This is a genomic window from Chryseobacterium lineare, from assembly GCF_977014045.1.
Map to the genome: position 1 here is coordinate 4,000,618 of NZ_CDRNIQ010000001.1, position 57,671 is coordinate 4,058,288.

Consider the following 57,671-nt stretch of genomic DNA (forward strand, 5'->3'; position numbering starts at 1 on the left):
AAACAGGCTATTTTGCCCTAAAGGACTGTCAAATTCCCTGCTCAACACATAGGCTAATCTTCGTTCCATAAGTTGTGTTTTTAATGATTATTAATTGTTTAAATATTTCTAAAAGCAAAGCTAAATCTTGACTACACCAAAACTTGACGTGTTATTTTTATTTGAAGAATTAATCTTTATCCATAATGAAAGAAACAGTCTCTCGTTATTTGTTATAAAAAAAGTTAGAAAACTTTAGAATAGTTTAAAAGAATCAGACAGTCGCTAAAACTGTCTGATTTTGTTTTACGTAAATCTTTGAGGAGAATAGCAAAAATTTTAGCCAAATCACCTAAAACTTTAGCCGAAAGACCTAAAATTTTAACTCGGAGACCTAAAACCTTAATAAAACCTTAACCCAAAAACCTAAACGGAAGGCAAAAAGACTTAAACGGATCATCAAAGAACCTTATCATTTGATGTTTCGATAATTATAAATATTATTTGTTCTTGTCTTCGCCTTCAGAAGGAGTGCTTTTTACCGATCTGGGAAAAAACTGTTTCAACTCTGCTACTTTTTCTGCAAAACCAATAACCTCTCTTCCTTTTTTGTATTGTGAATAAGCATAATCGTCTAAGGCATCATTGTAATTGTCGTAATCATGTAAAATTTTGGTGCTTTCCATTTGATATACTAAGCTCGCTAACTTCTCTTTTCTCGTTTCTAAGAAAATCCTGGCCTGATAATCATTTTCAAACTCCTCCCAGTTCACATCATCAGCACTCAATTGAGGTTGGTTTGCCCTATAATCTCTCACTTTGTTTACAAAAAGTTTGTTTTGTTCGTTAATGAGTCCATAAAATTTTCGTTGATCTGCATTTAATGCTGCCAGTTTTCCCTGGAATAAGACTTCTAATTCTGCGATTTTAGTGTCGATTTGTGTTTTTAAATCGGGAGTAAGCTGTGTTTGAATAATGTTTTTCATAATTTGTAAATATTAAATCAAATTTAATAAAAATGCATTAATTCATAATAGTTTTATTTATTTATCAAAAATTAAGTATTTTAAGTATTGTTTCGTTGTTAAATATTTAATTTATAAATATTTTACACATAATGTCTGTATAAATAGAATATTATACTTATCTGTAATTAATTTGGAACGGATCGCATTTTTATATGATTAACAAAAATAAATTCTTCTCATAGCTTTTCCCTGAATTGATCGATAAGTCTTATCAATTACAAAAAGTAACTAATGCAAATAATATGTTTTAAATTTGTTTGGTTTTAAAAGACTATAAATTTAAAATTATGCAAAACTTTGAAATATCCGTGCTTGATCTTGCGCCCGTAAAACAGGAAAAGACCATTCACGATACCTTTCAGGACAGTTTGTCTTTGGCAAATCATACTGAAAATCTTGAATATAAAAGATTCTGGCTCGCCGAACATCACAATATGGAAAGCATCGCCAGTTCTGCAACTTCAGTTCTCATCGGCTTTATTGCCAACGGAACCAAAAAAATCAGAGTAGGATCGGGTGGAATTATGCTTCCGAATCACAGTTCTTTGGTCATTGCCGAACAATTCGGAACCCTGGAATCTCTTTTTCCGGGACGAATTGATCTCGGTCTGGGAAGAGCCCCCGGAACCGATGGTCTGACGGCACAGGCATTGGGAAGAAATCCTGCAATCATTAATGAACAGTTTCCAAGGCAGATTTTAGAATTACAAAAATATTTTTCTAAAGAAAACCGTGACGCTTTAGTTCGTGCTATTCCTGGTGAAGGGTTGGATATTCCTTTGTATATTCTGGGCTCAAGTACAGACAGCGCTTTTCTGGCTGCGGAACTCGGTCTTCCTTATGCATTTGCCGGACACTTTGCCCCTGAGCAGATGGAAATGGCTTTCAATATCTACAGACAGAATTTTGAACCTTCAAAATATTCCAACGAACCTTATATTATTGCGTGTGTCAATGGAGTTGCTGCAGAAACTTCCGAAGAAGCTCATAGAATTTCTACCACTTTATTCCAGGCATTTATCAATATTATCCGCAACGACAGAAAGCCTTTTGCACCGCCTGTTGATCATATGGATGACATTTGGTCACCAATAGAAAAATCGATGGTTTTACAAAAACTGCGTTACACACTCATCGGAGATCAGTCTGAAATTGAAAATCAGCTTCGAAGCTTTCAGGAAAAATTTAATGTGAATGAGCTGATGATTAATTCTCATATTTATGACCATCAGAAACGATTGGATTCCTATACTATTTTCAGAAAAGCAAAAGATGCTATATTCAAAATATAACAAACCCTTATCATAATTGGGAGATGCTTATTTTATGAGTATCTTTGCGAAAAATTTAAAGTAAAAATGTCTGATATTAAATTAAATACTATTCCGGAGGCTATTGAAGACCTTAAAAATGGTAAAATAATCATAGTAGTAGATGATGAAGACAGAGAGAACGAAGGTGATTTTCTTTGCGCCGCTGAACTGACGACCCCTGAAATCATCAACTTCATGGCCCTTCACGGCAGAGGACTGATCTGTATGCCACTTCCTGAAAAAAGATGTGACGAACTAGGACTGGAAGTAATGGTGAGCCGCAGCAGCGATCCTAAGGAAACAGCATTTACCGTATCGGTTGACCTTCTTGGAAATGGAACTTCTACAGGTATTTCTGCAGCAGACAGGGCAAAAACGATTTTAGCTTTAATGGACGAAAAATCGAAGCCAACTGACTTCATGAGACCGGGGCATATTTTCCCGCTTCGTGCAAAAAAAGGTGGTGTTCTGAAAAGAGCCGGCCACACAGAAGCTGCTATTGATCTCACGTGTCTTGCAGGTTTAAAAGAAGGTGGCGTGATCTGTGAAATTATGAATGAAGATGGTTCTATGTCGCGTTTGCCGGAACTTCATGCTTTTGCGCAGAAACACGATATGAAAATTGTCTCTATCGAAGACCTGATTCATTATCAGCTGAAAAAAGGAAATCTTATCGAAAGAATTGAGGAGAGAAAAGTAAAGACGGCTTATGGGGATTATGATTTCTTTGCTTTCAGGGAGACTTCAAATGATCAGATTCATTTTGCTTTAACGAAAGGTTCGTGGACGGTTGATGAGCCGGTTCTTGTTAGAGTACAGTCTTCAGACTCGTATTTTGATGTACTGACAAGATTAAATAACGGTGAAAAACCTTTATTGGAAAAAGTAACCAATATGGTGAATGAAGCAGGAAAAGGAGCTATTATTTTTATTAATAATGTTTCTAATTCTGAAAACACCTTAAGAAAGCTTCAGCAGTTCCTGAATTATCAGGATGGTCAGGTTCAGCATCCGACTTTAGCATATAACTATAGAGATTACGGTATCGGAACTCAGATTTTGAAGAATCTTGGAATTAATAAATTTAAAGTAATCACTCAGAATACTAATATTAAACCTCAGGTTGGCGGTTATGATGTTGAGGTGACGGAGATGGTACAGCTTTAATGTGAATGGTGAATGGTCAATGCGCTTTGCTTGTCAATTTTTCCATCAGCTTAAAATTGGTCGTTTGCCTTAAAAAAAATCAGTGAAGTAATCAATTATAGCTTGTTTTATAAAGGCTAATTTTAAAATTGACTATTCACTTGCGAAGTAAAATTCAGTATTGACAACATATAAAAATGGCTTGAGAAATTCTCAGGCCATTTTTATTTCGTCAAAACTTCTGAATCCGTTCAGAAAGTCTTTAATATTCATTCTTTTCTTTCCCTCAAGTTGTAATTCCAAAGGATAATATATGCCATCTTGGGTGTAGATTTTAAATTCATTTTTTGAAATATCTAAAGTTCCGGCGGGCTTATCATGATTTGAAACTTCAAACTTTCCACCAAAAATTTTCAATCCCTTTTCTTCTTCTCCAATTTTCAATGTTGTGAAAGCAGCCGGATAGGGAGACATTCCCAAAATAAACTGATGCACTTCTTTTGAGTTTCCTGCCCAGTCTATTTTTGTATTTTCTTTAAATATTTTGTACGCATTTTTAGGATGCTCAACTTGTGGCTGAGGTCTTTCCGTAATGGAATTTTCTGCCAGTCCGTCAAGTGTTTTTACGACGAGTTTTGCGCCCATTTCCATCAATCGATCGTGAAGGCTTCCCGCATTTTCATCAGGCAAAATAGCCAATTCTTCCTGAAGCAGAATATTTCCTTCATCAATTTTCTCATTAATGAAGAACGTTGTAGCGCCGGTCTTTTCTTCTCCGTTGATTACTGCATAATTAATAGGAGCAGCTCCTCGGTAATCCGGAAGCAGGGAAGCATGAAGATTGAATGTTCCCATTTTAGGCATTTCAAACAATACTTTTGGCATCATTCTGAAAGCGACTACGACAAAAACATCGGCATCCAGCTTTCTCAGTTCTTCAAGAAATTCGGGATTCCTTAATTTTTCAGGCTGAAAAACAGGGATGTTATTTTCTACAGCGAAAATTTTCACAGGAGACTGATTGATTTTCTGTCCGCGTCCGCTCGCCTTATCTGCAACGGTTACAACTCCAACCACTTCATGATGAGAATGATGAATGGCCTCCAAAGAAGTCTTTGCAAACTCCGGAGTGCCTAAAAAAACGACTTTCAATGATTTCATACTGCAAATATAAGGTCTTTATTAAAGGATTGAAAGGTTTAAAATTAAAGATTGAAGTAATTTTTTAAGATTATAAGTTTTTTTAAACTCTTTATTTAACCACAAAAGTTACAAAAGATTAGAAATTTCTATATTAAGCAATTTTAGAAAAAAAAGCTAACAAGAGTTTTTAAAAATCTTTGATTTTGTTCTTTTGAAAGCTTTGATTAGCTATTAAAACTTTTAAACTTGTCTTTTGCGACTTTTGTGGTTAAATTCAAATATTAATAAAAAACAGGTTTTATAAATATAGTCATTGCCAATTACTGATTACTTATTACTCATGTCAAGGCATACGTTCTAAAATTCAGCATTTTTACTTTCCCGGAATCCAACAGATAAATAAGATTTTCCAAAATATTTTCTTTAGATTGATAGTTCAGCTGAAGGGATAATTCTTCAATCGTAGAAGGTTTTTTAGCCAGTATATTCATGATTTCGCCCGAAATATTTTTTCCGAAAATAGATTGCTTGTTTTTTTCACAGACAGAACATTTTCCACAGTTTTTGGATTTTTTTTCACCGAAATACGTCAGGATCAGTTTCATTTTACAATGCCTGTCATCCTCAATGTAGAATTTCATTTCTTCCCATTTCTGAATTTTGTTTTTCTGAATATGTTCAAAAAGTTTCCAGTACTGAGAATTATTAAGTCTCTCATCACGAGGTTTTAAAAATTTAATACTGGACAAAGCGCCATCAACGTACTCAACATACCCTTTTTGCTGAAGCTCTTTTAATCTTTCTTTGATTAAATGGATGCTTACGCCGATCTTATTGCTTACCTGCTGTTCGCTGAACATCACTTTATGTGCCGTAATTCCAGAAATGGTACGAAGCATGAGTTCAATAAAGTACGAATCTTTATGAGGTATCTGATCTATCTCGTCAGGCTGCATTAAAAGCTGCAGAGAAGAAAGGCTTTTATGGTCGTTAAAATAAATAATTTCCTGATTATGAAGGAAGTTCAGAACATTCTTAATCTTCGCTGAAGATAATTTGGTAAAATTCTGAATTCCGCTAAGATTGAGCTGAAAAACTTTTTCAGGCATTTCAAATTCTGCCACCTGGAAAATAGAGTATAGGTAAGTAATGATTTTTAAAAATTCAACTTTATTTGGGATTTGATTCTTTAAAATGTCATCAAAATTTGACAGTTCCTGCTTGTCCCAAAGCAAAAAGGCAAAACTTTCCTGGCCATCTCTTCCCGATCTTCCGATTTCCTGATAATAGTTTTCGATAGACGGAGCCGGAGAATAATGAATGACAAACCGTACATTATCTTTGTCGATCCCCATTCCAAATGCATTAGTAGAAATTAAAATATGACTGTCACTGTTATTCCAGATCATTTGTTTGGCATTCTTTTCCTTTGCGGTAAGACCGGCATGGTAAAAATCGACATTTTTCAGCTGATTTTTATGAAGAAACTCACATAGCAGCTCAGTTTCCCTTCTGGTTCTTACATAAATAATTCCTGACTGCCTTGTAAACTTTAAGATATCGTAGATCTTCTGAAATTTATCCGAAACTTCTTCAGTGAAAATTCTGATATTATCACGTCTGAAGCTTTTCTGAAATACCTGTGGGGTTTTCAGCTCAAGCTTTGATTTGATCTCTTCCAGAACCTTCGGAGTAGCAGTTGCCGTTAATGCAAGACACGGAATCTTAGGATTATTTTTCCTGAATTCTTTTATATTCTGATAACTCGGCCTGAAATCCTGCCCCCATTCAGAAATACAGTGTGCCTCATCCACCGCAATGAATGACAGCTGAATTTCCTCGATATTCTGAAGGAACTGCTTATTAGTTAACCGTTCAGGAGAAATGTAGAGCATTTTTGTTAAGCCTTCCTTACAGCGGTCATAAATACCTTCTGCGTAGTATTCATCCAGTTCGGAAGATAAATATTCTGCTTCAATTCCTCTCAGTTTCAATTGACTCACCTGATCTTTCATCAGTGCTAAAAGAGGGGATATAATGAGACACGTTCCTTCTTTTAATAATGCCGGAAGCTGATAACATAGAGATTTTCCCGCCCCTGTAGGCAAAAGAACGAGCGTATCTTTTTCATTAATAACAGAATCAATAATAGCTTCCTGGGAATCACGGAAGTTATCATAACCCCAAAAATATTGTAAGGTTTTAAATTTTAATTCTTGAAAATCTTGTTGAGAAATCATAGGATAAAAATAATGAAACTAAACTGACAAAAAAAGCCACGCGATGCGTGACTTTATATATTAGGTGCTAAAATTACAATTATTTAGCTTCAAAATACACTCTTCTGTTTGCTCTGTTTTTCCATTCAGGGCATTTTGTAGCAGGGTTACATTCAGGGTATTTCAGGTCTTTTTCGCCTCTTCCCACTGCATTTAATTTATCAGATTGAACACCATTTTTAATCAAATAATCTTTGACATTATTTGCTCTTCTTTCGGATAATTTTTGATTGTATGCCTCGGAAGCTCTTGTATCGGTTGTTCCGATTACGGTGTAAGTTCCGCTGGAAGAGTTGATATAATCAACAGCATTATTCAGAATAGGAGTGTTTGAAGGTAAGATTCTGTCTGAATTCAGATCAAATTCAATCCCTTCCAGTTTTGTTTCCCTTTCATCTACCAGCCCACCTGTTACCGGTGTTGATGTAACTACCGGGCAACCATTGTTTTCAACCGGTCCCGGAACTGTTACACATTTATCATAAAGATCAATAACGCCATCCAGATCCGTATCGAGGGCAACTCCGGCGCCATCTACTCTTGCTCCGGCAGGCGTATCAAGCTGTCTGTCCCAATCATCACATACACCATCATTATCAAGATCCCCTTTTTTACAAACTTCAATATCCTGATTTTTATTAGCTAACACATCAAGCTTATAGTACATTTCCTGAAGAGGATCGTGCCACATTACATGAGATTCATGTTTTCCTAATTTTAAAGAAAGACCGATTGATGCGTTAAAGAAATTGTCGGAAACCTGTTCTTCACGTTGGTTGAGAACACTATATTTGTCGCCACCTCCATCAAATTCATCATCACCTGTGATAACGTACATTACTCTACCTTCAATATCAATTCTTTTATTGATTTTAAATTTAAGACCGGCACCAGCCTGTGCAAACATAGAACCTAGTTTGAACGGTTTAAGTTCAGTAACGAGTCTTTGTCCGTTCTCATCTTTCTGATAGGCACGATAGGCCAGAGTTCCAAGACCTGCATATCCGTGTAATGCCCATCTGTATGGAGAATGATTATCTACTCTTCTGAAAAGATTGGAAAAGTTAACATCTCCTAACAATGAAATCGCATCATATTGTGTTCTTGCTCCCACCTGTTGATTGGCAGATGCATTGGCAGGCGCAGCATCTTTTGTATTAAACCATCCTTGTCTTGTTTCTCCTCTGTCATACTGTAAATTGATACCAAAAGCATGGGTAATCGCTTTATCGATGCTGACGTAAGCAGAATATCCAAAAAGATTTTTACCGTTACCGTTTTTTATAGAAGTAAGGTCAGCAGACTGAACTAACGGTACACCGGCACCGAATGAAATTGCCCAATCATTGAATCTTTTTGATTTATTTGTAAAAGGAGAAATATTTGCAGAACCTGAAGAGAATGTATTTGGATATTCTCCGTTTGAAGTTACAGCAGTCGAGTCTTGTGCAAAGCCGGCTGTAGGAACAGCTAGTGCTAATGCGACAATTGCTAAACTTAATTTCATAGTGTATTTTTTATTTAGTTAATTAAATATTCATTATTTATTAGTAGGACATCCTTTATTTTCAACTGGTCCGGGAACCGTTACACACTTGTCATACAGGTCGATAACGCCGTCAAGGTCAATATCTAATGCTACACCGGCACCATCTACTCTTGCACCTGCAGGAGTATCAGGCTGTCTGTCCCAGTCGTCGCACACGCCATCATTATCTTTATCACCTTTTTCACAGACAAGCAATTCAGGGCTTCTGTTTTCCAAAATATGGGTTCTGTAATAGGCTTCCTGCAGGGGATCATGCCAAGCAAGATGCGACAGGTGTTTACCCAATTTGAAAGAAAGTCCCAGGTTAACCGTCCACATATTATCTGATCTTCTTTTATCGATCATATTATATTTAGGGATAGTTGAGTTCGGATCATAATCGCCGGAACCTGCGTATCCGCCGCCGTCAAACTCATCATCACCACTTATGATGTACATTGTTCTTGCTTCAATATCGATCAGTCTGGAAACCTTGTATTTCATACCTACTCCAAACTGAAAATAGGACGAGGTAATTCCCAATTTCTGATTCATAAACAGTGGAATTCTTCTGGGATTGCTGCTCCAACTGTAATCTTTATTGTCATGCAGAGAAGTATTAAAGTTCATAAATCCGATACCGGCATATCCGTGCATGGCCCATTTATAAGTCGAATGGTTGTCTACTCTTCTTAAAATATTTGAAAAATTCACATCGCCCATGAGAGCAATCTGATTATATTTCGTTTTTGCTTCTGCCGCTCCGGCAGCTATCCCTTCTGCTCCTTCCAGCTGTGCTTTTTGTGTTGTTTCACCTCGCTGATAGATCAGGCTGATGCCTACAACATGATTGATTTGCTTGTCTAAACTTACATAAGAATTGTATCCCCAATTGACCTTTTCGTCCGTGATTGACTTGAGGTCTGAATGTACCATAAATGCGGCACCACCTCCTACAGATACAGACCAGTCGTTGAATCTTCTGGTTGTGTTGTTGAAAGGCTGAACATTGGCAGAACCCGAAGAAAATGTATTGGGATACATATTATTTGAAGTGACAGCAATACTATCTTGTGCATAAGTTGCAATGGGCAAAATAGCCAATAATAATAAACCTAATTTCATACAGTATGTTTTATGTGTTTTTCAGATAAAATCTTTTAATAATATTCTGGAAAATTCTCTTTCAAAAAGATGTTTTTTGTGAGGGAGTTCTAATCTTTTTGAAATAAATTTCATTCCATTAAACTTTACGATATCAATATCAATAATTCTGTCGGTATAGCCTTCTGTTACTGCTGAATCGTTTATTCTTCCCATTTCCTTTTCAATGTCTTTTATGCGATCAAGAAGCTGAATCGGAGAGAAGTTCGTTAATATTATTGCTGCAATATTACAAAAAATATTGGAACTTTCAAATTCCACAGGATCAGATATTAAAAATTCACTTACGCTTATGATCTCATTTCCTGCATCTTTGATTTTCTCCAGGGCAGTCTCAAGGTTTTTTTTGGGGTCTCCGAGATTACTTCCCAGTAACAAAACGACTTTATGTTGCGACATATTGAAAAATGATTGATTTATGAAAAGCTTTTTTAAAAATGTACTGGCAAATATAGTGGCTATTGTCATATTATGTGTCGTGTTTTTCTTCTTTTTCATCATAATGCTGGTCTTCAGCGCTATGGGAAGCGAGAAGTCTGTAGTCGTAAAAAAGAATTCCGTTCTCACCATTAATTTAAAAACCAATATTATCGACAGTCCGACTGAGGAACAGAGAGGATTATTTGATATCAGCGATCAGAATAAAAGTGTCCTGATTTATGATGCTATCGAGGCAATTAATAAAGCCAAAACCGATGATAATATTAAAGGAATCAGTATTGAAGCCGATTATCTTAATGCCGGAATTACCCAGATCGATGACCTCAGAAATGCTATTACCGATTTTAAGAAAAGCGGAAAATTCGTTTATGCTTACGGAAACGCAGTTTCTCAGGGATCTTATTACTTAGGATCTGTTGCGGATCAGTATTATCTGAATCCTTCAGGAATGATCGAACTGAAAGGTCTGGCAACGGAAGTAACGTTCTTTAAAGATTTTGCCGATAAATATGGTATTGGTATTGAAGTGATCCGTCACGGAAAATTCAAATCTGCGGTCGAACCGTTTTTAAGAAATGATATTTCCCCGGAGAACAAAGAACAATTGAGTACGCTTCTGAATGATATCTGGAAGAACACTTCGTCGAAAATGGCATCTTCCCGGAAAATTGATACGGCCGCATTCAGAACTGTTGTAGACAGCCTCTACGGAATGATTCCTGAATTAAGTTTAAAATATAAACTGGCCGACAAACTGATCCAGAAAACAGAATATGATCAGTTGATTAAATCAAAATTAAATGTAAAGGAAGACGAAAAATTAAACAAAATTTCATTAGGAAAATATATTGCTTCCTATGCTGATGATGAGAAATCGGGAGATAAAGTTGCGGTTTTATATGCTTCCGGGTCCATCAACGGAGGGGACGAATATAATGATATTCACTCTGAAAAATATATTAAATACATTAAGGATCTTCAGGAAAATGATAAAGTAAAAGCTGTTGTATTCAGAATTAATTCTCCGGGAGGGAGTGCTAATGCTTCTGATGAAATCTTATTTGAACTTCAGCAGCTTAAAAAGAAAAAACCACTCATTGTTTCTTTTGGAGACTATGCAGCGTCCGGTGGATATTATATTGCCATGGCGGCTGATAAAATTTATTCTGAACCTAATACGCTGACGGGATCAATAGGGGTTTTTGGAGTAATTCCTTATTTCAGGGATCTTGCCAATAAAAATGGTGTGCGTTCGGATATTGTTTCTACGAATGCCAATTCTCAGTATTATTCTGCATTAAATGGCGTTACGCCTTATGGAGTAAGCATGATTACAAGAAGTGTGGAAGGAACTTATAAGAGATTCGTACATTTTGTGACCCAGAACAGAAAGCAGACTTTTGAGCAGATCGATAGTGTAGGAGGCGGAAGAGTATGGAGCGGAACCAGAGCCAAGCAGATTGGTCTTGTAGATGAACTGGGAACACTGAATGATGCCGTGAAATTTGCCGCACAGAAAGCCGGACTGAAATCGTACGCCGTATCTTCTTATCCGAAAAGCATGACGCCTTTTGAGCAGATATTTAAAGACCTGAATCAGGATGAAATTTCAGAAAGAGCAATTAAAAATAAGATTGGAAAATCAAATTATGAGATTATGCAGCAGATCGTAGAAAAGAGAAAACTACAATCTGAAGTGAAAATGGAAATGCCTTACCAGATTAAAATTAACTAAATTATATTGTACAAAGAAACGGCGGATTTGAATTTCAAATCCGCCGTTTTAATTTTTTATAGGCTTAAATTAACTCTTCCTTGTAAGCATTCCGTAGATCCAGAGAACAATTAAAGCTCCTCCAATAGCCAGGATCCAGCTTTTGAAATTCCAGAATGAATCTACATCTCCCCAGTGAAGAATATACACACCGATTGATCCTCCGATAAAAGCTCCAATAATCCCCAAAATCATAGTGATAAGTATTCCACCGCCTTGTTTTCCCGGCATGATTGCTTTAGCTAGTGCTCCAGCTAATAGCCCGAAAATAATCCATGTTAAAAATCCCATAGTTGCATTTTTTTAATGTTAATAATTTGATGATTGGTTCAAGAAGATTTATCTCTTCTTGAAAAATGAATCTACAAACTCTGTACCATTAAATAATTGCAAATCCTGCATCTTCTCTCCGACACCAATGTATTTTACGGGGATCTGAAACTGATCCGAAATGCCGATCACCACACCGCCTTTTGCCGTGCCGTCTAATTTAGTTACTGCCAGAGCATTTACCTCTGTTGCTGCTGTAAACTGTTTGGCCTGCTCGAATGCATTCTGGCCTGTAGAACCGTCAAGAACAAGTAAAATCTCATGAGGCGCATCAGGAATTACCTTTTGCATCACCCTTTTTATTTTTGAAAGCTCATTCATCAGATTGATCTTGTTGTGAAGTCTTCCTGCCGTATCAATGATTACAACATCCGCATTCTGGGCAACCGCACTCTGTACCGTATCAAAAGCTACGGAAGCCGGATCTGAACCCATTTCCTGTTTTACGATAGGAACCCCAACTCTTTCGCTCCAGATTACCAGCTGATCAACCGCTGCAGCTCTGAATGTATCTGCTGCACCCAATACTACCTTTTTGCCTTCAGATTTAAACTGATGAGCCAGTTTTCCGATCGTTGTTGTTTTTCCGACACCGTTTACACCCACTACCATAATCACGTAAGGCTTTTTGGAAGCATCTATGTTTCCTGTTCCGGCATGAGGGTTTTCTAGCAAAAGTCCAGAAATTTCGTCCCGAAGTATTTTATCTAATTCATTTACGCTTACATATTTATCTTTGGCAACACGCTCCTCAATTCTTTCTATGATCTTGATGGTTGTTGATGCGCCGACATCAGAAGCAATAAGTATTTCTTCAAGGTTATCCAGAACTTCATCATCTACCTTGCTCTTACCAACTACGGCTTTTGTCATTTTTTCGAAAAAACCCTGGCTGGATTTTTCTAATCCTTTATCTAAGGTTTCTTTTTCTTCTTTTTTAAAAATTTTTTTAAACCAACTCATCTTTATGAATTACGGAATTTTATTAATTAAAGATAGAAGCTGGAGGATGGAAGTCTGAAGTTCTACAATTTGTAATAACTTCCAGCCTCCAGCTTCTGACTTCCAGCTAGATTGAAAGCAAAGATAACAAAAAAACTACCCAAAAGATGAGTAGTTTTTTATATTGTAAATAAAGTGTAGATTATTTTTTCAAATAACCGTCTACTTCGTCTGCATTCATTACTTTTTCTTCGAAAACGTAAGCTCCTGATTTAGAAGACTTCACCATTTTCACCACTTTAGTCATCTTTTTAGACTGACCGCTTTGTAGGGTTGCTACTACTTTCTTTGCCATGGTAAATTATATTTTAATAATTACTTGATTTCTTTGTGAACAGTTACTTTCTTAAGAACAGGATTGTATTTTTTCAATTCCAATCTTTCAGTTGTGTTCTTTTTATTCTTTGTAGAAATGTATCTAGACATTCCTGGCATACCACTTTCTTTGTGCTCTGTACATTCAAGGATTACTTGAACTCTGTTTCCTTTTTTTGCCATGATTTAGTTCTTTTTAATCAATCCGTTTCTGGTTGCTCTTTCAATAGCTTCCTCGATTCCAATCTTGTTAATCACTCTCAATCCATGAGCTGATACTTTCAGTGTTACGTGCTTATCTTGCTCCGGAAGGTAAAATTTCTTCTCTAATAAGTTAATTTCAAAACGACGCTTCGTTTTGTTATTAGCGTGAGAAACGTTGTTACCAACCATTGCACGCTTTCCTGTTATTTGGCAAATTCTTGACATATCTCGATGTTCTTATTTGTACTATAATATTTGAGAGTGCAAAATAACGAAGAATTTTTCAGATAGACAAATCTTTTGGAAAATTATTTATAAATAACTTATTGATATTAACTTCAAATAACTTCAGTTTTTATCCTTCAACTTCCTGTCTCGCTAACTTTTCTTTGCTCTGTTCTGAAATCGTTTTATTAAAAAATAAAACAGTAAAAATCCTAAAGCAAAAATTGAAAATCTTGACAAGAGATCGCCCGTTCTTGTGTAAAATGTCATTTGGTCGTAAAGGTTCACTTTCGCAAATAAAGCTGTTTTATCACCATAAAAAGTATCTTCAATGATTTCTCCTTTTGCATCAATGTGCGCAGAAATTCCGCTGTTGGCCGCGCGTGCAATTTCTCTTCTGGTTTCTATTGCTCTGAGTCTTGCATAGGATAAAAGCTGCTTATGACCTTCTGAAACTCCCCACCAGGAATCATTAGTCATAATCCCTAAAAAGTTGGCTCCCTTTTTTACGTAATCACCTGTAAATTCACCGTAAATACTTTCATAGCAGATAATAGGAGCTATTTTTCCTTTATTGTAAGGATTTGAAAATGCCACTCTTTCTTTATCGGTTCCCAAAGAAGCTACCGTTCCGCCCAGATTAAGCATGGCATCACCTAGTAAAGGCTTTAAATAACTCATATAAGGAAATATTTCAACGCCCGGAACCAGCTTTCCTTTGTGATAAACCTCAACATTTCGGTTGGGGATAACCTGAACGGCAGAATTGAAACTTTCCACCCAAAGTCCGGGATTTAATTGATAAGCTTCTTTCGGGAGATTTTCTTCGGAAGTATAAAATTTATGCGAAGAAATTCCTGTTGCGAATACAGAACCGGGATGTTTTGTTAAAAATGTTTTAATGTTATTTAAAATCACGCTTTTTTCAAAAGATCTCTCGGAAATAGAACCTCTTCCGGGAAGAGCAGTTTCCGGAGCAATATAATAGTCTATTTTTCCTTTTGAGTTTTTTTCTGCCAGATCGAGAAGGTCATTTTCAATGGTCAGGCTGTCTTTGGAATATTTTTCGGCGTAAGGATCAAGGTCAGGCTGCAGCATCATAACATTTACACTTCCGATTGGTTTTTCATTAAAATTATTAAATTTAATAATGGAAATAATCATCGGAATAACAATCGAAGCGGCTACGATTGATGTGTTTTTGATCAGATCTTTTCTTTTTCTTCCGGCCTGCCAGATTCTTATGGTGTAAAAGATCAGAACATTAATTAAAAGTATCCAGAAGCTTCCGCCGGTAGCACCCAGCGTGTCGTACCATTGAATCAGTTTCGGATAATCTGAAAATGCGTTTCCCAGATTCAGCCAGGGCCAGGTAAATTCCCAATTCAGATGAAATTTTTCAAAACTCATCCAGAAGGCAATGAAAAATGCTAATCCCCAATATGTTCCCTGCGCGTTTTTGTACCAGTGATAACATTGAAATACCAGTGAATAAAGAAGTGAATTAACCAGTACAGGAAATACAACAGCTAGTAAGGAGTGGCTTCCATCAGGATTTTTAGCTCCATATAACCATCCGGTAGTTACAATATTCCAGATGACGAAACATATATAGGAAAGCCCGAAAACCACCCAGCTTTTTCTTTTGTAATCTGAAAATTTTGAAACGCCGTGTTCCATCATCAAAAGCGGAACAAGAGCAAAAAATATAAAAAACGGAACCCCATAGGTAGGCCACGATATCGACAGCAGCATTGCTGAAATGAGCGTAAGTAAAACGTATTTCATTCAATTGATTTAACACACAAATTTAAGGCTTTTGAAATGAAAAAAAATGCAATTGATGTTAAAGAAATCTTATAAAATTCTTGATTACGAATTAATACTGTGAATTATCCGTTCAGTTCTTTTGCGCGTTTTTCAGCATCCAGAATTCCGTTTGTCAGGATTTCCTTAAGGTTGTTTTCATTAAAAGTTTTCAGTGCTGCTTCCGTTGTGCCACCTTTTGATGCGACATCCTGAATCAATTCTTCTAACTTTTTATCAGAATTATTAATCAGATGATAGGCTCCCAACATGGTCTGTTGTACGAAAAGTTTAGATAAATTTTCATCAATTCCCATTTCAATGCCTGCTTTAATCATGGCATCAACAATATAATAAAAATAGGCTGGCCCACTTCCTGAAAGCGCTGTAACGCCGTCCAAAAGCTCTTCATTTTCAAGATAAACAGATCTTCCGGTTGAATTCAGTAGTCTTTCGATGTTAATAAGCTGGCTGAAAGAAATGCCTTGCGCAGAAGTGTATCCGGTAATTCCCATTCCAAGAAGAGTAGGAGAGTTGGGCATTGCTCTCACAACCAAAGGATGGTGTAATAGTTTTTGAATTTTTTCGATTTTAATTCCTGCCATGATCGATAAAACCATCTGGTTTTGGTTTAACTGAAATGGGAAGTTTTCAGAAAGATGTTGAAAATCCTGAGGTTTCACAGAAAGAATAATTAAATCCGAATCCAATTCTTTTACGTCATCAAAAGTTGAGATTTTTGACTTCGGAAATTCTTCGGATATTTTTGAAATTTTTGCTTCGTTTCTTGTGATAAGATGCAGGTTTTCAGGTTTTATCAGTTCGTACTTTAAGAACGATTTAGAAAAAGATAAGCCCATGTTTCCGGCTCCGAGGATAGCTATTTTCATATTGTGTGTTTGTTTTTATGAGGTATTTAACTTTGACAAAGTTTAATTTTTTAGATAATATTTACTTCTCTTTCCAACTCAATTCCGAATTTATCTTTCACAGAATCAATTATTTGTGTTGAAAAATCAAAAATTTCCTGTCCTGTAGCTTTTCCGGTTGCGTTTATAATCACTAAGGCCTGTAATGTATGAGAAGCTACATTTCCGATTTGCTTTCCTTTCCAGCCACATTGTTCAATCAGCCAGCCGGCCGGAACTTTTACAAAATCTCCATTCGCATATCCAGGAATATTTTCAAATTTTTGCTGCAGTTCTTCAAACTGAGTTAAAATGATGGTGGGATTTTTAAAAAAGCTCCCTGCGTTTCCGATTTCTTTCGGATCCGGTAATTTGCTTTTTCTGATGTTGATGACAGCTTTGGAAACATCCTGAATGGTTGGGTTTTCTATACCTAAATTTTCCAGTTCAGATTTAATGGCACCATATTCTGTTTTGATTTTGTGGTCTTTTCTTGTCAATTTAAAGGTAACCTCCAGAATTACATATTTCCCTTTTCCTTCCTGCTTAAAAACAGAATCCCTGTATCCGAATCTGCATTGTTCCAGATTGAAAGTTTCCAGCTGAAGGTTTTCCAGATTAAGAACAGTACAGCTTACAAAAGAATCTTTTATTTCCGTTCCGTAGGCTCCGATATTCTGCATGGGCGATGTTCCTACATTTCCGGGAATTAAAGAAAGATTTTCCAGTCCGCCATAATTTTTATTCAGGCAAAATATCACAAATTCGTGCCAGTTTTCCCCTGCCTTTGCGGTAACCAATACTTCATTGTCATTGATGAAATCTTCATGAATACCTTTGAGATTAAGCTGAATTGCCAGTCCGTCGAAATTTCTTGTCAGTAAAATATTGCTTCCTCCGCCCAGAAAAAGTAATGGTAAAGTGCCTGTCTTTGAATAGTTCAGTGCTTCGATTAATTCTTCTGCAGAATGGACATCTGTGAAGTATCTGGACTTTGCATCAACACCGAATGTGTTATATGGTTTTAATGAAAAATTTTCTTGCATTTGTATTGTTTAAACAAATTCTTACATCTAATTTAAAATAAAATATCAGCAATAAAAGTATGGAAGAAAAATTTCAATCCAAAAATTTATTGCTGACAGATTATCCTTTTTTCAGCTTAAAGACTGAATTCTATTTTGTATTGTTGAAGCGCATCCTTCAGTATTGCGGCACTTCTTTTCAGATCTTCTTCTTTCAAAACGTATGCGATTCTTACCTGCTTTTTGCCAAGTTCAGGGTCGCTGTAGAATCCTCCTGCAGGCGCTACCATAATTGTTTCATTCTGGTTTGAATATTTTTCAAGCAACCATTGTGCGAATTTCTCTGTATCATCTACAGGAAGCTCTGCAACACAGTAGAATGCGCCTTTCGGTTTCGGGCAGATTACTCCAGGGATAGCGTTTAAAGCATCAACCAATACATTTCTTCTGTGGGTATATTCTTCCCTTACGGCTCTGATGTACGCCTGATCGTCCTGATGAGCAGCAGTTGCCGCGATTTGTCCTAAAAGAACCGGGCTTAACCTTGCCTGTGCAAAAAGCATAGCCGCATCATGGATTTTTTTAGAACGGGTAATCATACATCCGATTCTTACACCACACATTGAGTAACGTTTTGATTCTGAGTCTATAATAATACAGTTTTCTGCAAGTTCAGGAAAAGCCAGCATGGAAATCTGCTGTTTTCCGTCGTACACATATTCTCTGTAAACCTCATCTGAAATAACGACAATGTCATATTTCAAAGCAATTTCTGCCAGTTTCTGAAGCTCTTCACGTGTATATAGGTATCCTGTTGGATTTCCGGGATTACAGATGACGATGGCTCTTGTTTTTTCGGTAATTTTTTTCTCAAATTCTTCAATCGGAGGAAGGGCAAAACCGGTATCTATCGTTGAAGGAACAGCAACAACATTTACATTAAAAGTGCTTGTGAAACCGTTATAATTAGCATAGTAAGGTTCAGGAATGATTACTTCATCACCGTCATCGCACAACGTGGAAATTGCAAAATTTAAAGCTTCTGAACCTCCATTGGTAACGATGAAATTATCTGTAGTAAGATCATTAAAGCCCAATGAATGGTAATAATCTGTTAGTGCTTTCCTGTAGTCTAAATTACCTTCAGAAAGGGCATATTCCAATACTTTCAGATCGATATTCTTTAAAGCATTAAGAGCCGTTTCCGGTGTTTCGATATCGGGCTGCCCGATGTTCAGGTGATATACTTTTATTCCTTTCTGTTTAGCTTTAAGGGCAAAAGGAACCAGTTTTCTTACCGGCGAAGGCGGCATGCGTAGCGCTCTGTTTGAAATATTCGGCATTGTTCAAAAAATTTGTATGGCAAAAATAAGATTTAATTTCCAATATTAAAATTAAGGATTGGAAAGAAGAGCTTTTATAATCATAAATTTATATCATTTAAATTTTGTTAATTTGAAAAATTATTAAAACTGAAAAAATGCAGATACAGTCCGTTTCATTAGAAGATTATATTTCTAAAATTCCCGAGGAAAGACAGGAAATTTTCAAGAAGCTTTTTGATACGATTAATGATAATTTACCGGAAGGATTTTCTCAGGGCAGCAGTTACGGAATGATCGGCTGGGGAGTTCCGCTCGAAACCTATCCTGCCGGTTATCACTGTGCACCAGGCACGCCGCTGCCTTTTATAAGTATTGCTTCACAGAAGAATTTTATTGCTTTTTATCATATGGGAATGTATGCAAAACCAGAATTACTGAATTGGTTTGTAGAAGAATTTCCCCAATATTCCAAAAGAAAGCTTGACATGGGAAAATCTTGTGTACGCTTCAAGAAAATGGATGATATTCCTCTTGAATTATTGGCTGAAGTATGTAAAAAAATGACCGTACAGGATTGGATTGATTGTTATGAAGAAAATTTTAAAAAGTAAATACATATTTACAATTTTTGCAGTTTTATTTATTTTAAATAGTATTCTATGCTGTAGAAGTTCAAATGTTTCGGGATTGAAAAACGGTGATTTATTGTTTGTTACTGCTAAAAATACAGGGCTTTCAGGAGCGATCAATAACGTTACACAAAAACAGGAAAATACTTCTTTCGATCATATCGGAATTTTAGAAAATGATGGGAGGGAGTTTTATGTTTTACACGCTGCTCCGAAAGGAGGTTCTCAGAAACAACAGCTGAAAGATTTTATGAAAGATCAGGCTGATGACGGACAAAGAGTTGTTGTGTACCGTTTAAAATCTCAATATCAGAATGCTATTCCTTCAGCCATTGAAAAGGCAAATTCTATGCTGGGGAAACCTTATAATTTTAATTATATATTGGATGAAAACGCTTATTACTGCTCAGATTTTATTGAAAGAGCTTTTAGAGATAATCATATTTTTACCCTTGAACCCATGACTTTCATCGATCCCAAAACGGGAAAAACCAATACATTCTGGGAAGATTTTTACCAAAAGAAAAATCTGAATGTGCCGGAAGGTGAACCTGGCTGTAATCCAAATGGTCTCGCAGCTTCTGATAAACTTGAAAGAATAAAGGAATTAAAATAAACTTATTAATTAATGTATTATAGCGGAGTCGAAAGAGTCCGTTTTTTTATTTTAATTAAAATTATTATCCTACTAATTTGGTAGACTAATATTTTTTTATATTTTTGCTTAAGCTTTAATACAAAAAAGAATAATGAACATTAGTTTTTAATCCAAAAGAATTTGTTATGATAACACCTAATCCGAAACTGCAGGTTTTTAGCCATACAATGAATCTGCCTAAAAGAGAATTGATCCTGGAAGTCGAACTGAATGGTAAAATGAAGTTTGAACAGCTGATGAATACGATATACAATCAGTTCGGGATCTGTCACAGGGTGTTGTCTGCGAATGTGGAATATGTGAACGGAAGAAGCTTCGGGTCTGTTCAGCTGTATATTAATGTAAATTCAGATGATTTCGACAAGCTCGAATTCTATCTGAATAAAAATAAACTTCTGAGTACTACAGTAGAATATGTCTGCAGAAAATACTCATAAGATAGGTTCATATAGTTTTAATTACGAAAAAGCGTTCGGTGAAAATCGAACGCTTTTATTATTATTAAGATAAAATCTTTTCTATATTAAATTCTTTCAATATCGGCACCAATTGCTCTCAGTCTTCCATCGATATTTTCGTATCCTCTGTCGATTTGCTCAATATTGTGGATAATTGATTTTCCTTCTGCGGAAAGTGCAGCAATAAGAAGTGCATTTCCTGCCCTGATATCCGGAGAAACCATCGTTGTTCCTCTGAGCGGAGCTTCTTGATTAAGTCCAATAACTGTAGCTCTGTGCGGATCACAAAGAATAATCTGAGCACCCATATCGATCAGTTTATCGACAAAGAACAATCTTGATTCAAACATTTTCTGATGAACCAAAAGACTTCCTTTGGCCTGTGTAGCCACTACCAGGATAATGGAAAGTAAATCCGGCGTGAATCCCGGCCATGGAGCATCGGAAATCGTAAGAATGGATCCGTCAATAAATTTTTGGATTTTATAATTTTCCTGAGCAGGAATGAAAATGTCATCATTGCTTTGCTCCAGCTGTATTCCAAGTTTTCTGAATGTATTCGGGATCACGCCAAGCTGATTCCAGTTTACATTTTTAATGGTAATTTCAGATTTCGTCATCGCAGCAAGTCCGATCCATGAACCGATTTCCACCATATCCGGAAGCATGGTGTGTTCGGTGCCGTGAAGATATTCAACGCCTTCGATGGTCAATAAATTGGAGCCGATTCCAGAAATATTGGCACCCATTCTATTCAGCATCTTACATAGCTGCTGAAGATAAGGTTCGCAGGCGGCGTTATAAATTCTTGTTTTGCCTTTTGCTAAAGCAGCAGCCATTACGATGTTGGCCGTTCCTGTTACGGAAGCTTCCTCCAAAAGGATAAATTTTCCGTTAAGCTCTTTCGCTTTTAATGAATAAAAATATTCTTCCTCATCATAATGAAATTCGGCGCCAAGTTCCACAAGTCCTTGAAAGTGAGTGTCTAATCTTCTTCTTCCGATTTTGTCACCTCCGGGAGTCGGCATGTATGCTTCGCCATATCTTGCCAGCATGGGCCCCATCAGCATGATTGAACCTCTTAGTTTTGCGCCGTCTTTTTTAAACTCGCTGGATTTTATATAATCAAAATTTACCTGATCTGCTTTGAAAGTATAATCTCCGTGTCCGTTTTTGGTAACCTTTACTCCGAAGTCGCCCAAAATTTCAATTAATCGATTAACGTCATGAATATCGGGAATATTTTTAATCCTTACTTCCTCATCAGTTAATAAAACGGCACAAAGAATCTGTAGAGCTTCATTTTTTGCTCCTTGTGGAGTGATTTCACCTTGCAGTCTCTTTCCTCCTCTTATCTGAAATGTTCCACTCATGTCTACTTTCTGTTTTTATGATTGTTGTTGTTATTGTGTCTTCTTTTATTATTGGATTGATTTCGGTTATTATTAGATTGATTTCGGTTGTTATTGTTGTTGTTTCGGTTGTTGTTATTGCTGGTGTAATAGATTTTGCTTTTTTCCAGCGTATCTATCCCGGTAAGATCCAGCCTGTTTTCCGAAAGTTCTTTCAGGTGACGGAAAATTACGTCATCCGTTACGTGTTCTTTATTATATACGTTGTAAGATTTCTTCATATTATTGGCAATTACCTCGATCAGGGCTTCTTTCTCGTCGCCTTGCTCCAGTTCTATTGCTTTTTCTATTAATTGAAGAATACTTTTCCCGTAAAATTTAAAATCTCCCTGAAGTTTTGGGTATTCCATTCTTTTGGGTTTCTCTGCCAGCTCTTCTCTGGTCGGGAAAGGATATGGTGAATCTACATCAAGATCATAATCGGCAAGAATGAACAAGTGATCCCAAAGTTTATGCTTGTAATTTTCTTCGTCGCGAAGCTGCGGGTTTCTCTGCCCCATAAAATCAATGATGGCCATTGCCATTTCGCTTCTTTCCTCTTTTCCGGGAAGCTCTTTGCAACGTTCAACCAATTGTTGTATGATTCTGCCATATTCAGGCAAATGAAGCTGATTTTTTTGGGTGTTGTATTCCATAATATGCAAATATATGGAATAATGGAAAATTTGCACTGAAAATCTTTAAAGTTTATGATTTTTTAATGATGTTCTGCATTATGTTTTACCATGATTTACTATTAAAAATGAAAAATATATCACGATCAGTAGATAATATTTTAATAAAAGTGTAATTTAGGTAATACTTTAATAATTAAAATTTTACATATGAAAAAAATACACTTTCTACTTTCATTACTGGCTTTGGGTCTGGTAGGCTCATGTCAGGATAATGATGAAATGATCAATGAAACCCAGAAAAATTCAGAAGCTCATAACAAAATAGTGAATATTACCAATCACGATGGGCGTCCTTTCAGCACAGGAGCTTCTCCTTACGCAAAATTTGTTGCAGGTCCAGGGGGGAGTGTTCTTATGCAGGGATTTTACTGGGATGTTCCAGACGGAGGCAATTGGTGGAATACGGTAAAAGGAAAATTAACCGACTGGTCAAATGCCGGAATTGGTGCCGTTTGGCTTCCGCCTGCCTCAAAAGCACAGAACGGAGCTTATTCAATGGGGTATGATCCTACCGACTATTATGATTTCGGAAATTATAATCAAAACGGAAGCATTGAAACACGCTTTGGTTCCAGGGCGGAACTTGAAGCACTCATTACAAAAGCCCACACTGAAAATATGCAGGTGTATGCAGATATTGTCATTAATCACAACAGTGGCGGACAGTCAGAGTACAATCCGTATGTAGGTTCCAATACCTGGACGAATTTTTCAGGAGTTGCTTCGGGAAAATTTCCTAGAAGCTATAATGATTTTTATAAAAATGCTTACGGAAATAATGATGAAGGCGCTTTCGGAGGATTTCCCGATTTGTGTCACGCTAATCCTTATGTACAGGACTGGCTTTGGGGGAGAGATGATTCTGTGGCAAAATATTATAAGAATGTGATGAAATTTGACGGTTGGAGATTTGATTATGTTAAAGGCTTCGGACCTTGGGTTGTGAATACCTGGAATGCCAATGTCGGCGGGTTTTCCGTGGGAGAACTCTGGGATTCCAACGTCAATACGCTGGAATGGTGGGCTAATAATGCTAATAGTTCCGTTTTCGATTTTGCAGCCTATTACAAAATGGATGAAGCATTTGATAATGGAAATCTCAATGTTCTGAATGATGATATGATGTGGAAAAGAAATCCTTACAAAGCCGTAACTTTTGTGGCGAATCACGATACGGATATTATCTACAACAAAATGCTGGCCTATGCTTATATTTTAACTCATGAAGGATATCCTACAATTTTTTACAGGGATTATGAAGAATGGCTGAACAAAGAAAGACTCAACAATCTCATCTGGATTCACAATAATAAAGCCACAGGGACGACCTCGATTCTTTATACCGACAACGATGAATACATTGCAAGAAGAAACGGCTACAATGGAAATCCGGGCTTGGTTGTTTATATCAACAATTCTTCAAGCTGGCAGGAGCGATGGATTCAGACCAATTGGACAAGTCAGCAGATCAAAGATTTTACAGGAAGTTCGAGCTGGTATCCGACTACACAGTCTGATAAATGGGTGAAAATTCAATGTGCACCCAATTCTTATTCCGTATGGTCTTTAAATCAATAATCGCAATAAATGAAAGACTGCTTCTGTCAGAGGCAGTCTTTCTAAATTGAATAATGTTAAACCTGAATGAATTTTGCTCTTTGGTGGGGAGTAGGCAGATAGCACTTTTGATTGGCAAGTTTCATCCTGTTTTTTGAAACGATATCATATAATTTATCGCTTAAAAAAGAAGGAATAATTTTACCTAATGATGAAAATTTATAAATCCCACCCAACAGATTAGCAATTTTTAAAATAGCTTTAGATTTTTCCAGATAATATTTTCCGGGCTTCCAGAGATACATCGTATTGAAGACTTTGGTATTTAGACCTCTTTCAGATAAAAATTTCTGTCCAAAATCAGATTGCAGTGAAGCAAACATAAACGCATCCTTTTTATCTCTTTCGAGGATCCATTGTACCCAAAAATTGCATACACCACACTCACCGTCGAAAAATACAATATGTTTACTTTGCCAGTTTTCTTTCATGATGTTAAGATTAATACGACATTTTCCTTTCCGTTTCTGTTTTCTCTCTTTTGAAATAATCTGTAAGGATTTTTCTTTGCTCGTCACTTAATTTTGCATTTTGATGTCCTACAAAATAAGATTCAAGTGGCATTTCTCTTTTTTCGATCATTTCTATACATTCCTTCAATTTATGTGCTTGATCCTTTGGTTGATACATTGCAAAAGTGGAAAAATTAAGTTCCTTTCTTCCTTCATCAATATGATTTTTCATCATCCATGAAAAGGGAGCGACATTAGAATACCAGGGATATTTTGTTTCAGTGGAATGACAGTCATAGCATGAAGTTTTTATGATTCCGGCAATTTCAGGCGGAGTGTTTTTTATTTTTAAAAAATCCATACCGGGAGTTGGTTCCGGATTTGTTTTGTCAATCGGAAAAAACTGAATGATAATAAAAGCTACCAGGATAACAGTCAATACCTTTTTCATATTTTCAATGTTTGGTCTAATATAATAAAAATACTGCAATTTTTATAATATGATTCAGATCATATATTTGAATAGTTCTAAATAGCGATTTAGTTTTAGCTTGGAATTCAATCTATTGCATAAAATTATTAATTTAATAATGTTTTTAAGATATAAAAATTTAAGAATCGATCACTTTACTTGTTTATTGTTTTTAACTATCATAAAAATATTTTCAATAGATTGTATTTATAAATAAGCTAATGTAAGTTTGCTAAATATTAAATTAACTGAAATCAACATAAAAATTAAACTACAATGGAAAAAGATTCTAATGACATCAGTAAATGTCCATTTCATAACGGAACGATGAAAAAAGAAAACGTTGCCGGTGGCGGAACAAAAAATACAGATTGGTGGCCCGATCAGCTGAGAGTAGATATTCTTCGCCAGCATTCATCTCTGTCAAATCCTATGGATAAGGATTTTGACTACGCCGAAGAATTTAAAAGCCTCGATCTTGAAGAAGTAAAAAAAGATCTTCATGCTTTGATGACAGATTCTCAGGATTGGTGGCCCGCTGATTTTGGACACTATGGGCCACTTTTTATCCGTATGGCTTGGCACAGTGCAGGAACGTATCGTGTAGGTGACGGAAGAGGTGGAGCCGGAGCCGGGCAACAACGTTTTGCGCCGTTGAACAGCTGGCCGGACAATGTCAGTCTGGATAAAGCGAGAAGGCTTCTCTGGCCAATCAAACAAAAATATGGAAAGAAAATTTCCTGGGCAGATTTAATGATTCTTACCGGAAATGTAGCCCTGGAATCTATGGGTTTCAAAACTTTTGGGTTTGCCGGCGGTCGTGAAGATGTCTGGGAACCGGATATGGATGTGTACTGGGGATCTGAAAAAACATGGCTGGGTGGCGATCTTCGGTATGCTCACGGATCTGATGGTGTAGTGGAAGGCCGTGGCGTTTTGCCTACCGATGACGATGCAGATGGAGATATTCATACAAGAAATCTCGAAAAACCTCTGGCAGCTGTACAAATGGGATTGATTTATGTAAATCCTGAAGGCCCTGACGGAAATCCTGACCCTATTTTGGCAGCAAAAGATATTCGTGATACTTTCGGAAGAATGGCCATGAATGATGAAGAAACGGTTGCGCTTATCGCCGGAGGGCATACATTCGGAAAAACGCACGGTGCAGGACCTGCAGATAATGTGGGAAAAGAACCGGAAGCAGCAGGAATTGAAGCTCAGGGATTTGGCTGGAACAGTACTTACAAGTCAGGAAAAGGTCCGGACGCTATTTCTAGCGGATTGGAAGTTACATGGACGGAAACGCCGACTGAATGGAGTAATTATTTCTTTAAAAATCTCTTTGAAAACGAATGGGAACTTACCAAGAGTCCTGCTGGTGCCCATCAATGGGTGGCTAAAAGCGGAGCAGAAATCATTCCTGATGCATTTGATCCCAATAAAAAACACAGGCCGACAATGCTTACAACCGATTTGTCGTTAAGATTTGATCCTGAATACGAAAAAATTTCAAGAAGATTTTACGAAAACCCTGAAGCGTTCGCAGATGCTTTTGCACGAGCATGGTTCAAACTTACCCACAGGGATATGGGACCAAAAGCGCGTTATCTAGGGCCGGATGTACCTTATGAAGAACTGATCTGGCAAGACCCGATTCCTGAAGTAGATCATGTTTTGATTAATAATTCTGATATTGAAGCCTTAAAATCAAAAATTCTTGATTCCGGATTGAGTATTTCTGAACTGGCGTCTACTGCCTGGGCTTCCGCATCAACATTCAGAGGAAGTGATAAGCGAGGTGGGGTGAATGGAGCGAGAATCCGTCTGGCTCCTCAGAAAGACTGGGAAGTGAATAATCCAGCTCAGCTGCAAAAAGTTTTAAGTGTTTTAGAAAATATTCAGAAAGGATTTAATGAAAATCAGACAGCTGGAAAAAAAGTTTCATTGGCTGACCTTATCGTCCTTGCCGGGACAGCGGCAGTCGAAAAAGCTGCTAAAGATGCAGGATACAGTGTTATTGTCCCTTTTTCTCCCGGAAGAATGGATGCTTCACAGGAGCAGACGGATGTGGAATCTATGAAATACCTTGAGCCTGCGGCTGACGGATTTAGAAATTATCTGAAAAAGAAATTTTCTGTCTCTACGGAATCTTTATTGATTGATAAAGCTCAGCTTTTAACGCTTACGTCTCCTGAACTTACCGTTCTCGTAGGAGGAATGAGGGCTTTAAATGCGAATTTTGACGGTTCACAACATGGGATTTTCACACAAAGACCGGGAGTTCTTACCAATGATTTCTTTGTTAATCTTTTGGATATGAGTACACAGTGGAAAGCTGCTTCGGACGATAATGAGTTGTATGAAGGAACGGACCTTAAAACCGAAGAAAAGAAATGGACAGCTACGCGGGCGGATCTTGTTTTCGGTTCCAATTCTGAATTAAGAGCTATTGCTGAGGTATATGCAAGTTCTGATGCTCAGGAGAAATTTATTAATGATTTTATTTCCGCCTGGGTGAAAGTAATGAATCTGGATAGGTTTGATTTAAAGTAACTTAAATTAAAACTCTTGATAAAATAAGCACTGACTTTTTAAGAACTTAGAATAGCAGTTTTGTAAGCACAAAAATCCATACTGCAATAATGTAGTATGGATTTTTTATTTACTAATTTTAATATATGTACTAAAAAAATAATATTTGATATCAAAATTATCTAAATAATATCTATTATTATAATAGTTAATTGTTATTGGTATTTTACTAAATGACATATGATTTAGTAACAATTTACCGTTAAATATCTTTATTATTGTTAAATATTATTTTTAATGAAAATACCCAAAAGCATTAATGCCTTTAGAAGGTCATTAATGAGAAAGCTGACTGAGAATATTGGCAAGTCCGGTTTTGAGAAAGTTAAAAAAGAAGATGTTAAAATAAAAAAAATTTTAATATCAAGACCAAATCATCGACTGGGTAATTTGCTTCTTCTCAGTCCGCTGGTGCAGGAAGTGAGCAATACGTTTCCTGACAGTAAAATCGATCTCTTCGTTAAAGGACAGATTACTCCACTAATATATAAAAATTATAAAAATATTGACAAAATTATTCAGCTTCCCAAAAAGCCATTTAGTAATATTTTTAAATATTTATCAGGTTGGGTATCACTTCGTTCAAGAAAGTATGATCTGGTGATCAATGCGAATTTTGGCTCATCATCAGGCAGAATATCAACGTACTTTGCCCGATCAAAATACAAATTATTCGGTGAATATGATGAAAAATATTTGCAACAAATTAATGATTACCGGCACTCTGCCAAACATCCTATTTATAATTTAAGACAATATTTGTCACAGTTGGGAGTTCCGGATGAAAATGAACTGCCCTTCATGGATCTCAAGCTGGATGCCGAAGAGATTCAAAGTGGAAAGAAAAATCTACTTTCCATAGTACAGAATGAGAAGCCGGTAATATGTCTGTTTACTAATGCTACCGGAGACAAATGCTACTCCGAGGAATGGTGGCATGATTTCTATAGCAGTTTAAAACAAACGTTTCCTGATCATCATATTGTGGAGCTCTTGCCTGTTGAAAATATTTCTAAATTAAACTTTACAATACCTCATTTCTATAGTACGGATATCAGGGAAATGGGAGCTTTTATAGCGAATACCCAATTGTTTATTGCGGCAGATAATGGGGTAATGCACTTAGCCAGCGCCAGTGGAGTACCCACGGTAGGCTTGTTTTCGGTCACTGATGAAAATATTTACGGGCCCTATAATTCAAAAAGCTTCTCTGTGAATACAGGACAGATGACAACCGAAAATATAATGGATTTACTGCGTAAAACTTTAGAATAATAAAATTAATGATATGAAATTGATCTTTGCTGAAGGCTTATCTCTCTATAAAAATGATATTTTATCAATAATAAAAAAATTTAAAAATGAAGGAACGTTAATTGGTAACGGTTCGCGAAATGTGATTAAAGTATTTAAATTAAAAGGGATAGATCTCAATTTTAAATTATTTAAACAACATAATATTATTAACAGGCACGTCTACAAATTTTACCGGAAGTCTAAAGCACAGCGTTCATTTGAATATGCGCATATGCTTATCCGGAAAAATTACCGGACTCCGAAACCGGTTGCCTACATCGAAAATCATGATTTTATCGGATTGACAACTAGTTATTATATCAGTGAACAGCTGGCTGAATCCTGGACATTTGATCACATTCTTGGAGATCATGCTTTTCCTGACCGTGAAGAAATTATAAAAGAGTACACATCGCTAATGTATCGCCTGCATAATGATGGAATTTTATTTCTGGATAATTCCCCTAACAATTTTTTAATTCGAAAGGAAGATAATACCTATTCGATTTACATGGTAGATTTAAATCGAATGAGTTTCTACGATTCGATTAATTTGAACAAAAGACTGGCCAACTTTGCAAGAATCACTAATGACCCCCAGGTTATAAAAATTATTGCTGAACAATATTCTTATTTATATGGGACCTCAGAAGATCTTTGCCTAAAAAAAATTACCCAATACACCCATAGACAGCTTGTTAAACGTAAAGTAAAGAAGGTGTTGAAATTCTATAAGTATTTAAACTTAAAGCGAATCTTTTTGAATCGAGGCTATGTATTGTTCTATGCGCACTGTTTATTTCAAATTAGTGATGGATTGCTATAAATAAAAAAAGGAAAAATGATTATCATTTTTCCTTTTTTGTAGACCCACAGGGATTCGAACCCCAGATGACTGAACCAAAATCAGTAGTGTTACCGCTACACCATGGGTCTGTATTTCTATGTCGCGAAATTATATAAATTATTTTAAAAATAAAAATGAAATGTGAATATTAATACGGCACAAAGACTTATTTGCTGTTTATTTATTGATATTCAAAGAATTATTTTTTTGAAAACAGATATGCCGGTGAATGTATTTGTTCATGTATTCTAAAACCTGACAAATCTGTAAATCAGATTGATGTTAAATAAAACTGTATCTTTGCAAAAAATTGGGCTCCAAAAGTTGGAGAAACCCATTAATAACTTGTCCTGAGATTCATCAAAGGATTATTAAACATTTTTTATGTCAAATATTGTCGCAATTGTTGGGCGCCCCAACGTAGGAAAATCCACGCTATTTAATCGTTTATTGGAAAGAAGAGAGGCTATTGTAGACTCCACCGCTGGCGTTACCAGAGACCGTCACTATGGAAAATCCGACTGGAATGGTGTAGATTTTACGGTAATTGATACAGGAGGATACGATGTCGGAACTGATGATATCTTTGAAGAAGAAATCCGTAAGCAGGTACAGCTGGCAGTCGACGAAGCCACTTCGATTATCTTTATGATGAATGTAGAAGAAGGTCTTACCGACACGGATTACGAAATTTACAGACTTTTAAGAAGATCAAATAAACCTATTTATATTGTTATCAATAAAGTAGATTCTGCAAAGGAAGAGCTTCCTGCAACGGAATTTTATCAGTTGGGAATCGATAAATATTATACGCTGTCTTCTGCAACAGGTTCCGGAACGGGGGATTTACTGGATGATATCGTCAGAGATTTTCCGACTACAGAATATAAAGATCCTTTTGAAGGCTTGCCGAAAATTACGATTGCAGGCCGCCCAAATGTAGGGAAATCTACGCTTACAAACGCTTTGCTTGATGTGGAAAGAAATATAGTGACAGATATTGCAGGAACCACAAGAGACAGTATTCAGACGCTTTATAATAAGTTTGGACACGAATTTGTGCTGGTAGATACAGCAGGGATGAGAAGGAAATCAAAGGTTTCTGAAGATCTTGAATTCTATTCTGTTATGCGTTCGATCCGTTCGATTGAATATTCTGACGTAGTGATCATCATGGTAGATGCCACCCAGGGCTGGGAATCTCAGGATATGAATATCTTTGGTCTGGCTCAGAAAAACAGAAAAGGAATCGTTATTTTGGTGAATAAATGGGATCTTATTGAAGATAAGCAAACCAATACCATGCGTGATTTTGAAAAGCATATCAAGGATAAGATCGGTCAGTTTAACGATATTCCGATTTTGTTTATTTCAGCGCTCACTAAACAGAGAATTTTAAAGGCTGTTGAAGTTGCCATGCAGGTATATGAAGATCGCAAGAAAAAAATTAAGACTTCGAAATTAAATGAAGTAATGCTTCCGATTTTTGAAGGAACTCCTCCGCCGGCAAACAAAGGAAAATACATCAAGATCAAATACTGTGTACAGCTTCCTACGCCGTCACCACAGTTTGTTTTCTTCTGCAATCTTCCGCAGTATGTAAAAGAACCGTACAAAAGATTTACTGAAAACCAGCTGAGAAAAGAATTCGGGTTTACCGGGGTTCCGATTGAAGTGTATTTCAGACAAAAATAAATTACCATCCCTTTTAGATCTTTCTAAGAGGGATTTTATTCTCAATTAATTTTTATATTTTAGATAAAAGCTTCACAACAATGAATACAGTTGTATTATCAGAACAGTTTTCTTTGGTTAATTCATGGATCAACGAACTCAGAAATGTTGATATCCAAAACGACAGAATGCGATTCCGAAGGAATATGGAAAGAATCGGTGAGATTGCAGCCTTTGAAATCAGCAAAGGTTTAGAACAGAAAGAAATTGAAATTCAGACCCCATTAGATAAGATAAAGGTGAAGGAAATTGCTGTTCAGCCGATTATTACAACGATTCTGAGGGCGGGAGTTCCTTTGTTTCAGGGGATTTTAAATTATTTCGACAAAGCAGACTGCGGATTTGTGGCAGCGTACAGAAAACACGATGCCAATGATTATTTCTCGATCAAACAGGATTATCTTACATGTCCTGATATTGAAGGAAGACCTTTGATTATCGGGGATCCTATGCTGGCAACAGGTGCGTCTTTAATTGAAGCCATTAAAGATTTATTAACCAACGGAAAACCAAGTCAGCTTCATATTGTGGCAGCAATTGCTTCAAAACAGGGTGTTGAAACGATTGAGAAAGCTTATCCTGAAGCAAAAATATGGGTAGGAGCAATTGATGAACAATTAACTTCAAAAGGTTATATCACTCCTGGCCTGGGAGATGCCGGAGATTTGAGCTACGGAGAAAAACTGCAGCGATAATTTTTAAAGTTTAATTATTATTGAATTAAAAAAAGTTAGGCTGTATTTTCGATACAGCCTGTTTTACATATCGACAGCCATCACCAGAATACTTACAGTATTGTTTCCTGCCTTCAGGATTTCCCATGCGATGGTTGCTAAAGTATTTCCCGTGGTAAAAACATCATCAACGAGTAAGATGTGTTTTCCGGAGATTTCTTTTGTGATCGAAAATGTATTTTCAGTTTCCAGCCGATGTTCCTTATCTTTGAGTGCCTGAGCTTTTGAATAATGATTTCTTCTGATCAGATCGTGATCAAACGGAATGTTATAAAATTCCGAAAGTTTCTCTGTAAAAATATGCAGCTGATTGTAGCCTCTTTCTTTCATTTTTCTGGGATGAAGCGGCACTGAAACAAGTAAATCAGGCCTTTTATCTTTAAAATTCAATCGCTCTGAAGTCCATTGTGCGAGAACTTTTCCGGCCTTTTCCCTGCTTTTGTATTTTAATTCATGGATGATCTTTCTGCTGAGGTTTTCTTGTTCAAATTGCATTAGCCCAAAAGTATGCTCAACCGGAAAGAGTAGTCTGCATTTTTCTTTAATAAAATTATCGTCAAAATAATTGAAATGGGTAAAATCGATATGCTCGAAACAAAGCTCACAGACCAGAAGATCGGCATCAATAATGCGTTTGCAGCCCAGGCAGCGGTTCGGAAAGAAAATATCTAAAATCATTTGTGTGAATTTTTTGCTAATATACTAAGTTCTTCCAAGCAAAATATATAATTCTACCCGTTATTTGATGTTAATTTGGTAAACCGAAACTGGTTTAAGGTTTCTCGGCCCGAGACAGAAGAATCCAATGTGGGTTTGTGCTTTCTCAACCTGAGACGAAGTAAAACAAAACTGTTTTTGATAATCTCAACCTGAGATGGAGTAAAGTAAAACGGATTCTCATATTCTCATGTTGATTCCGGAATAAACATTATTTATCTTAGATTGTATGATTTTTGACATGGCTTTTACACTACAGTATTTAATTTTTATGCCTTATTTTTGAGTAAATATTGAAGCCGATGAGTTTGATTTATGGAAAAAAGATACAGGTAACGGAAGAGCATATTGATGCAAATCATCATGTCAACAATGTTCAGTATGTGAAATGGGTGGAAGAAATTGCTGCGGAACACTGGGATTTTGTGAAACATAAAACCCAAAATCCTGATGATATATGGATGCTTCTGGATCATCATATTCAGTACAAAAAACAGGTGTATCTGGGCGAAATACTCACCGTGAAAACCTATCCTAAAACTCCAGAAGGAATCAGGCAGCCCAGGAAAGTTGAATTTTATTGTAATGATAAGCTGGTCGTGGATTCACTGACGCTCTGGGTTTTCATTGACAAAAAAACAGAAAGGATCATCAGGCTGGAAAGTGACTGGCTGGATGCTTTGTAATTATTCATTCAGAATGGCAAGAATAAGATTTGCCTTTTCGTTATCGATATTGCCTGTGATTTCCTGTACATTTCCTTGTTTATCGATTATAAAATTAAGAGGATTTCGAATCAGTGAAAAATAAGATTGTAATTCCTTTACAGAATCCGGGATATGAATGAAATTGAATGTGTGATTTGCTAAAAACCGGTCAACTTTTTCTTTGGGATCATGAGTGATGGCTATGAAATTTACTTTTGTGCCTAATGTCTCCTCGAGTTTGTTTAGGTAAGGAAGTTCTTCAATACACGGTACACAGGTGGTTGACCAAAAGTTGATCAATGAAACTTTCCCCTGAAGTTCATCAGCACTGAAATTTTTGCCTTCTTTATTTTTATAATTCTCAATAGGAAAGTGTTGTCCGATCTTTTTCTCAAGAAGAGGGTGAGCCTGGAAGTGTCTTTGAGCGTTTAGAGATAAACTTAAAAGGAGCAGGAATGAAGAAAGAAATCGTAAACCTGGGATCATTTTTGGTGGTTATTAATTTCTTTTATCAACGTTCTCCGGGTTTTGTTTATTGTATGAATGACAGATTTTACTAAGAGTCATTTATAATTTACCAAACCGAAACTCAAATCAAATTCCTTATCTTTGCCCCATGATACGTATTACAAAAATTTTTACATTCGAAACGGCTCACGTGCTGTATAATTACGATGGTAAATGTAAAAATATGCACGGGCATTCTTACAAGCTGTTTGTAACGGTAAAAGGGAAACCCGTTAATGATCTGGAGAACCCGAAAAACGGGATGGTGGTTGATTTTGGAGATATAAAAAGTATCGTAAAGTCTGAGATTGTAGACGTCTGGGATCATGCCGTTCTGATCAACGGGCTGTCACCCCATAAAGAACTGGGCGAGGATCTTGAGGAAAAAGGGCATAAGGTAATTTACTGTACCTTCCAGCCGACCTGTGAGAATATGTTATATGCGATTGCCGCCAAAATAAAATCCAGGCTTCCGGAAGGGATTTCCCTGGCTTATCTTAAACTTCACGAAACGGAAAACTCTTATGGAGAGTGGTTTGCGGAAGATAATCAGTAATTTGTTTTCAATAAATAGTTAGGAAGTGTTAAAGACAACCATCAATTTAGAACCTGGAAAGAAAGTATATTTTGCTTCAGATCAGCATTTTGGTGCACCCAACCCAAAGGAAAGTAAAGTGCGTGAAGAGCGCTTTATTCGATGGATGGATGAGATCAAGCATGATGCGCAGGTGTTGTTTTTAATGGGAGATTTGTTTGATTTCTGGCACGAATGGAAACATGTCATTCCGAAAGGATATGTGCGTGTTTTAGGCAAAATAGCCGAACTGAAGGACCGGGGCATTCACATCTATTTTTTTGTGGGCAATCATGATCTTTGGATGAAAGATTATCTGGAGGAAGAAATAGGATGTACGGTTTTTTACAGCAAACAGTATTTTGAAATGGGCGGAAAGCAGTTTCTGCTGGCTCACGGAGATGGTCTGGGACCGGGTGATAAAGGATATAAAAGAATGAAAAAAGTCTTTACCAATCCTGTAGCGCAATGGTTTTTTAAATGGCTTCATCCTGATATTGCCATGAAAATTGCTTTGTATATGTCTCAGAAAAATAAAATGATCTCAGGAGATGAAGACAAAGAATTTCTGGGCGAGGATAAAGAATTTCTGATTATTTATTCCAAAGAAAAGCTGAAAACACAGAAGATCGATTATTTTATTTATGGCCATCGCCATCTTCCCATGATTATGGATCTGGAAGGAAAGGCAAAATACATCAATCTGGGAGACTGGATTTCCTATTTTACCTACGGTGTTTTTGAGCATGAATTTCAGCTGAAAACTTTCGGGGAAAGCGCAAAAAAAATTACCCCGTAAGAGGTAATTCTCCGAATGAACCGAAGTTCACTCTTGTTTTTAATCCATATTCCGGTTTTGTAGTTGCAATAACCTGACCAAAAATTTATTTTTAGCTTAAAAAAATATTAAAAACCTTATTTGTTTTATTAACCGATTTATAATGAGACAGTAAGAATAAAGTACTTTCACAAGTGAATACAATATTTGACATACAGACAGAGCAGGATTTTCTTGACGCATCACTGAAAACGTTTCGTTATCAATATGAGAATGTTGAAATTTACAGGCGTTTTGTAGATTATCTCAATATCAATCCTGATGACGTGAATGAGCTGGCTGCTATTCCTTTTCTTCCGATTGAAATGTTTAAAAATCATCAGATTCTCGATAAAAATGTCTCGGCTGATCTTTTTTTTCAAAGTTCAGGCACTACGCAGATGAATTTATCTAAACATTTTATCGCCGATGAGGAAATTTACAGACAAAGTATCTATAAAAGCTTTGAGCAATTTATCGGTAAACCTGAAGATTTTATTTTTCTGGGCCTGCTGCCAAGCTATCTTGAGCGGCAAAACTCTTCCCTTATTTATATGGTTGATTTTTTAATGAAGAAATCCGCAAAACCAGAAAACGGATATTTTCTTTATAATCATGAAGATTTATTTCAACTTTTAAATAAATTGGAAAATAAGAAAGTTATTCTATTTGGAGTTTCCTTCGCATTGCTTGATTTTATCGACTATTGTCATTCTGAACGAATTGAAGAATCTCTGGAGTTTTTAGAGAATTTAATAGTGATTGAAACCGGAGGAATGAAAGGAAGAAAAGAAGAAATGACTAAGGACGAACTTCTTAATATTTTACAGGAAGGCTTTAAAACCAAAAAAATCTACTCCGAATATTCAATGACTGAGCTTCTTTCTCAGGCTTATTCATTGGGAAATAATGAATATGAATGTCCGAATTGGATGAAAATCATGGTAAGAAATGCGGAAGATCCTTTTAATTATGAAAAAGAAGGAAGAACTGGAGCGATTAATATTATTGATCTGGCTAATATTCACAGCTGTTCATTTATTGCGACGCAGGATTTAGGTAAAATTAAAGGTAACAAATTCCAGGTTTTGGGAAGAATTGATCATTCCGATATTCGCGGATGCAGCCTTCTTGTGAGTTGATCGTGTTTGAGAGTATAAGCATTAATAGGCAGATGATTATTAGAAATAAAAAATTGTCAGAGTCCCGAAGGGACGACCTAAATAAGAATAGGATGCAGTCCTATTAAATTAGTAAAAAAGTGTTAAAAATCGAAGAATTGGTTCATGCGTTTATTTATTCTCAATGTGATTTTGAGAAGGAAATTGTATTGACCAACCATTTTCAGGCAGATTGGGAAGCGGATATTCTGATTGTGGACGCGGAAGGTTTCAGTCACGAAATAGAAATTAAGCTTTCGAAAAGTGATTTTAAAAATGATTTTAAAAAGTCTTATACCAATTCCAATACGGGCGAGAAATTCCTGAAGCACGACAAGGTATTCTGTGGCGATTATGTCTGCAATGCATTCAGCTTTCTGCTTCCGATGGGAATGGTAGAGCATGATTTAATTCCCGCACACTGTGGAATCATCGAATTTTACCACAATGTTGATTCCTGGGATACGGAGTTTTATATCATCAGGAAGCCGCAAAAAGTACATGAAGATCCTTACTGGAAGCTGAATGACAAGGATCTGTTCATCCGGAAAATGGCCCTTAATTTACTCCAGAGAAAAATGGAAATCAAAGGTAAGCACGAAGAACTGATCTTTAAAAATCCTTTTGATATTAGGAAACTGAAATGACACTCCTTTTTATTAAAGTAATTTTTACATGATATTTTTATTTAAAATTCTACTATAAATTGTTCTTACGATTAAATCGTATAAAATATTTTCATTATTTTTAGGTTGGAAATCTAAAACGGTTTTAATGAAAAAGATTTTGTGTCTGGTTCTTTTTTCCATGATGTGTGGAGCTTATTTTCCCCAGGTGGCAAAAAAAACATTGCCATGCTATGATCTTACAGAGGTCTTGAAAGTAGAACCCACAATGCTGTACAAGCCTCACCTCGACGCTTCCAAGAGTTTCGGAATTAAACTTCTGAAAGATTCTAAAACGATGCAGAAATATATCAATAACGGTAAGTTTCACAAAATCAGTAAATCAGGAAGGGGATATCGTGTCCAAAAGCTTGATTACAGCAGGGCATGGATGGTATCTAAAGGGAAACTCATGCTGCAAAAGATAGCAACGCGCTTCAGCAAAGAGACGAAGGGAAGTACTTTCACGGTATCTTCGATCACCAGGACGCTTGAGGATCAGTGCAGATTAAGAAAAATTAATACTAATGCATCTTTGGGCATCAGCTCGCACAATTACGGCAATTCTTTCGATATTTCTTATGTACGCTTTAATGGGGTTTTGAGATATAATTCTAAGCTGGAGATCGCTTTGGAGAGGGTTTTAAAGTATTATTACGATGCGGGAAGGATCTATTATATCAAAGAAAGACAGCAAAGTTGCTTTCATATTACGGTTAGGGATTATTAAATTATTTTCAATTATATGTGATATAGTTGCACAGATAATTTAGTTTCTTTAATTTTATGGCACTTTAAAAATACCATGAATATGAATGCATTCACCAGAGATCAATTTGATGCAGCCGTTACAGGATGGACAAATTGTTGTTCAGATTTTTACGCAATTACAAAACTTATCCCTACCAATTATGTTTTCACTTTTGAGGCTGAACAGATGGACTGGATGAGAAACCTGAATAAGTATAATGAATTTTGTACGGAAATCGGAGTTTATCAGGGGCAGCTTGTCGCAATCCTTTGCCCATTAGACGGAGCAGGAAAGAAACTTGTTGTAGACAAATTTCCTTACAGTCCTCTGCAGAAATTGGATAGAGATCTTAGGCTGATGGAAACACAAGAATACATTGTTGTAAAAAATGCTGTTCTTTCATCGGATCTGCAGATAGTTGATAACAGCGAAAATGCCTATCTTCCGGTATCCAGTAAACCGATGCTGGATCAGGATAAAGCGGTTTCTGCTATAGAATCCTGGAGAGATGAAGCAATGACCTGGTTCTACAGAGAATGTACCGAGTTCAAGGGCAGCAGAATTTTCAAAAGATTTTTTGTGCCAACGGAAGACATTACTCCTACGAAAAGCGGATTTACTCATGTCGTATGTTCATTCGGTCTTAAGTTTTCTGATGTTTACCAGAGACTTTTGCCAACACTTATTTTTATCTCTTTTTATGAAGATCTTCAGAACTCAGGAAGCATCCAGACCATTTCCAATACGTACGACTGGTCTCAGCCATGCCCTCCTATGTGCCCCCTTAATTAAAAATATTTAAAATATATTGTGGATACTTACAAAGTAATACTTTATCTTAATAATAGTTTACTTGTCATTTGTGCTCTTATAGGACTTATCAGGTACAAATTTTTTAAAAATTCAGAAAAATGGTATGTCTATTATATCATTTTTCTTTTTTTAATTGAAGCTGTTGTTAAACTCTGTTTTTATATTTTCGGAATTAAAGATGTTAATTTCGTTTTTCCTTTTTATGTTGCCGGTGAGCTCTTGCTGCTGGGGATTTTGTATATAAGGAAACTTAATATGTCGGTTTACTGGTATATTCCGGTTGCCATCCTTGCCGCTTTCTTTTTTATAGATTCTGATATAACGAATGATGTGAAAAAAGTAATCTCCAATATTGTGGTGATTTGTTTTGCAGGATATGCCTTGCTGACGGAAATTAAAAGCATCAAAATCAATGACCGCTTTATGCTGGCAGACAGTTTTATATTTCTGTATTATGCGCTGTCGGTCTTTTTGTTTTTTCTTCTCAGACAGCTTTCTGATCTTGGAACCGAAGAAGCCACCATGATCTGGAGTATCAATAATATTCTCAGCAGTGTTTTGTATTTATCCATCATATATACTTTTTTAAAATTAAAGAAATAACGCTCAATATCAACTTTTTTATCATGTTAATTGTCGTTCTGGTAATTATCATGACCTTCATTTTGCTTGCGTACAGGAGCTTTATACAAAGGATTATTAAAGAAAAAAATACACAGCATGAAGCGGAAGTACTGCATCAGAAAAACCTGGTGCTGGAAAATATAAAAGCCCAGGAATCCGAAAGGAAAAGGATTGCCGTGATGATTCATGATGATATCGGAAACCGGCTTAATATTTTATCATTATGGCTGAATAACCTCGATACAAAAGGTGATGAGCTTATTAAGAAAAATATTACCACCCAGATGTCTGCCCTTATTGATTCTGCACGAAGCATTTCTCATTCATTGTATCCGGTAAATCTGGAGACTGTGGGACTTGTTTTATATATTGAAGAATTGATTGCCAACTTATCCGGGAGAGTAAATATTTCTTTGAATGTCAGTCCGAAATTTCAGAAAAAAGATATTTTTACAGAAGTTCAGCTGTACAGAATTATTCAGGAATTTACAACCAATGTTCTCAAACACTCGGAAGCATCAAGAGTATGGATTTATATTAAAGATAATCAAAACAATCTGGCCGTTGTTATTTCAGACAACGGAGAAAGCTTTGAATATGACGAAGTGAAAAAAGGAATGGGCATCAAGAATATAGAATCCCGCATAAAATCCATGAACGCAATCCATAAATGGAAAAATGTTTTGGGCAAAGGAAGCCGGCTAATCATTAAAATCCCTAATAACCATGAATTCGCAAATCAAAATAGCACTAATTGATGATGAACAGCTCATCCTTGAAGGGGTAAAAATGCTACTGTCTTCCGAACAGAATATTTCGGTAGTCTCTACATCCAATAACGGACCTGGTTTTCTCGAAACATTAGAAAATACTTTGGAAGAAAACTTTCCGGACATTGCTTTGGTAGATGTTCAGATGCAGCCCATGAACGGTTTTGAACTGGTTGAGATCCTCAAGGAAAAATATCCCAATCTTAAGATTATTATCCTTTCTTCCCACTATAAAACAACGATTTTAGGATATATGGTAAAACTGGGTGTTTCTGCATTTCTTCCTAAAAATTCCAACCGCAACGCTTTTATAGAAGCCATTACCATGGTTTATAAAAACGGAATATTCTTCACGCCGGAAGATCACCAGATGATTTTTTCTTACATGAACAGTCCTACCAAGAAAAAAACACTCTTTGAGATGGACGATGAGCTTTCCGACCGGGAAAAAGATGTCGTCAGGCTCATTTGCCAGGAATGCACCAACAATGAAATTGCCGAAAAACTGTTCATCAGCCCGAGAACGGTAGAAAGTCACCGGCAGAGAATCGTCGAGAAAATTGGCGCCAAGAATACTGTAGGAATTGTTATTTATGCCATCATCAATAATATTCATCCTTTAGAAAGAATATGATTCCGTAGAAATACGGAATTTTTTATTTGGTACTTTTTACTCTATAATCCCGTTTGTTTTCATCGTTACTTTGAAAAGTTCTTAAAATAAGTGCTTCATTATGAGAATGAACACGAGATAAAACCACAAGGTGACATGGAAAGCAAGATAATTTCTGTCGGAATTTTTTTTGACGGAACCGGAAATAATGGAATGAACGCGATTTCTACTGAAAAACCTCCGAAAAACAATGAAAGCTATTATGGAAATATTACCAATATTTATAAATTGTTTCAACTGTTTAATGGTGAGGAAAAACTTTATATAGAGGGTATTGGGACTGTTACTGACAAAGAAGACAGCGATTTTGCCATGGCTACCTGTATGAATCCGGCGGGATCTCAGGGATATTCTTCTGACGACAAGCTTCAGAAAGCATTCTCTTTTATTCAGGATATAATGTATGACACGACAAATCAGTATGAATTTTACATTTACGGATTCAGCAGAGGTTCCATGCTTGCCAGAAATTTTTGCTATGAATTGCTAAAACCAGATACTTTATTTCAGGAAAATAGTACAGTGAAATTTCTCGGAGTTTTCGATACTGTAGAATCTTCGCCTTTCAATGATTACAACGTCACGGTACTTCCAGCAACTGAAAAAGCGCTGCATATCTGTGCGGTAAATGAGTGCCGGTATTTTTTTCCGTTAACAGGTATTTTTGATGATTCCGGATGCATGCAGGACTCAGAATTTAAAACTGACAATTCTGTATGGAAAGAAATTTTTGTTCCCGGTGCCCATGCAGATGTTGGAGGCGGATATGTTGAGGGTTCTCAGTCGGTTTACGTTTCTCCGAATTTTCTGATTGAAAGCGAGCTTGAAGCGTATCTGGATAATGTAAGAACTACAGCGACAGATGCCCAAGGTCATGAAATATGGAATTATTTACTTAATGATTATTTTGTAGATCATGGTGATTTTTTTTCACAAGCCTGTATTGTAAGAAATCTTGTGTACAATGAACTTTCCAAAGTTTATGGGAAACTTATGCTAAAGGAATCCAATACACAGCGGCAGATTTTCAGGACAGATTTTCAGGAATCCGATTTTTTGATTGATGCTGAAAAACATCCTTATTTAACACAGCTTTCAAAAGCTCTTGAAAATTATACCCAAGACATTTCTTCAGCAATAAAACCGTTGTATGACTACCGGAAACTGACAGATTATACACACATTTCAGCAAATTTCGGATTGTATATTCCTGCAATTCTGAAAAACTCTGAAGATGGCGGACAAACGGAATTCATCAATAACGGACTGAACGTGCCCGGGAATTCCGAAGATCAGCTCACTGCCAATTCGTCAAAACTACAGTCGGAAATACATCACATAGAAGATTCTATCGTGGATTACGCATACGGAACAAATATTCCAAATAATGATAATTGGAATCGTACGATATTGATTAAGGAAAATTTATACAATAAATGTTAGTACTTTTTCAGTTTTAAATTTAGGTGTGGAGCTGTCCTGGTAAGACAGCTCTTTTTTATTGAATTTTTCTTAACAAAACCTTTTTTAAGAATCACATTTATAAGAAGTTCTTTTTCTTATAGTCAGTTCTTTTATTTTCCGTATTTTTGCACGCGAAAATTCATTATTCACTATTAATCATATTTAACATGCTTTCGGTTCAAGGTTTAGGATTACATCACTCGGGAAACTATCTTTTTCAAAACGTAAATTTTACGATTAAAAAAGATGATAAGATCGGTCTGGTCGGTAAAAATGGAGCAGGAAAATCCACATTACTGAAAATGCTTTCAGGAGAAATCAATTTCTATGAAGGTAACGTTGTTCCGGAAGGAAATATCACGATCGGTTTTCTAAAACAGGATCTTGATTTTGTGAAAGGCAGAACGGTTTGGGATGAAACGATGCAGGCTTTTGAGCAGATCAATGCTTGGAAAAATGAATTGGAGGAAGTGAATCATCAGATGGCGACAAGAACCGATTATGAAAGCGATTCTTATACGGATCTGATCAATAAAATGACCGAACTGAATGACCTTTTGATGAACCACGACGCTTACAATCTCGAAGGCGACATGGAAAAAGTATTGTTTGGTTTAGGTTTTAAAGCAGATGATTTCCAAAAGATCACGGATGAATTTTCCGGAGGCTGGAGAATGAGAATTGAGCTGGCAAAGCTGCTGCTTCAAAAGAATGACATCATGCTTCTCGATGAGCCTACCAACCACCTTGATATGGAATCGATCATCTGGCTGGAGAATTTCCTGAAAGATTATCCGGGAGCGATTGTTCTGGTAAGTCACGATAAACAGTTTATGACAGCCGTGTGCAATCGTACTTTCGATATCAACAATAAAAAAGTTGACGATTATAAAGCCAATTATACCAAATATCTCATCATGCGCGAAGACCGCCGCGAAAAGCTGATTCAGGCCAAAAAGAATCAGGATGCGGAAATCAAGCAGATGGAAGACAATATCAATAAGTTTCGTGCCAGTGCTACCAAAGCATCTTTTGCACAGTCTCTTATTAAAAAATTAGATAAAATCGAGCGTATCGAGGTTGATAATGAAGATGTTTCTAAATTCAATATCCGTTTCGTGCAGTCTGTTGTTCCCGGGAAAGTTATTTTCGAAGCTGAAAAGTTAGGAAAAGCTTACGGGCAGAAGCAGATTTTTGATGATGTTGATTTTATTGTTCAGCGAGGTGACAGAATCGCGCTTTTGGGACAAAACGGCCAGGGAAAAACGACCTTAGCCAAAATTCTTGCCGGTGATATCAAAGATTATTCAGGTTCATGGAATCTTGGACATAACGTAAATATTGGTTATTTTGCACAAAATCAGGAGGAAGTTTTAACACCGAACAAAACGGTTTTGGAAGAAGCGGAAGACGCTGCAACCGAAGAAACAAGGCCGAGAGTGAGAGATTTGTTAGGATCTTTCCTGTTTCAGGGAGAAGCGGTGACGAAGAAAACAAAAGTGCTTTCCGGAGGAGAAAGAAACCGTTTAGCTTTATGTAAACTATTGCTACGTCCGTTCAATACTTTAATCATGGACGAACCTACCAATCACCTTGATATTCAATCTAAAGAGATCATCAAGCTGGCGCTGCAGAAATTTGAAGGAACATTGATCGTAATTTCCCACGACAGGGAGTTTTTGCAGGGTCTTTGCGATAAGATTTATGAATTCCGCGATGGTCACATGAAAGAATTCCTTGGTGATATCAACGAATATCTGGAATACAGACAAAAAGAAACCATTCGTGAAATTTCTGCAGAAAAAGCAAAACTTCACAACGAAGTTCCGAAAATGGAAGAAAAAAAGACTGAAGAAAAGTCTGTCTCCAACAACCAATCAAATGTAATCGTAAGCAAAGAACAGAAGAATATTCAGAATAAATTGAAAAAAGTAGAAGAGCAAATTACCGAGCTGGAAACAAAAATTGAGGAATTTGAAGTTTCTTTTACTAAAGATAATCCTTCTGAAGAAACATTGGAAAAGTATAGTAAAACTAAAGAAGAGCTGGAGCTTGCTTTGCAGGAATGGGAATATTTAGGTTCTCAGTTGGATTAAGCTTGTAACAACGCTCTGATATTCTCTACATATATCAAGTATTTTAAGAAAACTTTAATGTCAGTTTTTAATTTATTTTTATAATTTTGACGAATGGTCTTTAAAGAAAGCAGAAATCTGAAAAGTTTTATTTCCAAATTATTGTTTGGAATATACTTTCTTGCGCTGTTTTCCCAGAATTTCCATAGCCACAGTTCTGAAGATGTTTTTAAAAGTTTCAGTTTTAAAAAATCAGAAAATACCATTACAAAAAACCTAGCCAAAGAAAAATCAGCCGACTGTCTGGCGTGTCATTTTATGGCTACAGGACATACTTTAGTTCCTGAAGAATTCAGTTTCACTCTTGAGAATTATACGCATGAAGTAAAGCAGATCATCGGTATTCAGGAGAAAATCTGGTCACAGACAAAATTTACCTTTCAGCTTCGGGGGCCGCCTGCCATTTCATAATTCATAGATTTCTTATTGGTTTAAAGTGCAATGTTTGAGTTCAGGGTTCATTACCTTGGCTGTTTATCAATACATTACATTATGCTTTATCCAATCTCAACAATTAATTTTTTACGAAAATGTACTTAAAAAGTACACAATCAATCTATTTAACAATGAAATTGATCTATAGTTTTATGCTTATCCTTTTTGGATTTGCATTGACAAACGCACAGCAAACTTACACTGTTGAAGGAACTGTCAGGGATTTTCACGACAAAACCATGCTGGAAAATGCAGAAGTGAAGATCGGAGACTTTTCGGCAAAAACAGATAAAAACGGTAAGTTTTCTTTCAGCAAAATTCCTGCGGGAAATTATATACTCATTGCTAAACATCCTGATTGTAATGATTATACTGAAAATGTAGGAGTTACAAAGGATTTGCATTTGGCCATAACGCTCGAACACCATATCCAGGATATCGAAACGGTAACCGTTCACGGAAGCCATAAGAATAACGGGAGTATGGTTGTGAAAACGATTGACAAATCGACGATTTCACGGAATATTACTGAAAATCTCGGAAATCTGCTGACCAATATTTCCGGTGTCAATACTCTGAAAACCGGGAATAATATCGCAAAACCTATTATCCATGGTCTTTATGGTAGCCGGGTTGCTATTCTTAATGATGGTGTAAAGCTGGCAGAGCAGGAATGGGGTGTAGAACACGCGCCTAACGTTGATGTCAATAATTTTGAACATATTGACGTGGTAAAAGGAGCTTCTGCCCTGAAATACGGAAGTGGTGCCGTGGGTGGTGTGGTCGTTCTTCAGCCGCAGGTTTTGTCTAAAAAAGATACGATCATGGGCGCGGTTTCGCTTTCAGGGATTTCTAATGGAAGAGGCGCAGGTCTTAATGTAAAACTGGCCAAGACCTGGGAAGATGGCTGGGCTGTTAAAACCAATGGAAGCTTTAAGAAGCTTGGAGATCTTGATGCGCCGTCGTATGGGTTAATGAATACTGGGCTTCAGAGTTCAGGGTTTAATTTCGGGGTACAGAAGATGACTTTTAACAGAGGTTTTTCTTTTGATTATTATCTTACGAAAAGCTCAATAGGAATTCTCAGAAGTTCTCACGTAGGAAACTCAGAAGACCTGTATCTTGCCCTTACTTCTCCGGAGCCGATATACCAAAGGGATTTCAGCTATAATATCGATAATCCGAGACAGGATATTGAGCATCATATTGCTAAAATTTCTGCTTATCAGAGATTTGAAAACTTTGGAAAAATTACGGCCACTTACAGCTTTCAGTACAACCATAGGAAGGAGTATGATATCCGTCGTGGAGAAGAGCTCAGTAAGAAGCCTGCATTGGATCTTGAGCTTATAACCAATGATCTGAATATTGACCACATCATCGAAAGAGGAAAATGGAATCTGGAATCCGGAATTAATGCGGGCTATCAGAACAATTATTCCAATACACAGACGGAAGCAAGACGCCTGGTTCCGAACTATGACAGATATTATGCCGGAATTTATTCCGTTTTTAAATATAAAATTACTCCTGATCTAGACATGGAAGTTGGCGGAAGATACGATTTTGATCATTATGAAGTGACAAAATGGTACGATCTGAGCGACTGGAACAAGCTTTATGCCTCAGATTATTCAGATTTTGAAGTGAGAGTGAACCAAAACAGAATTCTTACAAAACCGTCATTAAGTTATCATAATATATCGGCCAACGCGGGAATTGTTTATCGTCCTTTCCAGAATTTTGATCTGAAATTCAACTATGCGAGAGTTTCAAGATCTCCGAATGTTGCTGAGCTGTTTTCAGACGGACTGCATCATTCGGCAGCGATTATTGAAAGAGGAGATATGAGGATTAAAAGTGAAACGGGAAATCAGTTTAATCTTGTGGCAGATTTCAGGGCTAATGTTTTAAAAGGGTTGAATGTTTCTTTGAATCCATATTTCTTTTACACCAAAAATTTTATTAATGAAGTTCCTTCAGGGTACCAAAATACGCAGTGGGGAGGGGCTTTTGTTGTGTACAAATATGAGCAGATTGATGCAAAAATGTATGGCGTAGATCTAGATGTTCAGCTTAAAATTACCGACAATCTTGCCTACAAAGGAAGTGCGGCGTACGTTTATGGGCAGGATCTCACTCATGATGTACCTTTAATTATGATGATGCCTCCGAATTTTAATAATGCATTGGAATTCAGTAAAAAAGATTGGAAAAACTTTTACTTCAATGTAAGCAACAACACTTATCTGAAGCAAACGAGATTCCCGATTTACAATATTCCGATCAGATTATTCGATTCAAACGGTAATGCATACAATCAGGAGGTGGATATTTCTACGCCTCCGCACGGATATTCACTCTGGAACTTTCAGACCGGAGTGGGACTTTCGAAAAATTTTGGGGTTGATTTTTCAGTCCGTAACCTCTTTAACAAGTCGTACAGAGATTATCTGAACAGGCTTCGTTTCTTCGCCGATGACATGGGAAGAAATTTTATCTTAACTCTTAAATATCAATTTTAAATTACTTAAATCAAAAAAAATGAAAAATATTTTTAAAAATACAACACTTATCGCAGGGCTATTATTCTTATCGGCTTCTTTAAGCTTAACATCTTGTAACAGAAGCGACGATGAGGCAGATGATCTTCCACAGGAAGAATTGTCTGATGTTCTGCTAAAAGTAACAGATGTCTCTACAGGAAATTCCACAGTTTACGATTATCAGGTAAACAGTACGACAAATCCTAATGTAAAGCTTACCAACGGGCATACTTACAATGTAGAAGTAATCTTCAAGAACGGGGATGAAGATGCCACACAGGAAATCAGAGATGCGAAAGACGAACATTTTTTAGTGTATAATTTCCCGAATTCTGATATCACGCTTACACGTACAGATGATGCATCTTCTACAAGATCAGACGGAAAACATGTGGGACTGAAAACTCAATGGGTTGTAAATACAGCAGTTAAAAATTCATCTGCACCTGCTCAGCTGGTTCTTACCTTGTTCCATGAGCCGGTAACGGTTTCCGAAGCTTCTTCAGTAAGCGGCAACGGGGTAGTGTACGGGTCTCACACGGGAGGCGAAACCGATGCCCAGGCAAATTATAATATTATCAATTAATATATCATTAATCTTGTTAACGAAAACCACTGATTTTTTTAGTGGTTTTTTATTTAACATTATTTGGCTTTTTAAGTTGATCTTAATGCATAGATTTTCATAAAAATTTCCTATTTTTGCAACCTAAAATTTTAATCAATAATGAAGGTTACCGCACAAAACCATGATGATGTAAGTGCATTGCTTACAGTGACATTGGAAAAATCTGACTATAAAGAAAAAGTTGAGAAGCAATTGATTAATTATGCTAAAAATGCGCAAGTTCCTGGTTTCAGAAAAGGAAAAGTGCCTTTAAGTATGGTTAGAAAACAATACGAAGCTGGTATTGCATTCGAAGAAATCAATAAGCAGGTTTCTGATGCTTTGAACAACTATGTCAACGAAAACAAATTAAGATTAGTTGGTCAGCCAGTTCCTCAGCCTGTAAACGAATTAGATTACAATGCTGATCAGTTGGAAGTTGCTTTTGAAGTAGGATTCGAGCCTGATTTTACTATAGATTTGGCTAAATATGAAGCACCTCACTATAAAGTTGAAGCTTCTGAAAAAGAAATTAACAAGAGTATTGAAAACATGCAGAAGCGTTTCGCTGAGCAGGTTCCTCAAGATAAAATCACTAAAGATTCTTACATTGCTTTAGAAGTTTCTCAGGTTGTGGAAGAAGATGCTGAAGGAGAACATCACCACCATCCTAAAAACGTTACCGTTACTGCTGAAAACAAAGAGGCTTTCAAATTGGTAAAAGGTTTGAAAATGGACGGATCTGTAAAAGTTTCTAAAGAAACTCTTGCCGGTGATGAAGAATTGGCTAAAGAATTAGGATTCTCTAAAGAAGAAGTTGAGCATTTACACCACAATGAAGTTGAGGTAAAAGTAAAAGATTTCTATTCTTTGAATCTTGCAGAGCTTAACCAGGAACTTTTTGATAAAGTTTACGGAGAAGGAAATATTAAGTCTGAAGAAGAATTAAAAGAAAAAGTGAAAGCTGAACTGGATGAATACTTCCAGCAAAATGCAGACGTTCACTTTGTAAATAAAGTATTGGAGCAGGTTTCGGAAAAAGAAGAAGTAAAGCTTCCTGAATCTTTCCTGGTTAAATGGTTATTATTTTCTAACCAGAATATCCAGTCTGAAGAGCAGGCGAAAGAGATCCTGGAATCTGAGAAAAACCAGTTAAAATATCAGATCATCGAAGGTAAACTAATGACTGATAACGAAATTCAATTGGATTACACAGATGTTTTGGCACAGGCAGAGCAGTTGGTAAGAAATCAATTGGCAATCTATGGAATTCACCACTTAGGTGATGAGGAAATCCAGAAATATGCTGTTGAAATGTTGAAAGATCAGGAGCAGGTAAGACAGATCTCTTCAGAAGTTGCTATGACTAAACTGAAAGATGTTATTCTTGAAAAAGCGACAAAAAAAGAAACTGCAATTTCTCACGATGAGTTTTTAGAAGAGCTTAAAAAATAATTTATATCATCATAAATATTTTGAAACCACCATTTTGGTGGTTTTTTTATTTGATGGATTCATAAAATTTATCATTCAATATTCATATATTTACGGTCTAAATTTAGTATATGAAAAAGATCATCATTCCGTTTTTATGCGCTGTACTTTATGCTGCTCCGGTGGCTGCGCAATCTGCTTCTGCTGCTCCCGCAAAGACGGAGGCTGTAAAATCGAAATTAACGCCGAAAGAAGTTATCGATAATTATCTGAAAGCTCTTGGAGGAAAAGATAAACTGGAAAGCGTAAAAACTACACTTATTGAAAATACACTTACCGTTCAGGGAATGGATATTTCCATGACTACAAAGAAAATGGGAAGCAAATTCAAATCTGAACAATCTGTAATGGGCCAGAAAATGGTTCAGTTCTTCGATGGTGAAAAAGGTTATTTTGAACAGGGAGGCCAGAAAATGGACATTCCTGCCGATAAAATTGCGGAATTAAAAAAGAGCAAAGTAATTGATGCCTTAGGGTATGACCCTGCAACCTTCACGGCAGTTACCGTTGAAAAAGTTGATGGGAAAGACTATAATGTTTTAACTTCGGACAAAGGAAAATTCTACTTCGATGCTTCTACAGGATTGTTGTACAAATCTTCTGCAGCTGAAGGAGTAGCAACTGTAAAAAGTTATATGACAGCAGACGGAATTAAATTCCCACAAGAAATTGAGGCGGAAGGAAACGGTCAGAAAGTTGTTATCAAAACAACAAAAATCACTATTAATTCGGGTGTTTCTGATGCCGATTTTAAATAAAAAAATATTTTTTTAATAGTATTTGGCCGGGTTTTCCCGGCTTTTTTTGTTACATAAAAATTCAATTTTATCTCCCGTGAGGACTGTAAATTGTAGAATGGAGAAGTGATTCAGAAAATATTCTCTCTCTAAAATTTAACAATAATTACGAATATTTAACTTGATATAATATTTTAAATATTTCTTCGTTTTGGGAATAAAGGTTACTTTTGAACCATAAAAATTAATAATCAATATATGAAGAAAATGCTATCTTCATTTGCCGTGATTTTTCTGATCTCTGCAAATGCTTTCGCGCAAAACCTTCCTACGGATCCTTCTGTAAGAATCGGTACTCTCTCAAACGGAATGAAGTACTACATCAAAAAAAATACATTACCGGAAAAGAAGGTAGATTTCAGACTGGCTATCAATGCAGGGTCTATTCTTGAGGACGAAAACCAGAGAGGTCTTGCACACTTCATGGAACACATGAATTTTAACGGTACAAAAAATTTCCCGGATAATAAACTGGTAGATTTTCTACAGTCGATTGGGGTAAAATTTGGCCAGCACCTTAATGCCTATACAAGTTTTGACGAAACGGTTTATATGCTTCCGGTACCTCTGGATAAGCCGGGTAATCTGGATGCAGGTCTTAAGGTGATGGAAGACTGGGCATTCAATGCAACACTTTCCGATGAGCAGATCAATAAGGAAAGAGGCGTTGTTCTGGAAGAATTGAGATTGGGTTTGGGTGCCGACAAAAGAATGTCAGACAAATATCTTCCTAAATTATTGTATAATTCTCAATATGCCAACAGACTTCCGATAGGTAAAAAAGAAGTCCTGGAAAACTTTAAGCCTGAAGTGATCAGACAATTCCACAAAGACTGGTATAGGCCTGATCTGATGGCTATTGTAGTAGTGGGAGATATCAATGTAGATGAAATTGAAAAGAAAATTAAAGACAATTTCAGCAAATACAAGAATCCGGATAAACCCAAAGAAAGAAAAACATTCGACCTGCCGAATCATAAGGAAACTTTAGTTGCTATTGAGACGGATCCTGATGCTACAAGATCTATGGTTCAGTTTATCATGAAAGATTCTGAGGCTTATCAGCCTGATGTTACTGTTGAGCAATATAATCAGAGCATCGTCGAAAACCTTACCTCGACAATGTTGAATAACAGATTAAGTGAACTGGTAAATTCTACCAATCCTCCATTTACATACGGATCGGTTTATCATGGGGGTACTTATGCCAGAAGCAAAGAAGGTTTCCAGGGATTTGCTATGGTTAAAGATGGCGGTCAGATGAATGCACTGAAAGTTCTTCTAGAAGAAACGGAAAGAGCAAAAAGATTCGGGTTTACGCAGACTGAACTCGACAGGGCGAAATCTCAGGTCTTATCTAATTTAGAAAGATCTTACAACAACCGTGACAAAACGGAAAGTGATATGCTGGTAGATGAATATGTAAGAAACTTTCTTGAGCAGGAGCCGATTCCCGGAATTGCATGGGAATATGAAGACACAAAGAAATTTTTGCCTTCTGTAACGCTGGCCCAAACGAATGATGTTATCAAAAAGTTTGTGAAAGATGACAGTAGGGTAGTTGTGATCACAGGTCCCAAAAAAGATAATGTTCCGATGCCGACGCAAGCCATGGTTTTAAATGTGTTTGAAAGCGTGAAAATGGCAGACCTAAAGCCTTATCAGGAAAAAGAAACGATCAAAAATTTAGTAAAGCCATTCAAATCTGAAGGTAAAATCACTAAAACAGAAACAGATACTAAGCTGGGAACTACAACTTGGACTTTAAGTAACGGAGCAAAAGTAACGTTCAAAAAAACAGATTTTAAGGACGATGAAATTGTCTTTTCAGCCAGAAGCATGGGAGGTAGCTCATTGATTAATGATGCCGATTTCAATAAGACTCAGTTTGCATTTTCTGCTTTATCAGAAGCGGGAGTAAGTGGTTTTTCAAAAGCTGACCTTACCAATTATTTAGCAGGAAAACAGGTTAATGTAAATACGTTTGTGGGTCCTTATTATGAAGGAGTTTCAGGAAGAACCAGTCAGAAAGATTTTGGAACGGCGATGGAGCTTATATATGCTTATTTCACGGGATTAAATTACAATCAGGATGCATTCAATGCTTATAAAACCAAGCAGTCTGCGATGTTGGATAATTTATTGTCGAATCCACAGTTTTATTTCTCCAACGAGCATGCCAAGTTTATGAATCAGAAAAATCCAAGATTTATTGGTATTATTCCAATGGAAAAAGAATGGGCAAATACGGATTATAAAAAGGCATATGATATTTACAAAGAGAAATTTGCCAACGCCGGAAATTTTCATTTCTATTTTGTAGGAAATCTTGATGAGGCTAAATTTAAGAATGAAGTGTTGCAGTATATTGCCAGCTTGCCGTCAACAGGAAAAACGACCAACTTTAAAGATACCGGCTACAGACAAATGACCGGAGATTACACGAAAGTGTACAAAAAAGGAAAAGATCCGAAAAGTATGGTTGCTATTTCTTACAGTGGCGAAACTCCATATAACGAAAAAGAAGCACTGGCTCTGGAAGCATTGGGTGAAGTGGCTACGATCAAAGTAATTGAAAAATTGAGAGAAGACGAAAGCGGAATTTACGGTGGCGGAGCCAGGGGAAGTATGAATAAAGCCCCATACAGCACTTATAATTTCAGCATTAGTTTCCCTTGTGGTCCTGAAAATGTAGATAAACTCACGAAAAGTGCCATCGCAGAACTCCAGAAGCTAATCGACAAAGGTCCTGAACAAAAAGACCTTGACAAGTATAAAGAAGGAGAAATGAATGATTATAATACCCAGATAAAAGATAATATGTTCTGGATGAATAATCTTACCAGAAATCAATTTGACGGAACTGATAAATACGAAATCTTAAATTATAAAGAAAAAGTACAGGCCTTGACGGTAAAAGATCTTCAAGATGTTGCGAAAAAATATCTTACAAAAGGGAGAATTGTAGCGACATTAATGCCGGAAGACGGTTGGGAAAACGCCAAAAAAGACGAAGCAAAAGCTACAACGGCGGTAATCAAAACCGGAGCCGCAAATTAATATCCGATAAAAAATTAAGTAAAAAACCGTCTCTTAAACTAAGGGACGGTTTTTTTAGTTTATTTTCTAAAACTCTAAAACTCTAAAATCTAAGACTTAAGACTCATATTCCTTTTTCCATTCATCGGCAACGTCTGAAAGAACACTGTAAAATTCTTCGCCATATTTTCTGATCAACGGAGTTTTCAGGAATTTATATACAGGAACCTGCAGTTCTTTTCCCAAAGCACAGGCGTCATTGCACACGCTCCATTCATGATAATTCAAGGCAGTGAAAGAAGAATATTCTGTTACCCGAATCGGGTAGAGATGACACGAAATTGGTTTTTGCCAGTCTACGGCGCCGTCTTCATACGCTTTTTCAATACCACATTTTGTGATGCCTTTTTCATCGAAAGTTACGTAAGCGCATTCGCGGTCTTCCACCATAGGAGTTACGTACATACCGTCCATAGGATCTGTCGTCCAGGTTCCCTGTTCTTCCAGCGCTTTGATGCCTTCCTGGGTAAGGTAGGGCTTAATTTTATCAAAAATAGTATCTAAAATTTCAAGCTCATCTTTATCTAAAGGAGCGCCTACGTCTCCTTCCACACAACATGCACCTTTACATTTGCTAAGGTTGCAAACAAACTCTTCAGAAAAAATTTCTTCGGAGATCAATTTATCGTCTATCTGAATCATAATCTTTTAAAATAAATCAAAATAAGTTCCGGCCTTAAAGCCAATTAAACTGAAAATAATTATCCATAAGCATACTTCCTGCATCCAGTATTTTGGCAGAAACCTCAGCATCCTACTGAGAATAATCGTAGATGGAAAGGCAAGAAGCAGTAGGTATTCATAGGTTTTGTTCATATAAAGTATAATGGTAATCAGCTGAGCAACAGAGAAAACCAATAAGAAAGTATATTTGTATCTGCTGACCGGACTTTTCTTGTTATAATTTTTGAAATGATCATACACAGCATAGATCAGCATCAGCGCAATGGGAATTAAAGGAAGTAAACTTTCGTAGTCTGTAACAAATGTCATTTTGCCGAAAGGAAAGTAGTTCATATTCCAGGAAGTGAAATCCATAAAAAACATCACGGAAAAATAGCTGAAAACAATCAGAAAAATCCCCAGTAGAAATCTGAAAATATTAAGACCGATTCTCTCGGAAGTAGCAATAACGTGAATGATCACAAAAACGGCCATTGGCCATGTCGTAGGAAGAAAAATAAAATTCAGCGCAACGATAGAACCTACCAGCACATAAGATTTCTTTCTGATGTCCTCATTCGTGCTCGTGAGAAGTAAAAGAAGAAAAGAATTGGTAAGCAGCGAAACGGCAAGACCGATATCAAGTCTCCCCGGATACAACCCGAAAATAAAAAATGTATATAAAAATAAAGGTAAATGCGTCTGGTAATTCAGCGCAATGCTGTGAAAGCAAAAATATCCCAAGGCAATTCCCAAAAAGGTAATTACAGCGATAATTGCTTCATAAGTATTGAAATTCAGAAAGTTAAAAGTTATTACTATTAAAAGAAGAAACCCAATATAAACCGGGATTGAAAAAATATTGCTTTCTTTTGAAAGTAATTTAAACATTTTTTATAAATTTGTACAAAGTTAATTTAAAAAAGGAAAATAATGACGTCTTTCTTTCTATTCTTAAGCAAAGTTTTCAAATGGTCGTTTGGTTTTTTTGATGCATTCGGAAACGTATTAAACTGGATTTTATTTATCGTTTGCTGCGCATTGTTTACCTACTGGTGCTATGTTTTGGTAACAACCCTTGGTAACAATAAAGACAAAGACTACTATTCTCCAACGGAAGGGAAGTTCCCTTACTATGATCCTAATATTTACAAAAAAGAAGGTTAATTAATTGGTTATATAGTAAAAAGCCGATCAAATGCTATTTGGTCGGCTTTTTTTATTTGTCAATGCTTAAACTTCTGATCATTCATGAATGGGAAGTACTAACACAGGAATATTGGAGTCTTTTGTAATTCCTTTTGTTAAGCTTCCTACAAAAACATCGTAAATACCGCTTCTGCCGTGCGATCCCATTACGATGAAATCTGCTTTTTTGTCCTGAGCATGCTCAAGAATGATATCTTTGGCGATGCCCTGTTTCAGGATATGTTCACAATCTACATCGTGAGCCAGAATTCTTTGCTGTATTTTATTCAGCTGTACCAGTTCCTCTCTGATCTCGTTTTCTTCAACCTCCGGAAAATACTGGAATCCCATATCTCCAATAGCAAAACCAATATCCGACGGCGCTACGTGGATAAGAAAAATTCTGCCGTTTATCTGCTTTGCAAATTTTACCGCACCTTCTATAAGCTGCTCTGTTTTGTCCCCAAAATCTACGGGCAATACAATATTTACCATAACCTTTAATTTTGTCTACTAAAGTTAAGAAAAATATGGCAGAAAACAGTGTTAAATTATCTATAATATTCTGATATCGATCACTTTTTTATCTTGAAGGTAGGCTTCCAGAATGTCGTTTTCATCAACCTTGCCAACACCTTTTGGAGTCCCTGTAAAAATCAAATCACCTACTCTTAAGGTAAAATACTGTGAAACAAAAGCAATAATATCGTCAATACTGAACATCATATCTTTTGTATTCCCATCCTGAACTTTTTCTTTGTTTTTTAATAGCGAAAAATTCAGCGATTCCAGATTGAAATCGTCTTTTTTAAAGAAATTTCCGACCACCGCAGAACCATCGAATCCTTTAGCAAGTTCCCACGGAAGCCCTTTAGATTTCAAATCGCTCTGAAGATCCCTTGCCGTAAAATCAATTCCCAGCCCGATTTCTTCATAATGCTTAGGCGCAGTTTCTTTCTGGATATACTTTCCGCCTTTTGAAATTTTTACGACCACTTCCAGTTCATAATGAACATCATTTGAAAATTCAGGAATATAAAAATCATTTCCTTTCAGAACAGCCGTATCGGGTTTCATGAAAATGACCGGTCTTTCCGGGATTTCATTTCCCAGTTCTTTTGCGTGCTCGCTGTAATTTCTTCCTATGCAGATTATTTTCATAATTTATTTATTTTGTCATTGCGAGAAGCAATCTCTATCTCGACTTAATATTTTTAATTTTTAGGAGCTGTTTCCCGCTTTCCGCTATATCTTTGCTCCGCTCCGCTACACAAAAGGATGCCGCTGCAATCGGGGCTATGAGAGAGAGTAGTCAATTTCTACGAGTCAATTGTGAATTTTAACAATTATTATAATTCACTGCGAAGCAAAATTCACCATTCACTCTTTTAAAAAACCAGCCCGTCAAAAATTCTTTGAATTTTCGCCACCCCTCCAGAGGAGTGGAATTCTAGCACTCATTTCAATATTGTCTTTGTTATGACAAAAGTGCTACTCATTTGCTGAGTGAAACGCCATTGCGAACAAAAAAATATCCACATTAAAAATTCAAAAAAACTTTGCGCCTTAGCGTTAAATATATTTTCACTTCACATTTGATCCTTCAGAATGGCAAATATGATGTCATGCCGAGCTTGTCGAAGCATCAATGCGTAAACTCATTTCCACAGTAATAGCACACAAACTTATGACTTGTCAGAATTGAAATGCCAAAAAAGCTTGTGGCACTATCATCTCTGTAAATATGATTAGATCCACATTTCGGGCATACAAAATCAAATTCAGGATCTGAAATGGTATGTTCCACTTCCAGAGAAAACTCTTCATTTTCTTTATAATCTAGCAGTGCCTGATGCGCTTTTTCCAGATCTTCTTCAAAAACCTGCAGCTGAATACCTCCGACCGCCTGAGACAAAAGCCAATCCGACTGGATCAGCTGCTCATTCGCA

General features: G+C 36.5%; 57 protein-coding genes and 1 tRNA gene (1 of these 58 running past the window's edge). 31 read left to right on the top strand and 27 right to left on the bottom strand.

Going from position 1 to position 57,671, the window contains the following annotated elements; translation table 11 throughout:
- Window positions 1–479 precede the first annotated feature (479 nt).
- Complete coding sequence (locus ACWNCI_RS17950) at window positions 480–965, bottom strand: hypothetical protein (protein ID WP_449389333.1); 486 nt, start codon at window positions 963–965, stop codon at window positions 480–482.
- 329 nt (window positions 966–1,294) lie between these two features.
- Between ACWNCI_RS17950 and ACWNCI_RS17955 the strand changes: the two genes are divergently transcribed.
- Together ACWNCI_RS17955 and ribB are read left to right on the top strand one after the other, a co-directional pair.
- Entirely contained in the window at window positions 1,295–2,299 is a 1,005-nt protein-coding gene (locus tag ACWNCI_RS17955) for an LLM class flavin-dependent oxidoreductase (RefSeq protein ID WP_449389334.1), read from the top strand.
- Between the two features lie 66 nt (window positions 2,300–2,365).
- Entirely contained in the window at window positions 2,366–3,487 is a 1,122-nt protein-coding gene (gene ribB / locus ACWNCI_RS17960) for a 3,4-dihydroxy-2-butanone-4-phosphate synthase (protein WP_346986471.1), read from the top strand.
- A 192-nt stretch (window positions 3,488–3,679) separates the two neighbouring features.
- On the opposite strand, the gene fmt is transcribed toward ribB, so the two are convergent.
- From fmt to folK, 5 genes are all read right to left on the bottom strand, one after another.
- Window positions 3,680–4,627: a methionyl-tRNA formyltransferase gene (gene fmt, locus ACWNCI_RS17965; protein ID WP_449389335.1), complete on the bottom strand. Its 948-nt coding sequence runs from the start codon at window positions 4,625–4,627 to the stop codon at window positions 3,680–3,682.
- A gap of 320 nt (window positions 4,628–4,947) precedes the next feature.
- The gene (locus ACWNCI_RS17970) at window positions 4,948–6,849 is read right to left on the bottom strand and encodes a RecQ family ATP-dependent DNA helicase (RefSeq protein WP_449389336.1); all 1,902 of its coding nucleotides are present in this window, start codon (window positions 6,847–6,849) and stop codon (window positions 4,948–4,950) included.
- 79 nt (window positions 6,850–6,928) lie between these two features.
- Window positions 6,929–8,395, bottom strand: a complete 1,467-nt coding sequence (locus ACWNCI_RS17975) for an OmpA family protein (RefSeq protein ID WP_346986468.1) — start codon at window positions 8,393–8,395, stop codon at window positions 6,929–6,931.
- Between the two features lie 33 nt (window positions 8,396–8,428).
- Window positions 8,429–9,541, bottom strand: a complete 1,113-nt coding sequence (locus tag ACWNCI_RS17980; RefSeq protein WP_449389337.1) for an OmpA family protein — start codon at window positions 9,539–9,541, stop codon at window positions 8,429–8,431.
- Between the two features lie 21 nt (window positions 9,542–9,562).
- The gene (gene folK, locus ACWNCI_RS17985; RefSeq protein ID WP_449389338.1) at window positions 9,563–9,979 is read right to left on the bottom strand and encodes a 2-amino-4-hydroxy-6-hydroxymethyldihydropteridine diphosphokinase; all 417 of its coding nucleotides are present in this window, start codon (window positions 9,977–9,979) and stop codon (window positions 9,563–9,565) included.
- A 19-nt stretch (window positions 9,980–9,998) separates the two neighbouring features.
- Between folK and sppA the strand changes: the two genes are divergently transcribed.
- A complete protein-coding gene (sppA, locus tag ACWNCI_RS17990) occupies window positions 9,999–11,756 on the top strand; it encodes a signal peptide peptidase SppA (protein WP_449389339.1) in 1,758 nt (585 codons plus the stop codon).
- A gap of 69 nt (window positions 11,757–11,825) precedes the next feature.
- On the opposite strand, the gene ACWNCI_RS17995 is transcribed toward sppA, so the two are convergent.
- The 9 genes from ACWNCI_RS17995 to ACWNCI_RS18035 form a co-directional block, all read right to left on the bottom strand.
- Window positions 11,826–12,086, bottom strand: coding sequence for a GlsB/YeaQ/YmgE family stress response membrane protein (locus ACWNCI_RS17995; RefSeq protein WP_346986464.1), 261 nt, complete (start codon window positions 12,084–12,086; stop codon window positions 11,826–11,828).
- Window positions 12,087–12,134: 48 nt separating this feature from the next.
- A complete protein-coding gene (gene ftsY / locus ACWNCI_RS18000) occupies window positions 12,135–13,088 on the bottom strand; it encodes a signal recognition particle-docking protein FtsY (protein WP_346986463.1) in 954 nt (317 codons plus the stop codon).
- A 181-nt stretch (window positions 13,089–13,269) separates the two neighbouring features.
- A complete protein-coding gene (locus ACWNCI_RS18005; RefSeq protein WP_002976755.1) occupies window positions 13,270–13,422 on the bottom strand; it encodes a DUF4295 domain-containing protein in 153 nt (50 codons plus the stop codon).
- 20 nt (window positions 13,423–13,442) lie between these two features.
- On the bottom strand, window positions 13,443–13,625 hold the full coding sequence (rpmG, locus tag ACWNCI_RS18010; RefSeq protein WP_027379950.1) for a 50S ribosomal protein L33: 183 nt from the start codon (window positions 13,623–13,625) through the stop codon (window positions 13,443–13,445).
- Window positions 13,626–13,628: 3 nt separating this feature from the next.
- Window positions 13,629–13,871, bottom strand: coding sequence for a 50S ribosomal protein L28 (gene rpmB / locus ACWNCI_RS18015; protein WP_002976757.1), 243 nt, complete (start codon window positions 13,869–13,871; stop codon window positions 13,629–13,631).
- 153 nt (window positions 13,872–14,024) lie between these two features.
- Window positions 14,025–15,659: an apolipoprotein N-acyltransferase gene (lnt, locus tag ACWNCI_RS18020; protein WP_449389340.1), complete on the bottom strand. Its 1,635-nt coding sequence runs from the start codon at window positions 15,657–15,659 to the stop codon at window positions 14,025–14,027.
- A gap of 104 nt (window positions 15,660–15,763) precedes the next feature.
- Window positions 15,764–16,567, bottom strand: a complete 804-nt coding sequence (proC, locus tag ACWNCI_RS18025; protein WP_449389341.1) for a pyrroline-5-carboxylate reductase — start codon at window positions 16,565–16,567, stop codon at window positions 15,764–15,766.
- A gap of 50 nt (window positions 16,568–16,617) precedes the next feature.
- On the bottom strand, window positions 16,618–17,637 hold the full coding sequence (murB, locus tag ACWNCI_RS18030; protein WP_449389510.1) for a UDP-N-acetylmuramate dehydrogenase: 1,020 nt from the start codon (window positions 17,635–17,637) through the stop codon (window positions 16,618–16,620).
- Between the two features lie 110 nt (window positions 17,638–17,747).
- Window positions 17,748–18,953 carry a pyridoxal phosphate-dependent aminotransferase gene (locus ACWNCI_RS18035; protein WP_449389342.1) on the bottom strand — a complete coding sequence of 402 codons (1,206 nt, stop codon included), beginning with the start codon at window positions 18,951–18,953 and terminating at the stop codon, window positions 17,748–17,750.
- Between the two features lie 137 nt (window positions 18,954–19,090).
- Between ACWNCI_RS18035 and ACWNCI_RS18040 the strand changes: the two genes are divergently transcribed.
- The 3 genes from ACWNCI_RS18040 (at window position 19,091) to ACWNCI_RS18050 (ending at window position 20,659) form a co-directional block, all read left to right on the top strand.
- Window positions 19,091–19,546, top strand: coding sequence for a DUF1801 domain-containing protein (locus ACWNCI_RS18040; protein WP_449389343.1), 456 nt, complete (start codon window positions 19,091–19,093; stop codon window positions 19,544–19,546).
- 76 nt (window positions 19,547–19,622) lie between these two features.
- Window positions 19,623–20,180 (top strand): YiiX/YebB-like N1pC/P60 family cysteine hydrolase, encoded by a 558-nt coding sequence (locus tag ACWNCI_RS18045; protein ID WP_449389344.1) that lies wholly within the window; start codon window positions 19,623–19,625, stop codon window positions 20,178–20,180.
- A 167-nt stretch (window positions 20,181–20,347) separates the two neighbouring features.
- Complete coding sequence (locus ACWNCI_RS18050; protein ID WP_346986459.1) at window positions 20,348–20,659, top strand: NIL domain-containing protein; 312 nt, start codon at window positions 20,348–20,350, stop codon at window positions 20,657–20,659.
- Window positions 20,660–20,745: 86 nt separating this feature from the next.
- Here the strand turns inward: ACWNCI_RS18050 and murA are convergent, their stop codons facing one another.
- A complete protein-coding gene (murA, locus tag ACWNCI_RS18055) occupies window positions 20,746–22,053 on the bottom strand; it encodes a UDP-N-acetylglucosamine 1-carboxyvinyltransferase (RefSeq protein ID WP_346986458.1) in 1,308 nt (435 codons plus the stop codon).
- 2 nt (window positions 22,054–22,055) lie between these two features.
- Window positions 22,056–22,727, bottom strand: coding sequence for a DUF4290 domain-containing protein (locus tag ACWNCI_RS18060; RefSeq protein WP_346986457.1), 672 nt, complete (start codon window positions 22,725–22,727; stop codon window positions 22,056–22,058).
- Between the two features lie 189 nt (window positions 22,728–22,916).
- Between ACWNCI_RS18060 and ACWNCI_RS18065 the strand changes: the two genes are divergently transcribed.
- The gene (locus ACWNCI_RS18065) at window positions 22,917–24,347 is read left to right on the top strand and encodes an alpha-amylase (protein WP_449389345.1); all 1,431 of its coding nucleotides are present in this window, start codon (window positions 22,917–22,919) and stop codon (window positions 24,345–24,347) included.
- A 56-nt stretch (window positions 24,348–24,403) separates the two neighbouring features.
- Here the strand turns inward: ACWNCI_RS18065 and ACWNCI_RS18070 are convergent, their stop codons facing one another.
- Together ACWNCI_RS18070 and ACWNCI_RS18075 are read right to left on the bottom strand one after the other, a co-directional pair.
- The gene (locus tag ACWNCI_RS18070; protein ID WP_449389346.1) at window positions 24,404–24,817 is read right to left on the bottom strand and encodes a thiol-disulfide oxidoreductase DCC family protein; all 414 of its coding nucleotides are present in this window, start codon (window positions 24,815–24,817) and stop codon (window positions 24,404–24,406) included.
- A 10-nt stretch (window positions 24,818–24,827) separates the two neighbouring features.
- A complete protein-coding gene (locus ACWNCI_RS18075) occupies window positions 24,828–25,289 on the bottom strand; it encodes a heme-binding domain-containing protein (protein WP_449389347.1) in 462 nt (153 codons plus the stop codon).
- A 297-nt stretch (window positions 25,290–25,586) separates the two neighbouring features.
- On the opposite strand from ACWNCI_RS18075, the gene katG reads away from it, so the two are divergent.
- From katG to ACWNCI_RS18090, 3 genes are all read left to right on the top strand, one after another.
- Entirely contained in the window at window positions 25,587–27,866 is a 2,280-nt protein-coding gene (gene katG, locus ACWNCI_RS18080) for a catalase/peroxidase HPI (protein ID WP_449389348.1), read from the top strand.
- Window positions 27,867–28,142: 276 nt separating this feature from the next.
- The gene (locus ACWNCI_RS18085; protein WP_449389349.1) at window positions 28,143–29,180 is read left to right on the top strand and encodes a glycosyltransferase family 9 protein; all 1,038 of its coding nucleotides are present in this window, start codon (window positions 28,143–28,145) and stop codon (window positions 29,178–29,180) included.
- Window positions 29,181–29,193: 13 nt separating this feature from the next.
- Window positions 29,194–30,027, top strand: a complete 834-nt coding sequence (locus tag ACWNCI_RS18090) for a lipopolysaccharide kinase InaA family protein (RefSeq protein WP_449389350.1) — start codon at window positions 29,194–29,196, stop codon at window positions 30,025–30,027.
- Between the two features lie 39 nt (window positions 30,028–30,066).
- Here ACWNCI_RS18090 and ACWNCI_RS18095 read toward each other — a convergent pair.
- Window positions 30,067–30,137 (bottom strand) — tRNA-Gln (locus ACWNCI_RS18095).
- Between the two features lie 295 nt (window positions 30,138–30,432).
- On the opposite strand from ACWNCI_RS18095, the gene der reads away from it, so the two are divergent.
- Window positions 30,433–31,743: a ribosome biogenesis GTPase Der gene (gene der / locus ACWNCI_RS18100; RefSeq protein WP_346986445.1), complete on the top strand. Its 1,311-nt coding sequence runs from the start codon at window positions 30,433–30,435 to the stop codon at window positions 31,741–31,743.
- An 80-nt stretch (window positions 31,744–31,823) separates the two neighbouring features.
- On the top strand, window positions 31,824–32,477 hold the full coding sequence (gene upp / locus ACWNCI_RS18105; protein ID WP_449389351.1) for a uracil phosphoribosyltransferase: 654 nt from the start codon (window positions 31,824–31,826) through the stop codon (window positions 32,475–32,477).
- 63 nt (window positions 32,478–32,540) lie between these two features.
- Here upp and ACWNCI_RS18110 read toward each other — a convergent pair whose 3' ends face one another.
- Window positions 32,541–33,194 (bottom strand): ComF family protein, encoded by a 654-nt coding sequence (locus ACWNCI_RS18110; RefSeq protein ID WP_449389352.1) that lies wholly within the window; start codon window positions 33,192–33,194, stop codon window positions 32,541–32,543.
- A gap of 341 nt (window positions 33,195–33,535) precedes the next feature.
- Here ACWNCI_RS18110 and ACWNCI_RS18115 point away from each other — a divergent pair, with 341 nt between their 5' ends.
- Window positions 33,536–33,919 carry an acyl-CoA thioesterase gene (locus ACWNCI_RS18115; RefSeq protein WP_449389353.1) on the top strand — a complete coding sequence of 128 codons (384 nt, stop codon included), beginning with the start codon at window positions 33,536–33,538 and terminating at the stop codon, window positions 33,917–33,919.
- On the opposite strand, the gene ACWNCI_RS18120 is transcribed toward ACWNCI_RS18115, so the two are convergent.
- Window positions 33,920–34,426 (bottom strand): TlpA family protein disulfide reductase, encoded by a 507-nt coding sequence (locus ACWNCI_RS18120; RefSeq protein ID WP_449389354.1) that lies wholly within the window; start codon window positions 34,424–34,426, stop codon window positions 33,920–33,922.
- A 130-nt stretch (window positions 34,427–34,556) separates the two neighbouring features.
- On the opposite strand from ACWNCI_RS18120, the gene ACWNCI_RS18125 reads away from it, so the two are divergent.
- The 17 genes from ACWNCI_RS18125 (at window position 34,557) to ACWNCI_RS18205 (ending at window position 53,832) form a co-directional block, all read left to right on the top strand.
- On the top strand, window positions 34,557–35,003 hold the full coding sequence (locus tag ACWNCI_RS18125) for a 6-pyruvoyl trahydropterin synthase family protein (RefSeq protein ID WP_346986438.1): 447 nt from the start codon (window positions 34,557–34,559) through the stop codon (window positions 35,001–35,003).
- A gap of 25 nt (window positions 35,004–35,028) precedes the next feature.
- The gene (locus ACWNCI_RS18130) at window positions 35,029–35,820 is read left to right on the top strand and encodes a UDP-2,3-diacylglucosamine diphosphatase (RefSeq protein ID WP_346986437.1); all 792 of its coding nucleotides are present in this window, start codon (window positions 35,029–35,031) and stop codon (window positions 35,818–35,820) included.
- Window positions 35,821–35,993: 173 nt separating this feature from the next.
- Complete coding sequence (locus tag ACWNCI_RS18135) at window positions 35,994–36,980, top strand: LuxE/PaaK family acyltransferase (RefSeq protein ID WP_449389355.1); 987 nt, start codon at window positions 35,994–35,996, stop codon at window positions 36,978–36,980.
- A 119-nt stretch (window positions 36,981–37,099) separates the two neighbouring features.
- Window positions 37,100–37,645, top strand: coding sequence for a hypothetical protein (locus tag ACWNCI_RS18140; protein ID WP_449389356.1), 546 nt, complete (start codon window positions 37,100–37,102; stop codon window positions 37,643–37,645).
- Between the two features lie 127 nt (window positions 37,646–37,772).
- Window positions 37,773–38,393, top strand: coding sequence for a DUF5715 family protein (locus ACWNCI_RS18145; protein WP_449389357.1), 621 nt, complete (start codon window positions 37,773–37,775; stop codon window positions 38,391–38,393).
- Between the two features lie 81 nt (window positions 38,394–38,474).
- On the top strand, window positions 38,475–39,206 hold the full coding sequence (locus ACWNCI_RS18150) for a hypothetical protein (RefSeq protein ID WP_449389358.1): 732 nt from the start codon (window positions 38,475–38,477) through the stop codon (window positions 39,204–39,206).
- 276 nt (window positions 39,207–39,482) lie between these two features.
- Entirely contained in the window at window positions 39,483–39,830 is a 348-nt protein-coding gene (locus ACWNCI_RS18155) for a hypothetical protein (RefSeq protein WP_449389359.1), read from the top strand.
- A gap of 23 nt (window positions 39,831–39,853) precedes the next feature.
- Window positions 39,854–40,609, top strand: a complete 756-nt coding sequence (locus ACWNCI_RS18160) for a sensor histidine kinase (protein WP_449389360.1) — start codon at window positions 39,854–39,856, stop codon at window positions 40,607–40,609.
- Window positions 40,578–41,255, top strand: a complete 678-nt coding sequence (locus tag ACWNCI_RS18165) for a response regulator transcription factor (protein ID WP_346986431.1) — start codon at window positions 40,578–40,580, stop codon at window positions 41,253–41,255. The genes ACWNCI_RS18160 and ACWNCI_RS18165 overlap by 32 nt, the downstream gene beginning before the upstream one ends.
- A gap of 135 nt (window positions 41,256–41,390) precedes the next feature.
- Entirely contained in the window at window positions 41,391–42,737 is a 1,347-nt protein-coding gene (locus ACWNCI_RS18170; RefSeq protein WP_449389361.1) for a T6SS phospholipase effector Tle1-like catalytic domain-containing protein, read from the top strand.
- 188 nt (window positions 42,738–42,925) lie between these two features.
- Complete coding sequence (locus ACWNCI_RS18175) at window positions 42,926–44,854, top strand: ABC-F family ATP-binding cassette domain-containing protein (RefSeq protein ID WP_449389362.1); 1,929 nt, start codon at window positions 42,926–42,928, stop codon at window positions 44,852–44,854.
- A gap of 93 nt (window positions 44,855–44,947) precedes the next feature.
- Window positions 44,948–45,304: a hypothetical protein gene (locus ACWNCI_RS18180; RefSeq protein ID WP_449389363.1), complete on the top strand. Its 357-nt coding sequence runs from the start codon at window positions 44,948–44,950 to the stop codon at window positions 45,302–45,304.
- A 155-nt stretch (window positions 45,305–45,459) separates the two neighbouring features.
- Entirely contained in the window at window positions 45,460–47,853 is a 2,394-nt protein-coding gene (locus ACWNCI_RS18185) for a TonB-dependent receptor (RefSeq protein WP_449389364.1), read from the top strand.
- 19 nt (window positions 47,854–47,872) lie between these two features.
- Window positions 47,873–48,460 carry a hypothetical protein gene (locus ACWNCI_RS18190; RefSeq protein WP_449389365.1) on the top strand — a complete coding sequence of 196 codons (588 nt, stop codon included), beginning with the start codon at window positions 47,873–47,875 and terminating at the stop codon, window positions 48,458–48,460.
- Between the two features lie 141 nt (window positions 48,461–48,601).
- A complete protein-coding gene (locus tag ACWNCI_RS18195) occupies window positions 48,602–49,936 on the top strand; it encodes a trigger factor (RefSeq protein WP_449389366.1) in 1,335 nt (444 codons plus the stop codon).
- A gap of 110 nt (window positions 49,937–50,046) precedes the next feature.
- Complete coding sequence (locus ACWNCI_RS18200) at window positions 50,047–50,733, top strand: hypothetical protein (RefSeq protein ID WP_449389367.1); 687 nt, start codon at window positions 50,047–50,049, stop codon at window positions 50,731–50,733.
- Window positions 50,734–50,970: 237 nt separating this feature from the next.
- Window positions 50,971–53,832 (top strand): M16 family metallopeptidase, encoded by a 2,862-nt coding sequence (locus ACWNCI_RS18205; RefSeq protein ID WP_449389368.1) that lies wholly within the window; start codon window positions 50,971–50,973, stop codon window positions 53,830–53,832.
- A gap of 96 nt (window positions 53,833–53,928) precedes the next feature.
- Here ACWNCI_RS18205 and ACWNCI_RS18210 read toward each other — a convergent pair whose 3' ends face one another.
- Both ACWNCI_RS18210 and ACWNCI_RS18215 read right to left on the bottom strand, forming a co-directional pair.
- Window positions 53,929–54,513, bottom strand: a complete 585-nt coding sequence (locus tag ACWNCI_RS18210; RefSeq protein WP_346986421.1) for a DUF3109 family protein — start codon at window positions 54,511–54,513, stop codon at window positions 53,929–53,931.
- A 6-nt stretch (window positions 54,514–54,519) separates the two neighbouring features.
- Window positions 54,520–55,425: a DUF6427 family protein gene (locus tag ACWNCI_RS18215; RefSeq protein WP_449389369.1), complete on the bottom strand. Its 906-nt coding sequence runs from the start codon at window positions 55,423–55,425 to the stop codon at window positions 54,520–54,522.
- A 42-nt stretch (window positions 55,426–55,467) separates the two neighbouring features.
- Here ACWNCI_RS18215 and ACWNCI_RS18220 point away from each other — a divergent pair, with 42 nt between their 5' ends.
- A complete protein-coding gene (locus ACWNCI_RS18220) occupies window positions 55,468–55,701 on the top strand; it encodes a DUF6341 family protein (protein WP_346986419.1) in 234 nt (77 codons plus the stop codon).
- 78 nt (window positions 55,702–55,779) lie between these two features.
- On the opposite strand, the gene ACWNCI_RS18225 is transcribed toward ACWNCI_RS18220, so the two are convergent.
- From ACWNCI_RS18225 to ACWNCI_RS18235, 3 genes are all read right to left on the bottom strand, one after another.
- Complete coding sequence (locus ACWNCI_RS18225) at window positions 55,780–56,217, bottom strand: universal stress protein (protein WP_346986418.1); 438 nt, start codon at window positions 56,215–56,217, stop codon at window positions 55,780–55,782.
- A gap of 60 nt (window positions 56,218–56,277) precedes the next feature.
- Window positions 56,278–56,883, bottom strand: a complete 606-nt coding sequence (locus ACWNCI_RS18230) for a fumarylacetoacetate hydrolase family protein (protein WP_449389370.1) — start codon at window positions 56,881–56,883, stop codon at window positions 56,278–56,280.
- Between the two features lie 484 nt (window positions 56,884–57,367).
- Window positions 57,368–57,671, bottom strand: the 3' portion of a protein-coding gene (locus tag ACWNCI_RS18235) for a putative signal transducing protein (RefSeq protein WP_346986417.1). 95 nt of this gene lie beyond the right edge of the window; 304 of the gene's 399 nt are visible here — the last part of the coding sequence; its start codon lies beyond the right edge, outside the window; it ends in the stop codon at window positions 57,368–57,370.

Bases quoted from the DNA above. Each gene is read 5' to 3' on its own strand.
- der (WP_346986445.1), top strand. From the start codon at position 30,433: ATGTCAAATATTGTCGCAATTGTTGGGCGCCCCAACGTAGGAAAATCC.
- ACWNCI_RS18220 (WP_346986419.1), top strand. From the start codon at position 55,468: ATGACGTCTTTCTTTCTATTCTTAAGCAAAGTTTTCAAATGGTCGTTT.
- ACWNCI_RS18165 (WP_346986431.1), top strand. From the start codon at position 40,578: ATGAATTCGCAAATCAAAATAGCACTAATTGATGATGAACAGCTCATC.
- folK (WP_449389338.1), bottom strand. From the start codon at position 9,979: ATGTCGCAACATAAAGTCGTTTTGTTACTGGGAAGTAATCTCGGAGAC.
- fmt (WP_449389335.1), bottom strand. From the start codon at position 4,627: ATGAAATCATTGAAAGTCGTTTTTTTAGGCACTCCGGAGTTTGCAAAG.
- rpmG (WP_027379950.1), bottom strand. From the start codon at position 13,625: ATGGCAAAAAAAGGAAACAGAGTTCAAGTAATCCTTGAATGTACAGAG.
- ribB (WP_346986471.1), top strand. From the start codon at position 2,366: ATGTCTGATATTAAATTAAATACTATTCCGGAGGCTATTGAAGACCTT.
- ACWNCI_RS18120 (WP_449389354.1), bottom strand. From the start codon at position 34,426: ATGATCCCAGGTTTACGATTTCTTTCTTCATTCCTGCTCCTTTTAAGT.
- ACWNCI_RS18215 (WP_449389369.1), bottom strand. From the start codon at position 55,425: ATGTTTAAATTACTTTCAAAAGAAAGCAATATTTTTTCAATCCCGGTT.
- ACWNCI_RS17970 (WP_449389336.1), bottom strand. From the start codon at position 6,849: ATGATTTCTCAACAAGATTTTCAAGAATTAAAATTTAAAACCTTACAA.
- ACWNCI_RS17950 (WP_449389333.1), bottom strand. From the start codon at position 965: ATGAAAAACATTATTCAAACACAGCTTACTCCCGATTTAAAAACACAA.
- ACWNCI_RS18085 (WP_449389349.1), top strand. From the start codon at position 28,143: ATGAAAATACCCAAAAGCATTAATGCCTTTAGAAGGTCATTAATGAGA.
- ACWNCI_RS18065 (WP_449389345.1), top strand. From the start codon at position 22,917: ATGAAAAAAATACACTTTCTACTTTCATTACTGGCTTTGGGTCTGGTA.
- ACWNCI_RS18035 (WP_449389342.1), bottom strand. From the start codon at position 18,953: ATGCCGAATATTTCAAACAGAGCGCTACGCATGCCGCCTTCGCCGGTA.
- murA (WP_346986458.1), bottom strand. From the start codon at position 22,053: ATGAGTGGAACATTTCAGATAAGAGGAGGAAAGAGACTGCAAGGTGAA.
- ACWNCI_RS18005 (WP_002976755.1), bottom strand. From the start codon at position 13,422: ATGGCAAAGAAAGTAGTAGCAACCCTACAAAGCGGTCAGTCTAAAAAG.
- ACWNCI_RS18180 (WP_449389363.1), top strand. From the start codon at position 44,948: ATGGTCTTTAAAGAAAGCAGAAATCTGAAAAGTTTTATTTCCAAATTA.
- ACWNCI_RS18190 (WP_449389365.1), top strand. From the start codon at position 47,873: ATGAAAAATATTTTTAAAAATACAACACTTATCGCAGGGCTATTATTC.
- ACWNCI_RS18200 (WP_449389367.1), top strand. From the start codon at position 50,047: ATGAAAAAGATCATCATTCCGTTTTTATGCGCTGTACTTTATGCTGCT.
- lnt (WP_449389340.1), bottom strand. From the start codon at position 15,659: ATGAAATACGTTTTACTTACGCTCATTTCAGCAATGCTGCTGTCGATA.
- ACWNCI_RS17975 (WP_346986468.1), bottom strand. From the start codon at position 8,395: ATGAAATTAAGTTTAGCAATTGTCGCATTAGCACTAGCTGTTCCTACA.
- ACWNCI_RS18160 (WP_449389360.1), top strand. From the start codon at position 39,854: ATGTTAATTGTCGTTCTGGTAATTATCATGACCTTCATTTTGCTTGCG.
- ACWNCI_RS18040 (WP_449389343.1), top strand. From the start codon at position 19,091: ATGCAGATACAGTCCGTTTCATTAGAAGATTATATTTCTAAAATTCCC.
- upp (WP_449389351.1), top strand. From the start codon at position 31,824: ATGAATACAGTTGTATTATCAGAACAGTTTTCTTTGGTTAATTCATGG.
- ACWNCI_RS18050 (WP_346986459.1), top strand. From the start codon at position 20,348: ATGATAACACCTAATCCGAAACTGCAGGTTTTTAGCCATACAATGAAT.
- ACWNCI_RS18060 (WP_346986457.1), bottom strand. From the start codon at position 22,727: ATGGAATACAACACCCAAAAAAATCAGCTTCATTTGCCTGAATATGGC.
- rpmB (WP_002976757.1), bottom strand. From the start codon at position 13,871: ATGTCAAGAATTTGCCAAATAACAGGAAAGCGTGCAATGGTTGGTAAC.
- ACWNCI_RS18185 (WP_449389364.1), top strand. From the start codon at position 45,460: ATGAAATTGATCTATAGTTTTATGCTTATCCTTTTTGGATTTGCATTG.
- ACWNCI_RS18115 (WP_449389353.1), top strand. From the start codon at position 33,536: ATGAGTTTGATTTATGGAAAAAAGATACAGGTAACGGAAGAGCATATT.
- ftsY (WP_346986463.1), bottom strand. From the start codon at position 13,088: ATGAGTTGGTTTAAAAAAATTTTTAAAAAAGAAGAAAAAGAAACCTTA.
- sppA (WP_449389339.1), top strand. From the start codon at position 9,999: ATGAAAAGCTTTTTTAAAAATGTACTGGCAAATATAGTGGCTATTGTC.
- ACWNCI_RS18225 (WP_346986418.1), bottom strand. From the start codon at position 56,217: ATGGTAAATATTGTATTGCCCGTAGATTTTGGGGACAAAACAGAGCAG.
- ACWNCI_RS18090 (WP_449389350.1), top strand. From the start codon at position 29,194: ATGAAATTGATCTTTGCTGAAGGCTTATCTCTCTATAAAAATGATATT.
- ACWNCI_RS18205 (WP_449389368.1), top strand. From the start codon at position 50,971: ATGAAGAAAATGCTATCTTCATTTGCCGTGATTTTTCTGATCTCTGCA.
- proC (WP_449389341.1), bottom strand. From the start codon at position 16,567: ATGAAAATAGCTATCCTCGGAGCCGGAAACATGGGCTTATCTTTTTCT.
- ACWNCI_RS18170 (WP_449389361.1), top strand. From the start codon at position 41,391: ATGGAAAGCAAGATAATTTCTGTCGGAATTTTTTTTGACGGAACCGGA.
- ACWNCI_RS18070 (WP_449389346.1), bottom strand. From the start codon at position 24,817: ATGAAAGAAAACTGGCAAAGTAAACATATTGTATTTTTCGACGGTGAG.
- ACWNCI_RS18075 (WP_449389347.1), bottom strand. From the start codon at position 25,289: ATGAAAAAGGTATTGACTGTTATCCTGGTAGCTTTTATTATCATTCAG.
- ACWNCI_RS18145 (WP_449389357.1), top strand. From the start codon at position 37,773: ATGAAAAAGATTTTGTGTCTGGTTCTTTTTTCCATGATGTGTGGAGCT.
- ACWNCI_RS18195 (WP_449389366.1), top strand. From the start codon at position 48,602: ATGAAGGTTACCGCACAAAACCATGATGATGTAAGTGCATTGCTTACA.
- ACWNCI_RS18230 (WP_449389370.1), bottom strand. From the start codon at position 56,883: ATGAAAATAATCTGCATAGGAAGAAATTACAGCGAGCACGCAAAAGAA.
- ACWNCI_RS17995 (WP_346986464.1), bottom strand. From the start codon at position 12,086: ATGGGATTTTTAACATGGATTATTTTCGGGCTATTAGCTGGAGCACTA.
- ACWNCI_RS18210 (WP_346986421.1), bottom strand. From the start codon at position 54,513: ATGATTCAGATAGACGATAAATTGATCTCCGAAGAAATTTTTTCTGAA.
- ACWNCI_RS18125 (WP_346986438.1), top strand. From the start codon at position 34,557: ATGATACGTATTACAAAAATTTTTACATTCGAAACGGCTCACGTGCTG.
- ACWNCI_RS18110 (WP_449389352.1), bottom strand. From the start codon at position 33,194: ATGATTTTAGATATTTTCTTTCCGAACCGCTGCCTGGGCTGCAAACGC.
- ACWNCI_RS18150 (WP_449389358.1), top strand. From the start codon at position 38,475: ATGAATGCATTCACCAGAGATCAATTTGATGCAGCCGTTACAGGATGG.
- ACWNCI_RS18175 (WP_449389362.1), top strand. From the start codon at position 42,926: ATGCTTTCGGTTCAAGGTTTAGGATTACATCACTCGGGAAACTATCTT.
- ACWNCI_RS18155 (WP_449389359.1), top strand. From the start codon at position 39,483: ATGTCGGTTTACTGGTATATTCCGGTTGCCATCCTTGCCGCTTTCTTT.
- ACWNCI_RS17980 (WP_449389337.1), bottom strand. From the start codon at position 9,541: ATGAAATTAGGTTTATTATTATTGGCTATTTTGCCCATTGCAACTTAT.
- ACWNCI_RS17955 (WP_449389334.1), top strand. From the start codon at position 1,295: ATGCAAAACTTTGAAATATCCGTGCTTGATCTTGCGCCCGTAAAACAG.
- katG (WP_449389348.1), top strand. From the start codon at position 25,587: ATGGAAAAAGATTCTAATGACATCAGTAAATGTCCATTTCATAACGGA.